Source organism: Billgrantia montanilacus (assembly GCF_003336675.1).
In the GTDB taxonomy this organism is placed as follows: Bacteria; Pseudomonadota; Gammaproteobacteria; order Pseudomonadales; family Halomonadaceae; genus Halomonas; species Halomonas montanilacus.
In genome coordinates this window covers 1-51,982 of record NZ_QPII01000026.1, presented here as the reverse complement: position 1 = coordinate 51,982, position 51,982 = coordinate 1, and the positions used below count along the sequence as shown (strand labels likewise).

General features: G+C 64.1%; 42 protein-coding genes and 1 pseudogene. 27 read left to right on the top strand and 16 right to left on the bottom strand.

Annotated elements, in window-relative coordinates; translation table 11 throughout:
- Positions 1 to 116: 116 nt before the first annotated feature.
- Positions 117 to 803: a GntR family transcriptional regulator gene (locus tag DU505_RS21155; protein ID WP_114480952.1), complete on the bottom strand. Its 687-nt coding sequence runs from the start codon at positions 801 to 803 to the stop codon at positions 117 to 119.
- A 183-nt stretch (positions 804 to 986) separates the two neighbouring features.
- On the opposite strand from DU505_RS21155, the gene DU505_RS21150 reads away from it, so the two are divergent.
- The 7 genes from DU505_RS21150 to DU505_RS21120 all read left to right on the top strand — a co-directional run bounded on the left by DU505_RS21150 (position 987) and on the right by DU505_RS21120 (position 9,630).
- Positions 987 to 2,540 (top strand): ABC transporter substrate-binding protein, encoded by a 1,554-nt coding sequence (locus DU505_RS21150; RefSeq protein ID WP_114480956.1) that lies wholly within the window; start codon positions 987 to 989, stop codon positions 2,538 to 2,540.
- 156 nt (positions 2,541 to 2,696) lie between these two features.
- Positions 2,697 to 3,674, top strand: coding sequence for an ABC transporter permease (locus tag DU505_RS21145; RefSeq protein ID WP_114480951.1), 978 nt, complete (start codon positions 2,697 to 2,699; stop codon positions 3,672 to 3,674).
- Positions 3,671 to 4,507 (top strand): ABC transporter permease, encoded by an 837-nt coding sequence (locus tag DU505_RS21140; RefSeq protein WP_114480950.1) that lies wholly within the window; start codon positions 3,671 to 3,673, stop codon positions 4,505 to 4,507. The genes DU505_RS21145 and DU505_RS21140 overlap by 4 nt, the downstream gene beginning before the upstream one ends.
- Positions 4,508 to 4,535: 28 nt before the next feature.
- A complete protein-coding gene (locus DU505_RS21135; protein ID WP_114480949.1) occupies positions 4,536 to 6,152 on the top strand; it encodes an ABC transporter ATP-binding protein in 1,617 nt (538 codons plus the stop codon).
- Positions 6,153 to 6,169: 17 nt separating this feature from the next.
- Positions 6,170 to 7,561, top strand: a complete 1,392-nt coding sequence (locus DU505_RS21130) for an FAD-binding oxidoreductase (RefSeq protein WP_114480948.1) — start codon at positions 6,170 to 6,172, stop codon at positions 7,559 to 7,561.
- A gap of 7 nt (positions 7,562 to 7,568) precedes the next feature.
- Complete coding sequence (locus DU505_RS21125) at positions 7,569 to 8,492, top strand: DMT family transporter (RefSeq protein WP_114480947.1); 924 nt, start codon at positions 7,569 to 7,571, stop codon at positions 8,490 to 8,492.
- Positions 8,493 to 8,517: 25 nt separating this feature from the next.
- Complete coding sequence (locus tag DU505_RS21120; RefSeq protein ID WP_114480946.1) at positions 8,518 to 9,630, top strand: pyridoxal phosphate-dependent aminotransferase; 1,113 nt, start codon at positions 8,518 to 8,520, stop codon at positions 9,628 to 9,630.
- On the opposite strand, the gene DU505_RS21115 is transcribed toward DU505_RS21120, so the two are convergent.
- Positions 9,627 to 11,051: a sigma-54 interaction domain-containing protein gene (locus DU505_RS21115; RefSeq protein ID WP_114480945.1), complete on the bottom strand. Its 1,425-nt coding sequence runs from the start codon at positions 11,049 to 11,051 to the stop codon at positions 9,627 to 9,629. The genes DU505_RS21120 and DU505_RS21115 overlap by 4 nt on opposite strands.
- Positions 11,052 to 11,267: 216 nt before the next feature.
- Here DU505_RS21115 and speB point away from each other — a divergent pair, with 216 nt between their 5' ends.
- From speB to DU505_RS21070, 9 genes are all read left to right on the top strand, one after another.
- On the top strand, positions 11,268 to 12,218 hold the full coding sequence (gene speB / locus DU505_RS21110; protein WP_114480944.1) for an agmatinase: 951 nt from the start codon (positions 11,268 to 11,270) through the stop codon (positions 12,216 to 12,218).
- 59 nt (positions 12,219 to 12,277) lie between these two features.
- Complete coding sequence (locus DU505_RS21105) at positions 12,278 to 13,675, top strand: YjiH family protein (protein WP_114480943.1); 1,398 nt, start codon at positions 12,278 to 12,280, stop codon at positions 13,673 to 13,675.
- Positions 13,676 to 13,684: 9 nt separating this feature from the next.
- Positions 13,685 to 15,301, top strand: a complete 1,617-nt coding sequence (locus DU505_RS21100; RefSeq protein WP_114480942.1) for a 5-guanidino-2-oxopentanoate decarboxylase — start codon at positions 13,685 to 13,687, stop codon at positions 15,299 to 15,301.
- A 21-nt stretch (positions 15,302 to 15,322) separates the two neighbouring features.
- Positions 15,323 to 16,786 (top strand): aldehyde dehydrogenase family protein, encoded by a 1,464-nt coding sequence (locus tag DU505_RS21095; protein ID WP_114480941.1) that lies wholly within the window; start codon positions 15,323 to 15,325, stop codon positions 16,784 to 16,786.
- 231 nt (positions 16,787 to 17,017) lie between these two features.
- Positions 17,018 to 17,506, top strand: coding sequence for a GNAT family N-acetyltransferase (locus DU505_RS21090; RefSeq protein WP_114480940.1), 489 nt, complete (start codon positions 17,018 to 17,020; stop codon positions 17,504 to 17,506).
- A 112-nt stretch (positions 17,507 to 17,618) separates the two neighbouring features.
- Complete coding sequence (locus DU505_RS21085; protein WP_114480939.1) at positions 17,619 to 18,614, top strand: TRAP transporter substrate-binding protein; 996 nt, start codon at positions 17,619 to 17,621, stop codon at positions 18,612 to 18,614.
- Positions 18,615 to 19,160, top strand: coding sequence for a TRAP transporter small permease (locus DU505_RS21080; protein WP_422667069.1), 546 nt, complete (start codon positions 18,615 to 18,617; stop codon positions 19,158 to 19,160). It abuts the gene before it with no gap.
- Positions 19,157 to 20,416, top strand: coding sequence for a TRAP transporter large permease (locus tag DU505_RS21075; protein WP_114480938.1), 1,260 nt, complete (start codon positions 19,157 to 19,159; stop codon positions 20,414 to 20,416). Before DU505_RS21080 ends, DU505_RS21075 begins: the two co-directional genes overlap by 4 nt.
- 76 nt (positions 20,417 to 20,492) lie before the next feature.
- Positions 20,493 to 20,720, top strand: coding sequence for a hypothetical protein (locus tag DU505_RS21070; RefSeq protein WP_245948114.1), 228 nt, complete (start codon positions 20,493 to 20,495; stop codon positions 20,718 to 20,720).
- Positions 20,721 to 20,778: 58 nt separating this feature from the next.
- On the opposite strand, the gene DU505_RS21065 is transcribed toward DU505_RS21070, so the two are convergent.
- The 10 genes from DU505_RS21065 to DU505_RS21020 all read right to left on the bottom strand — a co-directional run bounded on the left by DU505_RS21065 (position 20,779) and on the right by DU505_RS21020 (position 30,790).
- Complete coding sequence (locus DU505_RS21065; RefSeq protein WP_114480937.1) at positions 20,779 to 21,381, bottom strand: DUF938 domain-containing protein; 603 nt, start codon at positions 21,379 to 21,381, stop codon at positions 20,779 to 20,781.
- A 107-nt stretch (positions 21,382 to 21,488) separates the two neighbouring features.
- Positions 21,489 to 22,841 carry an HTH domain-containing protein gene (locus tag DU505_RS21060; RefSeq protein ID WP_114480936.1) on the bottom strand — a complete coding sequence of 451 codons (1,353 nt, stop codon included), beginning with the start codon at positions 22,839 to 22,841 and terminating at the stop codon, positions 21,489 to 21,491.
- Positions 22,842 to 22,860: 19 nt separating this feature from the next.
- A complete protein-coding gene (locus DU505_RS21055) occupies positions 22,861 to 24,087 on the bottom strand; it encodes a DUF418 domain-containing protein (RefSeq protein WP_114480935.1) in 1,227 nt (408 codons plus the stop codon).
- A 40-nt stretch (positions 24,088 to 24,127) separates the two neighbouring features.
- Positions 24,128 to 25,153 (bottom strand): 23S rRNA pseudouridine(2604) synthase RluF, encoded by a 1,026-nt coding sequence (rluF, locus tag DU505_RS21050; protein WP_114480934.1) that lies wholly within the window; start codon positions 25,151 to 25,153, stop codon positions 24,128 to 24,130.
- 131 nt (positions 25,154 to 25,284) lie between these two features.
- A complete protein-coding gene (locus DU505_RS21045; protein ID WP_114480933.1) occupies positions 25,285 to 25,602 on the bottom strand; it encodes a cytochrome C oxidase subunit IV family protein in 318 nt (105 codons plus the stop codon).
- Between the two features lie 8 nt (positions 25,603 to 25,610).
- On the bottom strand, positions 25,611 to 26,345 hold the full coding sequence (locus DU505_RS21040; protein WP_245948112.1) for a heme-copper oxidase subunit III family protein: 735 nt from the start codon (positions 26,343 to 26,345) through the stop codon (positions 25,611 to 25,613).
- Positions 26,346 to 26,355: 10 nt separating this feature from the next.
- A complete protein-coding gene (locus DU505_RS21035) occupies positions 26,356 to 27,021 on the bottom strand; it encodes a cytochrome c oxidase subunit 3 (RefSeq protein WP_114480931.1) in 666 nt (221 codons plus the stop codon).
- Positions 27,018 to 28,820: a cytochrome c oxidase subunit I gene (locus DU505_RS21030; protein WP_114480930.1), complete on the bottom strand. Its 1,803-nt coding sequence runs from the start codon at positions 28,818 to 28,820 to the stop codon at positions 27,018 to 27,020. The genes DU505_RS21035 and DU505_RS21030 overlap by 4 nt, the downstream gene beginning before the upstream one ends.
- A gap of 3 nt (positions 28,821 to 28,823) precedes the next feature.
- The gene (locus DU505_RS21025) at positions 28,824 to 30,227 is read right to left on the bottom strand and encodes a c-type cytochrome (RefSeq protein ID WP_114480929.1); all 1,404 of its coding nucleotides are present in this window, start codon (positions 30,225 to 30,227) and stop codon (positions 28,824 to 28,826) included.
- A gap of 26 nt (positions 30,228 to 30,253) precedes the next feature.
- Entirely contained in the window at positions 30,254 to 30,790 is a 537-nt protein-coding gene (locus DU505_RS21020) for a DUF1269 domain-containing protein (protein ID WP_114480928.1), read from the bottom strand.
- Between the two features lie 357 nt (positions 30,791 to 31,147).
- On the opposite strand from DU505_RS21020, the gene hutC reads away from it, so the two are divergent.
- Complete coding sequence (gene hutC / locus DU505_RS21015) at positions 31,148 to 31,864, top strand: histidine utilization repressor (RefSeq protein WP_114480927.1); 717 nt, start codon at positions 31,148 to 31,150, stop codon at positions 31,862 to 31,864.
- Positions 31,865 to 31,951: 87 nt separating this feature from the next.
- Here hutC and DU505_RS21010 read toward each other — a convergent pair whose 3' ends face one another.
- Complete coding sequence (locus DU505_RS21010) at positions 31,952 to 33,283, bottom strand: YjiH family protein (protein ID WP_114480926.1); 1,332 nt, start codon at positions 33,281 to 33,283, stop codon at positions 31,952 to 31,954.
- A 352-nt stretch (positions 33,284 to 33,635) separates the two neighbouring features.
- Between DU505_RS21010 and hutI the strand changes: the two genes are divergently transcribed.
- From hutI to DU505_RS20985, 5 genes are all read left to right on the top strand, one after another.
- Complete coding sequence (gene hutI, locus DU505_RS21005; RefSeq protein ID WP_114480925.1) at positions 33,636 to 34,925, top strand: imidazolonepropionase; 1,290 nt, start codon at positions 33,636 to 33,638, stop codon at positions 34,923 to 34,925.
- Entirely contained in the window at positions 34,918 to 35,907 is a 990-nt protein-coding gene (hutG, locus tag DU505_RS21000; protein WP_114480924.1) for a formimidoylglutamase, read from the top strand. Before hutI ends, hutG begins: the two co-directional genes overlap by 8 nt.
- Before the next feature lie 37 nt (positions 35,908 to 35,944).
- A complete protein-coding gene (gene hutU / locus DU505_RS20995; protein WP_114480923.1) occupies positions 35,945 to 37,636 on the top strand; it encodes a urocanate hydratase in 1,692 nt (563 codons plus the stop codon).
- Positions 37,637 to 37,823: 187 nt separating this feature from the next.
- The gene (hutH, locus tag DU505_RS20990) at positions 37,824 to 39,371 is read left to right on the top strand and encodes a histidine ammonia-lyase (protein WP_114480922.1); all 1,548 of its coding nucleotides are present in this window, start codon (positions 37,824 to 37,826) and stop codon (positions 39,369 to 39,371) included.
- Positions 39,372 to 39,482: 111 nt separating this feature from the next.
- Positions 39,483 to 40,829 (top strand): Na+/H+ antiporter family protein, encoded by a 1,347-nt coding sequence (locus DU505_RS20985; protein ID WP_114480921.1) that lies wholly within the window; start codon positions 39,483 to 39,485, stop codon positions 40,827 to 40,829.
- A 7-nt stretch (positions 40,830 to 40,836) separates the two neighbouring features.
- Here the strand turns inward: DU505_RS20985 and DU505_RS20980 are convergent, their stop codons facing one another.
- Positions 40,837 to 41,289, bottom strand: a complete 453-nt coding sequence (locus DU505_RS20980) for a YchJ family protein (RefSeq protein WP_114480953.1) — start codon at positions 41,287 to 41,289, stop codon at positions 40,837 to 40,839.
- A 364-nt stretch (positions 41,290 to 41,653) separates the two neighbouring features.
- Here DU505_RS20980 and DU505_RS20975 point away from each other — a divergent pair, with 364 nt between their 5' ends.
- Entirely contained in the window at positions 41,654 to 44,428 is a 2,775-nt protein-coding gene (locus DU505_RS20975; protein WP_114480920.1) for a cation-translocating P-type ATPase, read from the top strand.
- Positions 44,429 to 44,489: 61 nt separating this feature from the next.
- Here the strand turns inward: DU505_RS20975 and hrpB are convergent, their stop codons facing one another.
- Entirely contained in the window at positions 44,490 to 46,955 is a 2,466-nt protein-coding gene (gene hrpB, locus DU505_RS20970) for an ATP-dependent helicase HrpB (protein WP_114480919.1), read from the bottom strand.
- A 100-nt stretch (positions 46,956 to 47,055) separates the two neighbouring features.
- Here hrpB and DU505_RS20965 point away from each other — a divergent pair, with 100 nt between their 5' ends.
- Positions 47,056 to 48,084 (top strand): ArsJ-associated glyceraldehyde-3-phosphate dehydrogenase, encoded by a 1,029-nt coding sequence (locus tag DU505_RS20965; protein WP_114480918.1) that lies wholly within the window; start codon positions 47,056 to 47,058, stop codon positions 48,082 to 48,084.
- The gene (arsJ, locus tag DU505_RS20960; RefSeq protein WP_114480917.1) at positions 48,081 to 49,313 is read left to right on the top strand and encodes an organoarsenical effux MFS transporter ArsJ; all 1,233 of its coding nucleotides are present in this window, start codon (positions 48,081 to 48,083) and stop codon (positions 49,311 to 49,313) included. The genes DU505_RS20965 and arsJ overlap by 4 nt, the downstream gene beginning before the upstream one ends.
- Before the next feature lie 218 nt (positions 49,314 to 49,531).
- Here the strand turns inward: arsJ and DU505_RS22655 are convergent, their stop codons facing one another.
- Positions 49,532 to 49,684, bottom strand: coding sequence for a hypothetical protein (locus DU505_RS22655; RefSeq protein ID WP_181872896.1), 153 nt, complete (start codon positions 49,682 to 49,684; stop codon positions 49,532 to 49,534).
- Here DU505_RS22655 and DU505_RS20955 point away from each other — a divergent pair.
- Both DU505_RS20955 and tssI read left to right on the top strand, forming a co-directional pair.
- Positions 49,683 to 50,122, top strand: a pseudogene (locus DU505_RS20955) (Hcp family type VI secretion system effector). The gene DU505_RS22655 and the pseudogene DU505_RS20955 overlap by 2 nt on opposite strands.
- A 239-nt stretch (positions 50,123 to 50,361) precedes the next feature.
- Positions 50,362 to 51,982 (top strand): type VI secretion system tip protein TssI/VgrG (tssI, locus tag DU505_RS20950; RefSeq protein ID WP_114480916.1); only part of this gene is annotated, 1,621 nt, incomplete at its 3' end.

The following is a 51,982-nucleotide window of genomic DNA, read 5'->3' as shown; positions in this document are numbered from 1 at the left end:
GGGGGCGGCGATGCGTAAGCTGGTCCACATAGCTTACGGGGTCCTCAAGACGCAAACCGAATACCGGCCACAAACCGCCTGATGGGATGTTTGTGGCCGGTTAGGAGAGATGGTATCTAGGTAGCGCACTCACCGATCCCCTGGACGACATAGTCGCGAGCCACGCCGATGTGGTAGTCGATGGCCTCGCGACAACGGTCGGGATCCCCGCTGGCCAGGGCCTCGAGCAGCAGCCAGTGGGAGGTCGATATGCTGTCGGGATCGGCATGGGTCTTGCCGATCAGCGCAATACAGAGTCGCAGTTCGTGGGTAATGTCGTCGAAGGCCTTGAGCAGGCGTCGATTACCCGCAAAGGCGATCACCATGCGGTGGAACACCAGATCTTCCTCGATCTTGCGGCTCTCGCTGTCGCCGGCGGCCACCTCGCACATCACCTCAACCTGTCGCCGCAGCGAGCGCTCCTTGTCCGCATCGAAATCTCCCACCAGACGCGCCATGGCGTGTCGCTCCAGGCATAGCCGCAGGTCGAAGATGTCGTTGAGCTCGGCGGCGTCCAGGGCGCGAACGAAGAAACCGCGACGGGGTTGTGACACCAGTAGGCCACGGCTTTCCAACAATCGCGCCGCCTCGCGTACGGGGGCGCGACTGACGCCCAGACCACGGGCCAGCTGCACCTCCGACAGGCGTTCACCGGGCGCAAATTTCTGGCTGATGATCGACTGGGTCAGGTAGTCCGCCACCTGCTCCACCAGGTTGCGCTGCTGAATGACCGAGGAATCACCAATAGCGTTGGATGACGACATGCTGACCGGGCTCTTGAAGGAGGGTTGAACCTAGAGTATGACGCAACCTCGCCACCTGTCGACTGTCGACAGTTTGTCGAACCGCTGCTATGGTCAAAAGGATTGCTCAGGAACGTCATCAATCACTCAGCATCGATACAACAAGACAGCAACGACAAAACAAGAAGGAAAGCGATAATGATGATGAAGACACCGTTGGCCACCGCCATCGCCGCCTTGGCCTTGACGTCCACGTTCGCCATCGCCGAGGAGCCCAAGTCCGGCGGCACCATCAATACAATCATTCAACCCGAGCCGCCGGGTCTGGTGCTCGGCATGGTGCAGAACGCACCGACCCGTGTGGTGGCCGGCAATATCTACGAGGGCCTGCTGCGCTACAGCACCGATCTCGAGCCGATGCCGCAGCTGGCCGAATCCTGGGATGTCAGCGATGACGGTCTGACCTGGACGTTTCATCTGCGCGAAGGCGTGCTGTGGCACGACGGCGAGCCGTTCACCTCTGCCGACGTGGTCTTCTCGGCCGATGTCTTCCACCGGGAATTGAACCCCAGCGCCCGTGCCGTCCTTCAACACGTCGAGAGCATCGAGGCGACCGATGACCATACGGTGGTCTTCACCCTCTCCGCCCCCTTCGGCCCCTTCCTGCTCTCCTTCGAGGCCGGCACCTTCACCATGGTGCCCAAGCATCTCTACGAAGGCACCGACTTCCGCGACAACGAGCACAACAACCACCCCATCGGCACCGGTGCCTTCAAGTTCGAGAACTGGGACCGCGGCACCGTCATCCAGCTGGTCCGCAACGACGACTACTACGAGGACGACCTGCCCTACCTGGACGGCATCAACTGGCACATCATTCCTGATGGCGCCTCCCGGGCCGTGGCCTACGAGAACGGCACCGTCGACGTGCTGCCCAACGGCACGGTGGAGAACTTCGACATCCCGCGCCTGGCCGAGATGGACAACACCTGCATCACCGATGAGGGCCACGAGTACTTCAGCCCCTTCGCCATGCTGTGGATGAACAACCGCGAGGGACCCACTGCCGACAAGCGCTTCCGCCAGGCAGTAATGTACGCCATGGATCGTGAATTCGCCCGTGACGTGCTGTGGAATGGGCTCGGTAACGTGCCGCTGTCCGCGTTCGGTTCCAATGCGCGGTTCCAGAATGACGAGCTCGAGCCCTACGATCACAACCCGGACCGGGCACGTGAACTGCTCGACGAGATGGGCTATGACGGCGAGGAGGTACGCCTGCTACCGCTGCCCTACGGCGAAACCTGGACCCGCTGGGCCGAGGCCGTACAGCAGAACCTGCGCGAAGTCGGTGTCAACGTGCGCACCCAGTCCACCGACGTGGGCGGCTGGAACCAGCGCCTCTCGGAGTGGGACTACGACATGGCCTTCACCTTCCTCTATCAGTACGGGGATCCGGCGCTGGGCATCACGCGCTCGTACCTTTCGGACAACATCGAGAAGGGCTCGCCCTGGAACAACGTCGAGGGCTACGAGAACGAGCGGGTCGACGAGCTGTTCAACGAGGCCGCCACCGCCTTCCCCGATGAAGAGCGTGAAGCGCTTTACCATGAAGCCCAGGAAATCATCCATGAGGACGTGCCGGTAGGCTGGCTGCTGGAGCTCGGCTTCCCGACCATCTATCGCTGTGACGTGAAGGACCTGGTCACTTCCGGCGTAGGGGTCAACGACGGCTTCAAGGACGCCTGGCTCGACCGCTAGTCCGTTAGAGCTCAGAGTCCGTTAGAGCGCAGCATGACGGGGGCGGCCAGGCCGCCCCCGCTGTTCCCGGTAAGCACTGATTGAAAGCACTGATCGATGGGCGGTGTCCGAGCGCGACATGGATCAGGACTTTCATCCGATTGTTGAGGCTCCCGCATGCTCTATGCACGCTTGATCCTGATGCGGCTGCTCAAGGCCGTCGTCGTCCTGTTCATGATCGTCATCTTCAATTTCTTCCTGATCCAGATGGCGCCCGGCGATCCCGCTGCGATTCTGGCCGGCGAGGCAGGCGCCACCGATCAGGAGTTCCTGCGCCAACTGCGCGAGCGCTTCGGCCTCGACCAACCCCTCTATGTACAGCTATGGCGCTATGTCTCCGGCATCGCCATGCTCGACTTCGGCTACTCCTATCGCCAGCAGATGCCGGTCCTCGACCTGATCCTGGCCCGCCTGCCCGCCACCCTGCTACTCACCGGCACGGCCTTCGTGCTGTCGCTGGCACTCGGCATCGTCGCCGGCTCCATGGCCGCCGCGCGGGTCAAGAAGCCCTCCGGTTCACTGATCATGGCGCTGGCACTGATCTTCTATGCCACCCCCCTGTTCTGGGTTGCTCTGATGGCGGTGGTGCTGTTCTCGGTCTATCTCGACTGGCTGCCCGCCTACGGCATGTACACCGTGGGCGCCGGACTCGATGGTTTCGCCCTGATACTCGACGTGGCCAAGCACCTGGTGCTGCCCGCCACCACCCTGGCGCTCTTCTTCATGGCCATCTATACCCGCATGACCCGGGCGTCTATGCTCGAGGCGAGCCAGCAGGACTACGTCAAGACCGCTCGTGCCAAGGGCCTCAGCCCCAGGGTCATCCAGCGACGCCATATCCTGCGCAACGCCCTGCTGCCGATCATCACCCTGGCCGGCCTGCAGGCGGGCCAGATGGTGGGTGGCGCCATCCTCACCGAGACCGTGTTTGCCTGGCCCGGTATCGGCCGCCTGATGTACGAGGCACTGATGCAGCGCGACTACAACCTGCTGCTGGGCATCTTCTTCTTCTCGGCCGCACTGGTCATCGTCTTCAACATCATCACCGACCTGGTCTATCGCCTGGCGGATCCGCGTATCAAGGAGGGCTCATGAGCTTCTTCGCCCGTTTCGCCCAGAACCGGGGTGCCCTGATCGGCCTGATCATCCTGATGACGATCATCCTGATGGCCATTCTTGCCCCTTTCCTCTATCCAGACTCTCCCTGGCGCATGGTCCAGCGTCCCTTCCTGTCGCCCATGGAGGTGGATGGGTTCCTGCTGGGCACCGATACCATGGGCCGTGACGTCGCCGCCGGCATCATGCATGGTGCCTGGGTGTCGCTGTTGATCGGCCTTGTCTCGACCACCGTAGCCCTGGCGATCGGTGTGCCGTTGGGTGCCATTGCCGGCTACTACGGCGGCTTGATCGACGATGGCCTGATGCGCTTCACGGAGTTCTTCCAGACCATTCCCAACTTCGCCCTGGCCATTGTGCTGGTGGCAATCATGCAGCCCAGCGTAACCTCCATCGTGCTGGCCATTGCCATCGTCAGCTGGCCACCGGTGGCCCGCCTGGTGCGAGCCGAGTTCATGTCGCTACGTCACCGCGAGTACGTGGAAGCCGCCCGTCTCGTCGGTCAGACCAACCGCACCATCATCCTGCGCCAGATCCTGCCCAATACCCTGTCGCCGATCATCGTGCTCGCCTCCCTGATGGTGGCCACCGCCATCCTGCTCGAGTCGGCGCTCTCCTTCCTGGGTCTCGGCGACCCCAACGTGATGTCCTGGGGCTACATGATCGGCGCCGCGCGGACCGTGATCCGCCAGGCCTGGTGGCTGAGCTTCTTCCCCGGCTTCGCCATCCTGCTGACGGTGCTGGCACTCAACCTGGTGGGCGAGGGTCTCGATGACGCCCTGAACCCGAAACTTTCCCGCGAACGCTCGTGATCGCCGGACCGTCAAGAAGGAAAGTCCCATGAGTGAACCCGTACTCAGCATTCGCGGCCTGACCATCGCCCTGCCCAAGGGTGCCGATCGCCCCTATGCCGTGGAAGACATCAGCTACGACGTGGAGCGCGGCGAAATCATGTGCGTGGTGGGTGAGTCCGGCTCGGGCAAGTCCATGGCGGCCAACGCCCTGATGGGCCTGCTGCCCAAGGGCGTGCGCCCCACCGCCGGCGAAGTGATCTTCGACGGCCAGGACCTGTTGACGCTGACCGAGAAACAGCACCGCAAGCTGCGCGGCCTGCACATCGGCATGATCTTCCAGGAGCCCATGACGGCCTTGAACCCGCTCATGCGGGTCGGTGCCCAGATCTCGGAGGTCTTCGAGGCCCACGGCAAGTACAACGGCAAGGAGCGCCAGGCCCATGCGCTGGCACTGCTTGAGGAGGTGGGCATTCCCCAGCCCGACAAGGCCATTCGGGCCTACCCCTTTCAGCTCTCCGGCGGCCAGCGCCAGCGGGTGATGATCGCCATGGCCCTGGCCCTGGAACCGAAGCTGTTGATCGCCGACGAACCCACCACGGCCCTGGACGTGACCACCCAGGCTCAGATCCTGGAGCTTATCCGGGACCTGCAGAAGCGCCGCGGCATGTCGGTGATGTTCATCACCCACGACTTCGGGGTGGTGGCCGAGGTCGCCAGTCGGGTCTGTGTCATGCGCTACGGCCAGATCGTCGAGCTCGGCCCGGCCAAGGAAGTACTGGAAAATCCGCAGCACGAATACACCCGGGCCCTCATCGAAGCGATACCCAGCAACATCATTCCCGAAGCCCGAGGCGGCGAGCGCCCCGCTCCCTTGCTGGAAGTGAAGGGGCTCAACAAGATATTTCGCTCCAAGGGCGGCCTGTTCAAGGCGGCGCGCGAGGTCCGCGCCCTGGATGATGTCTCCTTTACTCTCGCTCCCGGCGAAACCGTCGGCATTGTCGGCGAGTCGGGCTCCGGCAAGTCGACCCTGGGCCGCTGCGTGGTACGCCTCGAGCGCCCCGACAGCGGCACGCTCTCGCTCTCCGGCACCGATTTCACCACGCTGACCGGCGAGGAACTGCGACGACAGCGCTGGCGCGTGCAGATGATCTTCCAGGACCCGTACGCCTCCCTGAACCCGCGCACCCGCGTCGGCTATGCCATCGCCCAGGGCCCCATGGCCAACGGTGTGTCCCGTGACGAGGCCATGAAACAGGCGGGAGAACTACTGGATCTGGTGGGGCTCGGCGCCGTCGCCGTGGACCGATTCCCCCATGAATTCTCCGGCGGCCAGCGCCAGCGCATCGGCATCGCCCGGGCGCTGGCCCTGAACCCTGAGCTGATCGTTGCCGACGAGGCGGTATCGGCGCTGGATGTCTCGATCCAGGCTCAGATCCTGGAACTGCTGGAAGACCTCAAGCAGAAACTGTCATTGTCGCTACTCTTCATCACCCATGACCTGCGGGTGGCGGCCCAGATTTGCGACTACATCATCGTCATGCAGCATGGTCGCATCGTCGAGCAGGGCACTGCCGAAACGGTATTCCTCTCGCCTAGGGAGGCCTATACCCGCGAGCTGCTGGAGGCCATCCCCGGCCGTGCCCACGAACTGGAAAGTGCATGAAGGATCAAGGACACCGGATGAAAGCGTTACTCAAGGACATTCTGGCCGTGGTCGGCCCCGGTAACGTGCTGACCGGAGCCGACGTCACCCAGCGACGGGTCGACTGGATGACCGGCGCGCCCTGCCAGGCGGGCGCCATCGTGCGCCCCGCCGATACCCGCGAGCTCTCCGCCGTGATGCGCCTGTGCCATGCTGCCGATCAACCGGTGGTGACCCATGGCGGCCTGACCGGCCTGGTGCACGGCAGCGTGACCTCATCCGACGAACTCGCCATCTCGCTGGAACGGCTGACCGCCATAGAGGCAGTCGATCCAGTGAGCGGCACCATGACCGTACAGGCCGGCGTGCCGCTCCAGCGGGTACAGGAACTGGCCGACGATCACGACCTCCAGTTCCCGCTGGACCTGGGAGCGCGTGGCTCCTGCACCATCGGCGGCAACATCGCCACCAATGCCGGCGGCGTGCGAGTCATCCGCTACGGGATGATGCGCCAGCAGGTGCTGGGGCTGGAAGCCGTACTGGCCGATGGCACCGTGGTCAGCTCCATGAACCACATGCTGAAGAACAACGCCGGCTATGACCTCAAGCAGCTGTTCATCGGCAGCGAAGGCACCCTGGGTATCGTGACCCGCGCCGTACTCAGGCTTCAGCCGAAGATGAGCAGCGAGCAGACCGCGCTGGTGGCCTGTCCCTCGTTCGAGGCACTCACCGGGCTGTTGCAGCATATGGGCCATAGCCTGGGAGGAAGCCTCGGCACCTTCGAGGTCATGTGGCGCAACCACTATGCCCTGCTTACCGTGGAGAGCGGTCGGCACACGCCACCCCTGCCCACCGACTCACCCTTCTACGTGATCGTGGAATCCCTCGGCGTCGACGACGAGGCCAACGCGACCCGCTTCGGCCAGGCGCTGGAATCCGCTTTCGAGGCCGGTCTGATTGTCGACGCCGTGCTGGCCCAGTCCGACAGCCAGCGTCGCGGCATCTGGGATATCCGCGAGGACATCGAAGGGCTGATCCTGAACCTGGCCCCGCTGTTCACCTTCGACATCAGCCTGCCCATCCCCGAAATGCAGGCCTATACGGACCAGCTTGAAGCCGCCCTGCGACGGGACTGGTCCCAGGGACGCATGGTGGTCTTCGGCCACCTGGGCGATGGCAACCTGCACGTATCGATCAGCGTGGGTAGCGACGCGCCGGATACGCGTCGAGCCGTGGAGCAGCTGGTCTATACCCCGCTGGCCGAACTCGGTGGCTCGATTTCCGCCGAGCATGGCGTCGGCCTGGAGAAACGCGACTACCTAGCGCTATCGCGCACCCCGGAGGAAATCGCCTTGATGCGCACCCTGAAGCAGGCGCTGGATCCTCGCAACCTGCTCAATCGCCACAAGGTCCTGGCCCCGGAGGCCTAGGCACGCCATGTCGACCGGCGTCATCCCCGCCCTGCTGCAGCGCTCCGGTGTCTCCACGGCACTACTCATCGTCGCCATCGGCCTCTTCTGGGGTGGCAACTGGCCGGCGGTACGCTTCAGCCTGATGGATATCCCCCCGTTCAGCCTCAGGGCCATCGGCTTTACCGTCGGTGCAGTGATGCTGCTCGGCTGGGCCTGGATACGAAAGCTGCCGCTGGCCATCGATGCCACAGAGTGGCCGTGGCTGGTGGTTGCCGGCCTGTTCACCATCCTCGGGTTCAACGTCGGCACCGCCTTCGGCCAGCTACACATGCCCACCTCCCAGGCCGCCATCATCGCCTTCACCATGCCGTGCTGGGCGATACTGATGGCCATCGGCCTGCTCGGCGAGCGGGTCACCCTGCGACAGTGGCTTGGCCTGGGGCTCGGCCAGGCGGGCCTGCTGATACTGCTGGGACCGACCGCCTGGCAGGCCGGCTTCGGTGGACTTGTCGGCCCCCTGTTCGTACTCGGCGCCGCCCTGTCGTGGGCCCTGGGTACTGTACTAATCAAGCGCCGCGGCGGCTGGAAAGGCCATCCGGTCGTCATCACCGGCTGGCAGTTCGCCATCAGTGCCGTACCGATGCTGGTGCTGGCGGCTGGGCTGGAGTCGCCACCGCCGCCCAGCGAGTGGCGGACCACCACCTGGCTGGGGCTGGGGTATCATCTGCTCTTTGCGATCTGCCTGGCCCAGATGCTGTGGTTTCGCAACGTCAACCGGCTGTCCATCGGCCAATCCACCATCAGCACCCTGATCATCCCTGTGGTCGGGGTCGGCAGCGCCGTCTTGCTGCTGGGCGAGCCCTTCACCCTGCAGATCGCAGTGGCGCTGGTCCTGACCCTGTCAGCCGTGGCGATCGTCATGACCCAGCGAAAGACGGCAACAGGATGACTTCACTTTCCAACGGGAGACCCGAATGCCCCGCTTCCCCGACCACCTGACCGGCTCCGGCCCCAGCAATCCCTTCCCCGGCATCAAGGTGCTGGAGCGACGCATCGGTCGCGAGATCCCTCACCGGCTGGGCTCCAACGAAGGCCTGGACATGCCCCATCGCGCCCTGCGCGAGCGCTTCGGCGATGCCATGGTCGAGCATGTCTACTGCTACGGTGATTCGGAGGCACTGGGGGTACGGCAACGGCTCAGTGCCCTGCACGGCTTCTCGCTGGAGACGACGTTGGTGGATGCCGGCGCCGACAGCCTCATCGCACTCGCCCTGCGCACCACTGCCACGCCGGGCTGTACGGTAGTCAGCGCCAGCGGCACCTATCCCACCTTCGGCTATTTCGCACGTGGCCAGGGCTGCCGCCTGATCGAGGTACCCTATGAGGAACGACCGGGCCTCCTCGCCCCGGACCTCGACGCCCTGCTGCGCACCGCACGGCAAGAGCAGGCCCGGCTCGTCTATCTCGCCAACCCCGACAACCCCAGCGGCCATCTGCATGGCGACGACGCCATCCGCCGGCTGCGTGCCGACCTGCCCGACGACTGCTGGCTGCTGCTCGACGAGGCCTACCACGATTTTCGCGACGACGCCGACTCGGCCTTCAGCCGCGAGGTGCTGCCGGGGGTGATTCGCCTGCGCACGCTGTCCAAGGCCCATGGCCTGGCCGGCCTGCGGATCGGCTATGCCATCGCCGAACCCGACACACTCGAGATGATGATGAAGGTGCGTATCCACTATGCGGTCTCGACCCTGACCCTGGCTGCGGCCGAGACGGTACTGGATCACAACGATGAGGTGCGTCAGCACGTCAGCGGCGTCAAGGCACGCCGACAGCGGCTCGCCGATCATTTCGCAGCAATCGGGGCCGAGGTGCTGCCCAGCGCCACCAACTTCATCGCCCTGCGCTTGTCGAACGCCGAGCTGGGTGAACGACTCAACCGCGAGCTGCTGGAGGCCGGCCGACTCATTGCCCGCCCCGCCCATCCGGACCTGGGCCATATCCTGCGCATCACCGCGGTGGAAGATGCCCTGCAGCCGGGCCGATTCGAGATCCTGGAGCAGGCGTTGTCGAAGCTGAACCGCTAGTTGCTAGCGCGCCGAATCCGCAGCCCATGGCGCTGCAACTTGCGCACGACACTGGGCTGGCTGATCCCCAGCCGCTCGGCCATGGCATAGGTGCTCGGCAGTCGCTGGCATAACACCGCCAGCACCTGGCGTTCGGTCCGGGCCAGATACGCCTTCAGCGACTCGTCCTCCGCCATTGCCAGGGGGGCGTGGGCAACGGCAGCGGCATCATCGGTTACTGCGTGACCCACTGGCTGGCCCAGGGTGGGAGCTTCGATCACATCTCCGGCGCTGGAAAGCCAGGCGCGCTCGAGCCAGTTCTCCAACTCGCGGACATTGCCTGGCCAATCGCTGCCCATCAGCTCCGACCAGACGCTGCTGTGCAGCAGTTTCTGGCGACCATAGCGCTGGTTGAGGCGATCAAGACAGGACTCCACCAGTGCCGGTATGTCCTCGCGGCGCTCCCGCAGCGGTGGCAGCGTCACCGGGATCACGTTGAGCCGGTAGTAGAGATCCAGCCGGAAGGCCCCTTCCTCGACCCGGCTGGCCAGGTCCTGGTTGGTCGCCACCACCAGTCGAAAATCGACCCGCCGCGGCCGGGTGTCCCCCAGTCGGGTGACAGTGCCATCCTGGATCACCTTGAGCAGCTTGGTCTGCATCAGCAGCGGCAGCTCGCCCAGCTCATCGAGAAACAGCGTGCCACCCTCGGCCTGCTCCAGCAGGCCGGCCTTGCCCTGCCGGGCGGCGCCGCTGAAGGCCCCCGGCTGGTAGCCGAACATCTCCGACTCGAACAGGTTCTCGGGAATGGCACCGCAGTTGACCTCGATGAAGGGTCCGTCGCCGCGGCGGCTCCAGCGATGCACCTGGCGAGCGAAAGCGGTCTTGCCGACCCCCGACTCTCCCAGCATCAGCACGGTGGCATCGGATGGCGCCACGCGCTTGAGCAGCAGCGCCAGCTCACGCATCACGCTGCTGCGTACCTGCAGTGCCTCCAGCATCTCATCCAGCTCGCCATCCTGATCCGTCGGCCCCGGCTGGCTGCGCCGAAGATGCTCGCTGAAGCGCTTCTGGAGCAGGGCATACTCGTCCTGGAGCAGCTGAAGGTCGGTGAGATCCCGGGAGCGGCTGACGATACGCTCCAGCCTGCCATTGACGAACACCGGATGGGCCTCGGCGATGACTCGCCTGCCGGTCCCGGTGACCTGCATCAGCTGGGCCGGCTTGCCCGTGCGCATCACCTCCATGCTGATCGAGGGCTTCAGCACGACGCTTGCCTCCAGCGCCTGTACCGTACTACTGGTCAACGCTTCCCGAGACATCCCGTAGACCGCCGCGGCTCCGGGGCTGACATCGAGCACCCGGCCGGTGCCGTCAACGATGAAGAAATGGTCGTTGGCGGTCTCGACGATGGTCTGCACGACCCGCGCATCGATCTCACTCATATCGGTTCCTGATAATTCCGCATGACAATGCAGTATTGCATCACTGATTCAATATTGCATCGAATCCCGTCGCATTCGATGCGTTGATGAATCACTTACAAGCACAGAACGCCGACCGGCCGGGACACGCACCAGATGGCACGAAACATGCACCCCTATCGCTACAGGTACCAATGCCACCCAGCGCCCTCTCAGCCAGCACAACCGGAGTTCCTCATGCCCGAGTATAATCAGCCCCTCGGCGGAAACGAGATGCCCCGCTTCGGCGGCCCCGCGACCATGATGCGCTTGCCCGCCCAGCCGACGGCAGAGGGTCTTGATGCCGCCTTCATCGGCATCCCCCTGGACATCGGCACCTCGAACCGGCCGGGCACCCGGCTGGGCCCGCGCCAGATTCGCGACGAATCGCGCATGCTGCGCCCCTACAACATGGCCACCCGGGCCGCGCCCTTCGACAGCCTGCAGGTGGCCGATATCGGCGATGTGCCGATCAACACCTTTCACCTGCCCAAGAGCGTCGACATCATTACCGACTTCTATGACCAGGTGCTGGCCCATGGCTGCATCCCGCTCACCCTGGGCGGGGAGCACACCATCACCCTGCCGATACTGCGCGCCATCGCCAAGAAGCATGGACCCGTGGGATTGATTCATATCGATGCCCATGCCGACGTCAACGAGCACATGTTCGGCGAACCCATCGCCCATGGGACGCCGTTTCGCCGCGCCCAGGAAGAGGGCCTTCTGGCGGCAAACCGCGTGGTGCAGATCGGCCTGCGCGGCACCGGCTACTCCGCCGAGGATTTCGACTGGTGTCGCCAGCAGGGCTTTCGCGTCGTCACCGCGGAGGAGTGCTGGCATAGATCGCTGGCGCCGCTGATGGCAGAGGTGCGCGAACAGATGGGCGATGGCCCCGTCTATATCAGCTTCGATATCGATGGCCTCGACCCCTCGGTCGCCCCCGGCACCGGCACCGTGGAAATGGGTGGCCTGACCTCGGCGCAGGGCCTGGAAATCGTCCGTGGCGCAGCGGGATTGAACATCGTCGGCGGCGACCTGGTCGAGGTATCGCCGCCCTACGACCCCAGCGGCAACACTGCCTTGATGGGCGCGACCCTGCTCTACGAGATGCTCTGCGTACTGCCGGGCGTCACCCGCCGCGGCTGAGGCCGCAAGGCAATTGCAGCACTCCGGATTCAACGACAACAAGCCTGAGGAATAACAGCATGTCTTCCACTGAATCGACTTCTGAAGAGACGGCCGCCCCGAAGCCGATGGAGCGCCAACCGCTGGACCGCCGCAATCTGCTGCGCTTCCTGATCCCCTCCCTGATCGGGGTCAGCCTCTTCCTGATCCCCTTCCAGGTCGGCGACACCATCAATATCGGCATGGGCCTGATGGCCGATGGCCTCAAGGCGCTGCTCGAGGGCGCCCTGCCGGCCATCGCCGTGGTGGTACTGACGATTTCGGTGGTCGCCACCCTCTACGTCAAGCTGGGCAAGCCCGCCTGGGCGGAAAAAGGGGTGCTGCGCGACATGTTCCATGTCGGCCCGGTCTGGTTCGGCATGCGCATCCTCGGCGCCGCCTTCGCGCTGATGACCTTCTTCCAGTTTGGCCCCGAGTTCGTCACCGCCCCCTTCACCGGCGGCGTGATGCTCAACGACCTGGCCCCGGTGCTGCTCACCTTCTTCTTCTTTGCCGCCCTGCTGCTGCCCTTCCTGGTTGAATTCGGCTTCATGGAGTTCATCGGCAGCCTGGTGCGCAAGCCGTTCCGCGTCATCTTCAACCTGCCCGGCCGCAGCGCCATCGATGCCACGGCATCCTGGATGGGCTCTGGCACCGTGGGGGTATTGATCACCACCCAGCAGTACGAGAAGGGCTTCTACAACCGACGTGAAGCCTCGGTGATCGCTACCAACTTCTCCGTCGTCTCCATCGCCTTTGCCCTGCTGATCACCAGCTTCGTCGATCTAAACCACATGTTCGTCCAGTTCTACTTCACCGTGGTGGTGTCGGGGCTGATCGCCGCCGTGATCGTGCCGCGGCTGCCGCCCTTGTCGCGCAAGCCCGATACCTATTACGAGCCGGTAGGCTGCCAGCTGGCCGAGAAACGCACTGAAGACGTAGGCCTGTGGCGCTACAGCCTCAACCAGGCAATGCGCCGTGCCGAGCATGCCCCCGGCCCCCGCGAACTGGCACGCAACGCCCTGTTCAACGTCGCCGATATCTTCCTCGCCCTGCTGCCGCTGGTATTCGCCATCGGCACCGTGGCACTGATACTCGCCGAGTTCACGCCGCTGTTCACCTGGCTCTCCTACCCCATGGTGCCGGTGCTGGAACTGCTGCGCATTCCCGAAGCCGAGGCGGCCGCACCCGCCACCCTGGTCGGCTTTGCCGACATGTTCCTGCCGGCGGTGCTGGCCACCAACATCGAAAGCGAGCTGACCCGCTTCGTGATTGCCTGCCTGTCGCTGACCCAACTGATCTACATGTCGGAAATCGGCGCGCTACTGATGAAATCGAAGATTCCGCTCAAACTGTGGGAGCTGCTGGCGATCTTCCTGCTGCGCACCGCGGTGACGCTGCCGATCATCGCCTTCATGGCCCACACCTTCTTCTTCTGAGGTTTCTCGATGGCAACCGATACCCTGACCTGCGCCAGCCTCCTCCTGACGCTCCTCAACAAGCGTTATGAGGTCGACACCGTCTTCGGCATTCCCGGGGTGCACACCATCGAACTCTACCGGGGCCTGGAGGCCAGCGGCGTACGCCACGTCACACCGCGTCACGAGCAGGGTGCCGGCTTCATGGCCGACGGCTACGCACGGGCCACCGGTCGCCCGGGGGTATGCCTGATCATTACCGGCCCCGGCATGACCAATATCGCCACCGCCATGGGGCAGGCACTCGCCGACTCGGTGCCGATGCTGGTGATCTCCAGCGTCAACCGCCGTGACACCCTGGGACGCGGCCAGGGGCGGCTGCACGAACTGCCGAGCCAGCAGCAGCTGCTGGCCGGGGTTTCGCGCTTCAGCCATACGCTGCTCGACCCCGCTGCCCTGCCCGAAGTGCTGGCACGGGCCTTTGCCGTGTTTCGCAGCGAACGGCCCGGCCCGGTGCATATCGAGATCCCCATCGACCTGTTCGATGCCCCCGCAGCACCACCGCGCAGCTGGCAGGCACCGGCACTCTATCGTCCGGCACCGGACCCGCAGGGCCTGGCGTTGGCGGCGCAGTGGCTACACCGGGCCGAGCGGCCCCTGATACTGCTTGGCGGCGGCTGCGCCGATGCGCCCGAAGCGGCACGGGCCCTGGTGGAGCGCCTTGATGCCCCGACGGTCACGACGATCAACGCCAAGGGGCTGCTCGGGCGCTCGCACCCGCTGGACCTGGGGGCCAATGCCGCCCTGCCGGCGGTCCGCGAGCTGGCCCACGGAGCCGACGTGATTCTCGCCGTGGGTACCGAGCTCGGCGAGACCGACTACGACGTGGTCTTCGACGACGGCTTCGCCCTCACCGGCCAGCTGATCCGCATCGACCTCGACGCCCAGCAGCTGGTGCGCAACCAGCCCTTGGCCCTGGGCCTGGTGGGCGATGCCGGCCACAGCCTTGCGCTGCTGCTCGACCACTTTCCTGATCCCCTGGCCAAGGGAGGCGCCGAACGCACGGCCAGTACGCTGGCCGCACTCGGGCTGGTAGAAGACCCCGCCTTCGCCCCTTTCGTGCCCCTCTATGGAGTACTGCAGGAGGCCTTGCCCGACGCCATCCTCGTCGGCGACTCCACGGCACCGGTCTATGCCGGCAACCACCTGGTCTCGCAGCCTGCGCCGCGTCGCTATTTCAACGCCTCCACCGGTTACGGCACCCTGGGCTACGGTCTTCCGGCGGCACTGGGTGCCCAGCTCGCCCGCCCCGACCTGCCGGTGGTCGCCCTGGTCGGTGACGGCGGCGTCATGTTCACCCTCTCCGAGCTTGCCACCGCCGTGGAAGAGCGACTGCCCGTCGTCATCCTGCTGTGGCACAACGCCGGCTACGAGGAGATCCGGCGCTATATGGACACCCATGGGGTCGAGCGCACCGGCGTCGACATCCAGGCGCCGGATTTCCTGACCCTGGCCCGCGGATTCGGCTGCCTGGCTACCCATGTCGACAGCCCCGGGGCACTGGCCCAGGCATTGGCCAGCCGTCCGACCGACGGCCCCTTCCTGATCGAGGTGGATGCCCACGCCTGGCAGCAGGCCATCGGTTAACCAACCAAGAAGAGAATCCTCATGCAATGCCTTGACCAGCAATTCATCGATAACCATTGGGTGGCTTCCCAAGGCGAACGCCGCCTGCCGGTCACCAACCCCTACACCGAAACAGTGATCGCCGAGGTCACCGCCGGCGATCCCGCCGATGTCGAGGCTGCCGTGGCCGCGGCACGGCGAGCCCTGCCGGCCTGGCAGGCCCTCTCAGGCGCCCAGCGGGCAACCTACCTCGAGGGCTTCGCCGATGCCCTGACCCGCCGCCGCGACGAGCTGGTTCGCCTTTCCTCCACCAACAACGGCAAGGTGCTCGCCGAAGCCGGTATCGACCTGGACGACGCCGTCGCCTGCTACCGCTACTATGCCGGCCTGGCCCGAGCGCTGGACCCCCGTCAGGGCCGGCTCGTGGAGCTGGAAATGGAAGGCGTCGAGGCTCGCTGCTATCACGACCCGGTGGGCGTGGTGGGACTGATCACGCCCTGGAACTTCCCCCTGGTGACCAGCGCCTGGAAGCTGGCACCGGCCCTGGCGGCGGGCTGCACGGCGGTGCTTAAGCCTTCAGAGGTGACCCCGCTGCCCGAACGCACCCTGGCCGAGATCGCCCAGGAGATCGACCTGCCCCCCGGTGTGCTCAACCTTGTGTTCGGCGATGGCGAGGGTGTCGGTGCACCATTGGCCAATCATCCCGGCATCGACAAGGTCTCCTTCACCGGCAGCAACCGGGTCGGCGAAGCGGTCATGCGGGCCGCCGCCGAGCGAACGGTCGGCGTCTCCCTGGAGCTGGGCGGCAAGTCGCCGATCATCGTGATGGAGGATGCCGCCCCCGATCAGGCCGCCGACTGGGTCATGGCCGGCATCTACTTCAATGCCGGCCAGATCTGCTCGGCCACCTCGCGCCTGATCGTTCATGAAGCCGTCGCCGAGCCGCTCTATGCAGCCCTGGCGGAGCGTATCGACGCCCTGGTGCTGGGCGACCCGCTTGACGAGGACAGCGACATGGGCCCGCTGACCAGCGCGCGCCAGCGCGAGAACGTGCAGGACTATCTCGCTATCGCCAAACAGGAAGGCCTCGCCGCCATACGCGATGGTGCGCATCGTGAGCTGCCTGCCCGGGGCTACTTCGTGGCGCCCACTCTCTACCGCGACGTGCCGATCGAGAGCCGGCTATGGCGAGAGGAGATCTTCGGCCCGGTGCTTTGCGCTCGCAGCGTCGCCAGTGAGCAGGAAGCCATCGCACTGGCCAACGACAGCGAGTTCGGCCTGGCGGCCACGGTAATCAGCGGCGACCCTCGGCGGGCTTCCCGAATCGGTCGTCAGCTGCAGGCGGGCAGTATCTGGCTCAACAGCGAGCAGCTGGTACTGCCCCAGACCGGCTGGGGCGGCTTCAAGCGCAGCGGTATCGGCCGGGAGCTGGGCCCCTGGGGCCTTTCCGCCTACCTTGAGGTGAAGCACCTGATCGGGCCCGATGAAGGGACTGACAAAACGTGAATTACCCTTTGCTGATCGACATGGCGTAAAATAGTGGGCTGATGCCAGGAGCCTGCCGGACGTACCCGATCGTCGCGAGAGATTCGGATTTCGAGACAAGTTTATCGATCTGATGAGGCGAATAGCCTGCTATTTAACGAATCAGATCGAATGAAATTGGCCGAAAGACCGGATCTCGCAGTAGATCAGCGTCATGTCCGGCAGGCTCCTAATGTTCAAGGAGGAAACCGCATGATCCGCATCCGCCCCTATCAGCCCGACGACTGGCCCGCCATGTGGGAGTTCATGGCGCCGGTCCTGCATGCCGGCACCACCTATGCCGTGCCACGAGGAATCGGCGAGTCCGACGCCTACCGCATGTGGGTGGAGCTGCCTCGTGCGGTCAGGGTAGCCGAGGACGCCGCGGGCAAGGTACTCGGCACCTACTACCTCAAGCCCAACCAGCCCGGCCCCGGCGACCATGTCTGCAACTGCGGCTACCTGGTCGCCGAGCATGCCCGCGGCCAGGGCATCGCCGGCATGATGTGCCAGGACTCCCTTGGCCTCGCCCGCGAGCTGGGTTTCACCGCCATGCAATACAATATCGTGGTGGCCACCAACGAGGTCGCGATCCGGCAGTGGCAGAAGTACGGTTTCACCATCGTCGGCACCCTTCCCTGCGCCTTTCGCCACCCCGAGCTGGGGCTGGTGGATGCCCATGTCATGTACCGCCTACTGTGAGGCCGCCTTGTGCAGGCGACTTTTGTAACCATCCGGTGTCATTGCCGTTGACCCTCTCCGGCGCCCTGGGGCATGCTCGGTGACGGATTGACCCGACAAAGGAAAAGTAAAAATGAAACGATTTGCACGCAGCACGCTGGCACTTGGCCTCTCTCTCGCCATGGTCACCGCCGCCCAGGCCTCCGATTTCGAGGACATGGACCCGGTCACCCTGCGCCTGGCCCATGTGGTCAACGAGCAGGATGGTTTCCATATCGCCGCGGTGAAGTTCCAGGAGCTGGTCGCCGAACGCACCGAGGGTGCGGTCACCATCGACATCTATCCCAATGCCTCGCTGGGCGACGAGCGCACCCTGCTGGAAGGCATGCAGATCGGCACCGTGGACATGGGCGTGATCACCAACGGCCCGGTGGCCAATTTCGTCGAGGAGATGGCGGTATTCGAACTCCCCTTCCTCTTCCCCTCACCCGAAGCCGCCTATGACGTGCTCGACGGCCCCATCGGCCAGGAACTGCTCGACAAGCTTAGCGAAGTGAACCTCAAGGGCCTGGCCTACGCCGAACGTGGCTTTCGCAACCTGACCAACAGCGAGCGTGAGGTCCGCACCCCCGCCGATATCGACGGCCTGCGCATCCGCGTGATGGAGAACCCGGTCTATACCGATACCTTCAGCGAACTGGGGGCCAACGCCATTCCCATGGCCTGGACCGAAGCCCTTACCGCCATGCAGCAGGGTACCATCGACGGCCAGGAGAACCCGGTCAACGTCATCCACTCGTTCAAGCTCAACGAGACCCAGACCCATATGACACTGTCGCGGCACACCTACGCGCCGGCGATCTTCGTCATGGGCATGCCGGTCTGGAACGAGCTGCCGGAGGCAGCCCAGGACGTGCTGCGCCAGGCCGCGCAGGAAGCCGCCGAGCATGAGCGTCGCTACAATGCCGACATGGAAGCCGAACAGCTGGAAGAGCTCCGCGCCGCCGGCATGCAGATCGTCGACGACGCGGACCTCGAAGCCTTCCAGGCTGCCGTGGCACCGGTCTACGAGAAGTACGGCGAGCAGTTCGGCGACTATCTGCCCCGCATCCGGGAGGCGCTGGAGTAAGTGCCGAACCGGTTCCAATCGCTGCTCGCACACCTCCAGCGCATTGAACACGTCGTCGATGCCGCCCTCCAACCCGTGGTTTTTGCGGGCATGGCGGCATTGATCGGCGTGATCACCCTGCAGATCGTCTCGCGCGTCTTCTTCTCCGCCGTCGGCTGGACCGAAGAAGTCGCGCGATTCCTGATGGTGTGGATCACATTCCTTGGCGCCACGCTGGCCTTCCAGCGCGGCCGTCATATCGCCGTGACCTTCGTGGTCGAGGCGCTGCCCGACCGACTGCGACAGTTATTGCGCGTGGCGGCTGTGCTGGTCGTTCTCGGGTTCATGATCACGTTGATCGTCATCGGCCATCGCTACATGCAAGCGCAGAGCTTCCAGAAATCGGCTTCGCTGCGTCTCTCCATGACCTATGTCTACGCCGTCATCCCCATCAGTGCCGCCATCATGGCCTGGTACGCCCTCGTCGACCTGGTCGAGCTGATCGTCAAGGGCCCCGACACGGCCGCCGGCATCGGCAGCGGAACCGCCGAGGAGCCCCCGCCATGACGGGCCTGCTGTTCGCGCTGTTCTTCCTCTTCATGCTGGCCGGGGTGCCCATCGCCCTGGCCATCGGCGCCAGCACGCTGCTGGCCCTCAACGCCCAGGGTGTGCCGCTGATGGTGGTCACCCAGCAAATGTTCCAGGGCATCAATTCCTTCGCCCTGGTGGCGGTCCCCATGTTCATCCTCGCCGGCGACCTGATGGCCCAGGGCAAGGTGAGCGAGAAACTGGTCGATTTTGCCGATTCGCTGTTCGGCTTTCTCAAGGGGGGGCTGTCGATCGTTTCGGTATTGGCCGGGATGTTCTTCGCCGCCATCTCCGGCTCCGGTGCCGCCACCACCGCCGCGGTGGGCTCGAGCCTGGTGCCGGAACTGCGCAAGAAGGGCTACGATCCCGCGTCGGCAGCCAGCCTGATCGCCGCCAGCGGCACCATCGGCGTGGTGATACCGCCCTCGGTGCCGATGATCATCTATGCGGTGATCGCCCAGCAGTCGGTCTCGAAGCTGTTCCTCAACGGCTTCATTCCCGGCCTGGTCATGGGGCTGGGACTGATGGCGATTGCCATCACCCAGGCCTACCGGCGCAACTACCCTCGCGGCACGGCGCTTTCCCTGGCCACCATCTGGCGCACGCTGAAAAGTGCCAGCTGGGGCCTGATGACCCCGGTGATCATTCTCGGCGGCATCTTCTCCGGCATCTTCACGCCCAGTGAGGCGGCGGTGGTGGCGGTCAACTACGCCCTACTGGTGTCGCTCTTCGTCTATCGCGACCTGAAGGTCGCCGATGTCTACCGCATCCTGATCCGCTCGGCGATCACCACCTCGGTGATCATGCTTGTCATCGCCACCTCGGCGGTACTCAGCTGGACGCTGTCGAGCTGGCAGGTGCCCGGCGCCATCGCCCAGGCGGTGCTGTCGATCTCCACCAACCCCTACGTGATCATGCTGCTGGTCGTGGCGGTGATCCTGCTTACCGGCGTATTCATCGAGACGGCCAGCGCCCTGATCATCCTGACCCCGGTGCTGTTGCCGCTGGTGCTTCAACTGGGTATCGATCCGATCCACTTCGGCCTGATCATCGTGGTGGGACTGGCCATCGGCATGATCACCCCCCCTGTGGCGATCAATCTCTATGTTGCCTCGTCGGTGACCCAGCTGCCGCTGGAGCGCATCACCCGCGCCATCATTCCCTACCTCCTGGGCCTGATCGGGGTGCTGCTGCTGGTGGTCTACGTGCCGATCATGCTGGGCATCTCGGGCTAACCGGAGCCAGGTGCTTGACGCCCGCCCGGCATGGCCTCAGGCTTGCCGCATCAGCCTCTTGTTGAAGGGATTCATCGTGATTCGAGCGACTCATTTCCTGCCAGTCTCTGGCACGCTGCTGGCCATTGCCCTGCTCGCCGGTTGCACCACCTATACCTTCCAGGACGGCAGCCGGGAGACCCTCTGGGGCGTGCCGGCCGAGGAGGAGAGCCGGCGCTATGAGGAGGACCGCCAGGCCGAAGGCGTTCGCTATCGCATTCCGGGCCAGATCGAGGAAAGGCCCGAAGCGGGCGCCGACGAGTAAGCCAAGGCGACCCTCGCGACGGGTACCGGAATACGTCACCTGACTCAACGACACTGGCTCAATGCGACCGTCGCAGTACCACGCTGAGATTATTGGCCGGCATCTCGACCACGCGCTCAAGAACCAGGCCATGGCGTTCGGCTTCCGCGGTCACCGCTTCCAGATCGCGCACCCCCCAGCGGGGATCGCGTGCCTTGAGGTCAGCATCGAAGGCTTCGTTGCTGGGCGCCGTATGACGCCCTTCCCGCCGGTAAGGGCCATAGAGATAGAGCACTCCGCCTTCGGTCAATCGCCTTCCAGCACAGGCCATCAGCGCCTCGGTAACCTCCCAGGGCGAAATATGGATCAGGTTGATCGCGACAATGGCGTCGAACGGCCCCGCCGGACAGAGCGTCGTCACGTCCAGCGCCAGTGGCGGAAGCAGGTTGGGCAGCCCGGCGTACTCCCGCCACGCCTCGATGGAGCGACGGGCATGGGCATTCGGGTCGCTGGGTTGCCACTCCCATCCCGGCATGGCGCCGGCGCAATAGACACCGTGTTCGCCACTGCCGCTGGCCACTTCCAGTATGACCGCCTTCTCGGGCAGCACGTCCTGCAACACGTCCAGGATGGGCTGGCGATTGCGAGCGGCCGCAGGGCTCTTCAAACGGGCGTTGTCCATGACACCTCGGCGAGTTTCGTCAGTTTCGCTCACGATAGCAGCCTTTACCAACCGCGCACATCATGCAACCGCCTCCGAATAGCGACCGGCACCCATTCGCTCCAGACCTACGGCGATTCAGCGACCTCCAGGGAGGCTTCGGTGCGTCGATGCGCCGGTCGATCCTTCAGTCCGGCCCAGTAGGCTTCGAATTCAGGGCGCTTGTCCAGGGTACCGAACTGCATCCCCCAGCCGATGTGGGACCCGACATAGACGTCTGCCGCGGTGAAGGTATCCCCCGCGATATACCGCCGTCCTCTCACGGCCGAGGCAAGGGTGTCGACCACCGTCGCGACGTTGCCGCACCCCAGCTGCATCTCCTGCTTTGCCGTCAGATCCACGCCACAGCTGTTCAGCGAGATGGCCAGCTCCAGCGGCCCGGCCGCAAAGAACAGCCAGCGGTAGTAATCACCGCGTGCCGCCGGCTCCGGTAACAGCCCCGCCTCGGGAAACGCTTCGGCCAGGTAGGCGCAGATCGCCGCTGCCTCGGTGACGACGATATCGTCATGGCGAATCGCAGGCACCTTGCCCATGGGGTTGATCGCCAGATAGTCGGGGCTTTTCATGGGTGCACCGTACTCCAGCACCTCCATCCGATAAGGGACACCGATCTCCTCCAGCATCCAGTGCACGATACCGGCCCTCGACCACGGGTTGGTATAAAAGACGAGCTCCTGTTTCATTGTCGACTGCTCCTTCTCTTGGCTTGGGGTGACAACAGGGTAGCCCGAAGCAGTGACAGAACATGGCAGCAGCGATTGCAGCCACTCCTTGTGTAGCAGGTGTCGGCGGCGTGGATAGCGTTGCCCGGTCATGACGGCCCCCTCGATGCGATCGGCACGAAAGTGACGATACTCCTTGCGTAGCTCGCACCAGGCGGCAACGACACGAGTCGATTCGAAGAAAGCGATGGCGCAGGGCCAGATGGTGCGGGAGGAGTGCCGGCCCAGTTGGTCACGATAGGCAATATCGAGCTTCTGCTCCTCTCGTATCGCCCGGCGGAGCAACGCGAGATCGACGGACTGTGGCCGCTTCCAACCAGGGCCGATGATGAGCGCCGAGTCCTCCAGCCGGTGACGCTGCTCACCGGGGAGCACGGCGGCAACCTTGGCGAGGGCTTCAGCGGCTGCCACGGCCAACCCATCGTCGGCGCGCTTTTCCACCCATTTCAGCCCCAGGGCCACGGCTTCGAGCTCCTCCTCCGAAAACATCAACGGCGGCAGCACCAATCCGGGTTTCAGCACATAGCCAAGCCCCGCTTCTCCTTCGATCTCGGCACCAATTTCCTTGAGCGCCCCAATGTCCCGATACAGGGTCCGCAAGGAGATGCCGAGTTCATCGGCCAGCACCGCGCCGCTGACGGGCCGGCGATGGTGTCGCAGGCACTGCATGAGATCGAACAGCCTCGTCGTCCGGGACATGAAAATTGCCTTCCTGCGTTTATTGTCGGCGAAATGACTGGCGCTGCCCGTAGGTCAGCGACCGCCATAACCACTCCAGTGGACCAAAGCGAAAGTGTCGCAGCCAGACCGGCGCCAGCAACAGTTGCAGCAGCCAGATCCCCGCCACGATGCCGATCTGGCCCGTCCTCTCGACCTGGCCGAATAGCGCCAGCCCCTGGCCATAGAAGAGCAAGACGCCGATGACGGTCTGCAGGATATAGAGAGTAAAGGCCATCCGCCCCACCGCCGCCAGCCGCCACGTCAGCCAATGGAGTGCCCCATGGCGCAACAACAATATGACGCCGGCTATCCAGCCGAGACTGACCGGCAGGCTGCCCCAGTAGTTGAACTGGCTGCCATGGAACAGGGATTCCGGCCCCCAGCCGTTGGCAAAATTCCAGGCAACGCCATAGCCCACCAGCGGCAGGCCAATGAGCCACCCGGCCACCAGCAGGCGCCAGTAGGTCGCATTGGAAGCCTGACCACTCAGCACGCCGAGCCGGTACAGCCCCATACCGATCAGCATCAGGCCAGCCGCCCGCCAGAAACCCCAGACGATCAGAACAAAGGTCTGCGCTTCGGCGGTGATCGGCGCGCGATGTGCCAGCTGCTCGAGCCAGCCGCCACGATAAATCGCGATCTCCTCGGCCAGGGCCGCTGGCGCAGGACGCCACTCCGCCTCGAAGGCGGCCAGCTGCGCCTCCGGCCACAGTCTCATCGACCAGCCGAAATAGAGAAACAGCAGCGACGATACTGACAGTAGTGCGAGGCCCAGGACGAACAGAGCGCGTGGAGATAGATTGCGGAAGGGAAACAGCGCGAAGCCACAGACGGCATAGATAAACAGGATATCCCCATACCACAACAGGTACCCATGGGCGGCACCGAAGAGCAGCAGCCAGGCATTTCGTCGGTAATGCAGCCCTGCCGCCGACTTTCCCCGTTGCCAGGCATGGTCGGCAAACAGCACGATGCCGGCACCGAAGAGCATCGAGAAGATGGCCATCATCTTCTCAGCAGCGAGCAGATGGCTCAGCAGCCAGACCCCGAAGTTGGCGCCGGTCAGGTCGCCCCACGCAGTGGGATTGGTATAGGCCGCCATTGGCATGGCGAAGGCCTGGATGTTCATGACCAGGATGCCAAGCAGGGCAAAGCCACGCAGCACGTCCAGAGAGTGCACGCGATCGCCCGATGTGGCCCCTCTCGCTTCAGTGGTTACCTGCACTGCGAGCCCTCCCTTGCTCACTCCACCGCCTGGGGCGGACCTACCGCCCCGGCTTCGTCCGGCGAGGCCTGCCCGCCCTTCCCGGCTGGGCGCCGGTCGACCTGGGTTTCTTCTGGAGGGAGTTCTGCTTTCTGGCGTTGGCCTTCTGCTTCGGTCCGGCCCCCTTGCCTGCGGTTCCACCTGTTGACGTCCCGGCCTTGGCCCCCTTGCCCTTGGTGCGGCCGCTCGTGGACGCCTTGCCTTGGTTGTCACGCCTGCTCGCGGCCGCTCCCCCCTTTGCAACCTTGGCTGTCTTGCGCTTGCCCGGTGCCCTGGCCGCCGACGATTTCCTGCCCTCGGCATCAGAGGCTGAGCTCTCGGTCAGCGCATTGATCGTGTCGATCTCTTTCGCACTCAGGTCGCGCCAGTCCCCTAGCGCCAGCCCCTTGAGCGACACATTCATGATCCGGATTCGCTCGAGCCTGGTGACCTCGTAATCGAACTTTTCGCACATGCGCCGAATCTGGCGATTCAACCCTTGCACCAGCGTTATATTGAAAACGAAGGTCGACTCCTTGACGACCTTGCACGGCTTCGTCACCTCGCCAAGGATACGCACGCCGGAACTCATGCCCACGATGAAGTCATCGGTAATCGGCTTGTTGACGGTGACCCGATACTCCTTTTCATGATTGTTGCTGGCCCGGAGTATCTTGTTGACCAGGTCACCATTATTCGTCAAGAAGATGAGTCCCTGGGAATCCTTGTCCAGGCGTCCGATGGGGAAGATACGCACCCCATGCTTGACGAAGTCGACGATGTTGTCCTTCTCGCTCGGCTCGGTGGTGCTGACGATACCCACCGGCTTGTTCAGGGCAATGAAGACAAGGTCTTCGGCTTCCTGCGGCTCGATCAACTGGCCGTTGACCTTGACCTCATCCCCCGGGAACACCTGGTCGCCCGTCTTGGCTCGCTTGCCATTGAGGAATACGTTGCCCTGTTCGACGTAGCGGTCGGCCTCCCGCCTGGAACACATGCCACTTTCACTGATGTACTTGTTGATGCGTGTAGAGGAACCGAAGGCCATAGCGCTCTTACCGGAAGGAATAGGGTGTCGATCAGGCATTCAAGCATGCGACACCCGATCGGCGAAAGGCCCAGGCAGGCATCAATCTCCGAACGCATTGCTCACGTCCAGAAAATATCGCCTTTCAAGGCTCAGCTGGTGAAAAGACTCAGACGGGAAATCAGCGTGTAGTTCGCTTCCAACGCCATCAAGACCGCCAGAAACAGCAGCGCCGCCGGTGGCAGCAGCACCGTATAGATGATCGAAAGTCGCTCCCAGGCCATGTGCATGAAGAAGGCCACGATCAGCCCCGCCTTGAGTAGCATGAACAGGGTGATCAAGCCCCATTTGGGGAGACCCTCGAGCCCCGAGATATCCACCAGATAAGAGAACACGCTGAGAACGAACAGCCAAAGCCATACGCGCAGATAGACGCGCAACTCCGGCTGCTGATGACTGTCTTGGTCCATGATGCCCCCTACCACAGATAGAAGAACGCGAAGATGAAGACCCATACCAGATCGACGAAGTGCCAGTAGAGCCCGAGGCTCTCGATCATCCCGTAATTGCCCTTGCGGCCAGTGAGAAAGCCAGGTCGGCTCTTTTCAAGAGAACCGCGCATGACCTTGACCGCCATGATCACGATGAAAATGACACCGATGGTGACATGGGTGCCGTGGAAGCCGGTGATCAGAAAGAACACGGCACCGAACTGGGCCGCCCCCCAGGGATTCTCCCAGGGACGTACGCCCTCACCGATGAGCATGGCCCACTCGAAGGCCTGCATGCCGACGAAGGTCGCCCCGAGCGCCGCCGTGACCAACAGCAGCACAGCCGTCAGGCGGCGATTGTTGGCGTATCCGTACTTGACCGCCAGTGCCATGGTGCCGCTGCTCGAGATCAGGATGAAGGTCATGATGGCGATCAGCAGCAGCGGAATCGACTGTCCGGCGATGGTCAGCGCGAATACTTCACTGGCATCCGGCCAGGGGTCCACGGTAGACATGCGCAGCACCATGTAGCCGACCAGGAAGCAGGCGAAGATGAACACATCGCTGAGGATGAATAGCCACATCATCGCCTTGCCCCAGGAAATATCGAACACACGGCGCTCTGCAGACCAGTCGCTGACAAGCCCGGCCATGCCCTCCTGGGGTGCTGAGCGTGTCATCTCCACTGGCGACATCGGACGGCCGGGGTGCGGGTTTGCCATGTTCCTGTCCTCATGTGGTCAGCAGCAGTGCGAAGAGGATCCCCCACACCACCAGCAGGAAATGCCAGTACAGCGCACACAGCTCGATGCTGGGCAACATGTTCCGCGGTGTGGCGCCACGCTGCAGGCGAAGCAGGCTGCGCGACCAGGCGAATAGACCACCCAGCAGATGCAGGACATGCAGCGCAGTCAGCAGGAAGAAGAAGGCATTGGCCGGGTTGGCGGACAGGTAGATACCCCTGGCCTGCAGCTGCCACCAGGCTAGCGCCTGACCCAGGATGAAGGCGATGGTAAACCCGCCGCCTACCAGGAGGCCCAGGCGCAAGCGCCCCGCATCGTCGCGACGTGCAGCCTTCCAGGCGGACTGCAGTGCCACACTGCCGAACACCAGGCAGACGCTGTTCCACCACAGCAGGCCGGGTACCGCCAACGGACGCCAGTCGTGGCCCATCTCCTGTCGCATCAAATAGGCGCTGATGGTCAACGCGAATAGCGAGGTGGCCACAGCCAGAAACACCCCTAGCCCCACCCGCGATGCGGTAACCCCGGCCGGCATTTGAAGGCGGCTCCTCCCTGTGACTTGAGCTTCCCATGGCCGCACGTTGATCGAATGACTGAAAAGCCAGCCGCCGAACAGCGCCATCATCACCGCCAGGAACACCAGCGTCACGGTCATGACGGCAGCCTCCCAGGAGCATCCTGATCCACCCGATCAGCCCTCTCGACCTCGTCGGGTGCCATGTTCTGGGGAATGAAGTCATGCTTGGTACCCGGCACCCCATAGTCATAGGCCCAGCGATAGACCACCGGCAGCTCGGTACCGAAGTTGCCGTGGCGTGGCGGCGTGTGTTCCGTCTGCCACTCCAGGGTGGTCGCCTGCCAGGGGTTGGGGCCCGCCTCGCGACCGCGGAAGTAGCTGCGCACCAGGTTGTAGAAGAACACCAGCTGCACCAGCGCGACGATGATCGCCGCCACGCTCATGAAGGCATTGAGGGTCTGGATCGAATCGGGGATGAAGGTGGTCTCGCCGTAGCCGTAGTAGCGGCGCGGCACGCCGGCAAAGCCCATGAAATGCATCGGGTAGAAGATCGCATAGGTGCCCAGGAAGGTGACCCAGAAGTGGATCTTGCCCAGGGTGTCGTCAAGCATGCGCCCGGTGATCTTGGGGTACCAGTGGTAGATCGCGCCGAACACCACAAGCACCGGCGCCACGGCCATCACCATGTGGAAGTGGCCGACAACGAAGTAGGTGTCCGCCAGCGGCACGTCGACGGTGACGTTGCCCAGGAACAGGCCGCTGAGTCCACCGTTGACGAAGGTAAAGATGAAACCGATGGCAAACAGCATCGGCACCGTCATGCGGATATTTCCCCGCCACAGGGTGAGCACCCAGTTGTAGACCTTGATTGCCGTGGGCACCGCGATGATCAGAGTGGTGGTAGCAAACAGGAAACCGAAGTAGGGATTCATGCCGCTGACGAACATGTGGTGAGCCCAGACCACGAAGCTGAGCACGGCGATGAGAATGATCGCCCAGACCATCATACGGTAGCCGAAGATGTTCTTGCGTGCATGGGTGGCGAGGATGTCAGAGACGATACCGAAAGCCGGTAGCGCGACGATATAGACCTCCGGGTGCCCGAAGAACCAGAACAGGTGCTGGTAGAGCAAGGGACTGCCGCCTTCATGGGTGGACGGCTCGCCCAGATTGAGCATCTCCGGCATGAAGAAACTGGTGCCCAGCAGCATGTCACAGAGCATCATCAGGATCGCCACCAGCAGCGCGGGAAAGGCCAGCAGCGCCATCACCGTGGCCATGAAGATGCCCCAGATGGTCAGCGGCAGACGCATCAGCGTCATGCCGCGGGTGCGCGCCTGAAGCACCGTGACCACGTAATTGAGCCCGCCCATGGTGAAACCGGCGATGAACACCGCCAGCGACGCGAACATCAGCAAGATGCCGCCATGGATTCCCGGGGTGCCGGGGCTGATCGCCTGGGGCGGATAGAGCGTCCAACCAGCGCCCGTCGCCCCACCGGGCACGAAGAAGCTCGCCACCAGGATCAAGACCGCCACCAGGTAGAACCAGTAGCTCAGCATGTTGAGGTAGGGAAAGACCATGTCCCGCGCACCGCACATCAAAGGGATCAGATAGTTGCCGAAGGCTCCCAGGAACAGTGCGGTGAGCAGATAGACCACCATGATCATGCCGTGCATGGTCACGTACTGCAGATAGCTCGACGGGTCGATCAGCGAGAAGGTGTTGGGAAAGCCCAGCTGCAGGCGCATCAGGACCGACAGCACGAGCGCCACCAACCCGATGGCAATGGCGGTCAGTCCGTACTGGATAGCGATCACCTTGGCGTCCTGACTCCACACGTACTTGCCGAGGAAGGTCTTCGGGTGAACCAGCTCCATATTGTCGAACTCACCCGCCTGGGCGTGTGGCACACTATGCTGTCCGTGTTCCGCCATGACTCACTCCTCCACGCCGTCTGAGCTCACCGCCGCCATTTCCACCCTGGGCAGCGGCAAGGTCATGATATAAGCCACCACATCGCTGACTGCCTGATCGTCGACCAGCACCTGGGCCATCTCGATCATCTGGTTCCCATAAGCATCCTCACGGTGTCGCCCGCGCACCCCCTTTCGGAAATTCTGCAGTTGCCGCTCCAGGTACCAATCCGACAGCCCCGCCAGACGCGGGCCGTTGGTGGCGCGGATGCCCTGCCCCTGCTGGCCATGGCAATTGGCACAGGTACGGTAGCGCCGCGCACCTCGTTCGGGATCGCCTTCGTCCAGGCTGGCCTGAACGGGACGATCGGGCAGGGTTCCGATATAAGCCGACACGTCGGCGATCGCCTGGCGATCCGGCAGCATGGTGGCGAAGGGGCGCATCTGGATTCCGTAGATGTCGTCCTCGTGGGTACCGCGAGCCCCGCTGCGGAACAACGCGAGCTGACGCTCCAGGTACCAGGCGTCGAGCCCCGCCAACTTGGGCGCGTTGAGGTCCTGGTTGCCCTGACCCTCTGGGCCATGGCAGGCGGCGCAGCTGGTATATCGCGCCTCTCCTTCCTCGGGATCACCTGGCGCCAGGGCGGCGAGTTCGGCATAGGAGGGCTGTTCAGTGAGCCAGGCGTCGAAGTCTTCCTGATCGACGACCTCGATGCGTCCACGCATGGCGAAATGAGCAATACCGCATAGTTGGGCGCAGACGATCTCGTACTCGCCAACCTCGGTGGGAGTGAACCAGAAGAAAGAGGTCTGCCCCGGCACCATGTCCATCTTGGCGCGGAAGTTGGCGACCTTAACGTTGTGCAGCACGTCCTTGGAGCGCAGAACCATCTTGACTGGGCGATCGACCGGGAGCACCAGATGCGGCGTCGAAATCAGGATGTCATCCTGTCCGGCGGGATCGTCGACCATGCCGAAAGGGTTATGCTCGTCCATGAAGCGATTGTGGACCGAGCCGAAACGGCCGTCCTCACCGGGAAAACGGAAACTCCAGTGCCACTGCTGCCCTACTACCTCCACCTCGTGGGCATCATCCGGGGGGGAAACGAACGAGCCCCAGACAAGCAACCCGGGAGCCAGCAGGCCTGCAATCCCCAGCGTTGTCAGCCCGGTCAGCCACAGCTCCAGCGACTTGTTCTCGGGATCGTACTGGGAGCGCCGGCGCCTGCTGAACCGGTAGCGGATGATCACATGGGCCAGGAACAGGTTGACAGCCAGGAAGACCGCCCCGGTCACCCAAAGCGTGATCTGGATGGTGTCGTCGATGGCCCCCCAGTTGGAGGCCAGCGGAGTGAGGTACCAGGGACTGAAGAAGAAGAACAGCACCGACCCCATCGCCAGCAGGATGACCGCAACCGCAATTGCCATGGCCTATCTCCTTCCCGACCCTAGCCCTATACACCGGTCCCGCAATGATGCTTGCGCTCTTCCGGGGTGACCTTGTCGATGATGACCTCGGGGTGATGGCGGTGAATCACGGAGTAGATACTCGACTCGCGCTCGTTGGCGACGTCCACCATCATCAGGTAAGCACCGTGCTCGATCTCATCCTCGTATTTGTCGACCTTCACATCGTGCACCGACACACCGACCATGGTGCTGGTCCAGACGCCGAACAGGCCACCAAAGATGCCCATTCCCACGATCAGGGCGGCGATACCCATATTGGTAAAGCCCTCGCCCAGCACGTAGTAGGCCACTACGCCGAGCGCACACCCCAGAGGAACACCGAACAGCAGACCGCGCACCGCGGCGTGGCCCACATCCGAGGTCTGAAGCAACGTCGCACTGTTGACGCCACGCTCCTTGAGTTTCAGCCAGTTACGGCCGGTGACATGAACCTCCTTGCTGGTCAGGCCCAGGTCGCTCAACTCGTGGGCGATATTGACGGTGGTATCCAGGTCAGGGGAAAGAAAATAGAGGCGCTGCATGGCATGCCCTCCTCACTCAGTCAGGGGAGACGCAGCGCGACAGGGTGCACACTCACTGTGCAACACACTTCCTTTATTATTTATCCCTAAAACATCACGGCGTCTTTAGTTGACCCGATCCGTTGGGTATTTGCTTTATCAAGGTTGTCTATATTTTCTTTTCGAGCAAGTTCCTTTTGGCCTGATTGGCGACAGCTGACTCAGGGGAGGTCACCTTGAGCGTGATGCCGAGCCACTCTCAGGCCGCGTATCACCTGGGTGCGCTCATCAAGGTAATGGCTGCAGGTGCCTTGTGGGCCCCATACGGCTAGACTGGCGTATAGACAATTCGCTTTCGCCAGAAGGACTCAGCACAGCATGGGTAGTACGCTCCCCCTCTACCTTCAGATTCAGCAGCACCTGTTGGAGAAGATCAACGGCGGTGACTGGCCGGCACATCACCAGATTCCTCCGGAAGAGCAGCTGGCGCGGGATTTCGGCGTCAGCCGCATGACGGCCAACAAGGCGATTCGCGACCTGGTGCAGCAAGGCTACCTGATCCGCCAGCCGGGGCTCGGCACCTTCGTCACCGACCGCAAGGCGGAGTCATCGCTGGTGGAGGTACACAATATCGCAGAGGAAGTACGCAGTCGCGGTCACGGCTACAGTAGCGAGGTACTGTGCAGCGAAGCCATTGAAGCCGATGACGAGGTAGCGCTCCGCCTCGGCGTACGCCTGGGCACGCGGGTCTTTCACACTCTGATCGTGCATTGCGAGAATGGCGTGCCGATCCAGCTCGAGAACCGCTACGTCAATCCTCGCTGGGTGCCGGACTATCTCGCTACCGACTTCACTCGCCACACCCCCAACGAGGTGCTGGTCGCGGCATGCCCGATCAGCGACATCGAGCACGTGGTCGAAGCAGTACTGGTGGATGAGACCACCGCACGCCACCTGGACACCGATACGACACGCCCCTGCCTGAGCATGATCCGCCGCACCTGGTCCGACGACCACCTGATCAGCTACGCACGCCTTATCCATCCCGGCGAGCGCTACAAGCTGCGCTCGTCGGTGCACCGCAACGGCTCATGACTCCCCCTCACACGAAAGCAGCGCCCCTGGGTCAAACCAGCGAGGCCGAATTTCCCCGGCCTCGCTGCGTCTCGAACGGCCTGTTCCTCAGCCGCCGGAGAGCGACTGGACCAGATATCCCGCCGGCACCGCCAGCAGCAGGCTCAATGCCACCCGGATGAACCACACCAGCAGCATGCGTCCCACCGAGAGCGGAATACTGGTGGAAAGGATGCAGGGAATCGAGGCAGAGAAGAACAGCACGGCCGAAACCGACACCACCCCGGCGGCGAAGCGCGCCACGAACTCCGCTTCCGCCATCAGCAGCGCGGGCAGGAACATCTCGGCCAGGCCCGAGGCGGCCGCCTGGGAGAGTGCCGCGGCATCGTCCAGGCCCCAGATGGCCACGAAGGGATAGAACAGCCAGCCCAGCCACTCAAACAGGGGCGTGTATTTTGCCAACAGCAGCCCTATCAACCCCACCGACATGATCGACGGCAGGATACTGATTGCCATCACCAGTCCTTCACGCACGTTGATCGCCACGCTTCTGGGCAGGCTGGGTGCCTTCTCCGCGACATCGATACCGGTATGCCAGGCAGTAGCGAGCCGCTTGCCCGGTATCGATTCCGGCTCACCATCGGTCTTGCTGTTGTCCATGCCCGACAGCGGAGGCAGGCGCACGGTGATCGCTGTGACGATGAACGTGATCAGGAGCGTCAGCCAGAAGTAGAGATTCCACACACTCATCAGGTCGAGGGTACGCGCCACGATGATCATGAAGGTGGCAGAGACCGTGGAGAAGCCGGTAGCGATGATCGCCGCTTCCCGAGCCGAGTACTGCCCCGCCTGGTAGACCCGGTTGGTGATCAGCAGGCCGATGGAGTAGCTGCCGACGAAGGAGGCCACGGCATCGATGGCCGAGCGCCCAGGAGTGCGCCAGATCGGCCTCATCACCGGCTGCACCAGCACGCCAATCAACTCCAGCAGGCCATAGCTGATCAACAGGGCAAGAAAGACGGCGCCGATGGGCACGATCAGGCCTACGGGAATCACCAGTCGTTCGAACAGGAACGGCAGCATGTCCGGCTCATGCAGGAAGCCCGGCCCCCATCCGGTCATGGCCATCACTGCCGCGGCCACCCCGGCAAGCTTGAGCAGCGTGAAGATTCTCTCGGTAAGGCTACGATTCCAGTAGCCCTTGACCAATGGATAGGCAGCACCCGCAACGATCAGCGCCAGGGCGTAGAAACCGCTGAAGTCGCCCAGCAGGGTGCGCGCGCCGGTGACCATGTGGTCCAGCAGGATGGTGGTCCGCTCGCCGATGGTCACCGGCACGAAGAAGATCAGGATACCCAGTGCGCTGGGCATGAATAGCTTGAGTACGGTCGTCAGTGATGGTCGACGGTGGCTCTGGGCCGCCTGCTGAGGGTTCGTCATGGAATCCCCTCCTCTTGTTGTCTTGGAAAGATCGTGTCACGCAGCGGTGTTCGCTGGGGCATTGTTCGGAATTGCTCCTAATGTATATACAATACCATATACCGTCTCGCCAGAAGAACTCTCGGGATCGGCCTTATACTTTGGTCCTGTCAGCCGGGAGCACCAAGCGCTGAACGGACATGTGTAAATGAAATAAACTGTTTTATAACAACATTTTGAGCGCAACAGTGAATCGTAGATCGAGTATTGGTTGTCGTTAGCCAACACGCGAGACACTCCTCCTGCTTGACGCAGGAGCGGCCATCCATTAAATGTATATACATTACATCGATCATCACCAGCAGGAGGCCTCATGACCGGCACCCCGCAGAAACGCAAACTCTGGCGAGACGTCATCCTCTTCGACGGCCTCGACACCCTGCCCGAGGCGATGGCGGTCGTGGTCGAAGGCGACCGGATTGACCATGTCGTACCGATGGCCCAACTCGACGAGGCCAACGCAGCCGGCTGCGAGGAGATGGGCCGCGGCGGCGTAATGACACCCGGACTGGTCGATTGCCATACCCACCTGGTTTTCGGCGGCTCCCGGGCCGACGAGTTCGAGAAGCGCCTGGAAGGGGTCAGCTACGAGGAGATCGCCCAAGCCGGCGGCGGCATCCTCAGTACGGTGAACGCCACTCGGGCAGCCACCGAAGCGGAGCTGTTCGCGTCCGCCCGGCCTAGGCTGGAGGCGCTGATGCGGGACGGCGTCACCACCGTGGAGATCAAATCCGGCTACGGCCTCACCGTCGCCGACGAACTCAAGATGCTGCGGGTGGCACGTCGCCTGGGCCAGGAGCTGCCGGTGCGAGTGGTCACCACCCTGCTCGGCGCCCATGCCCTGCCGCCAGAGTTCAAGGACGACAGCGACGCCTACATCGACCTGGTATGCAACGAGATGATCCCGGCCGCCGTCGAGCAGGGCCTGGCCGATGCGGTGGATGTCTTCTGCGAGAAGATCGCCTTCTCGGTGCCCCAGTGCAAGCGAGTGTTCGAGGCCGCCAAGGCCCAAGGCTTGCCGATCAAGGCCCATGCCGAGCAACTTTCCAACCTGGGCGGCAGTGCCGCCGCGGCGCGGTTCGGTGCGCTGTCCGCCGACCATATCGAGTTTCTCGACGAGGCTGGCGTAGAAGCCCTGCGCGAGGCCGGCAGCGTCGCCGTGCTGCTTCCCGGCGCCTTCCACACCCTGCGCGAAACGCAGCAGCCGCCCATCGAGGCACTGCGTGCGGCTGCCGTGCCCATGGCCGTCGCTACCGACGCCAACCCAGGCAGCTCGCCCATCTTCAACCCCACCCTGATGCTGAACTTCGCCTGCACGCTATTCCGGCTGACGCCACGGGATGCGCTCGCCGGCATGACTGCCCATGGCGCCCGGGCCTTAGGGTTTTATGAAGAACGGCTTCGCGACATGCACCCACATGGTCACGGCTTAGGTCGAATCGTGGCAGGCGCCCCAGCCGATCTCTGCCTGTGGCATGTCGACACTCCGGCCGCCCTGGCCTATGCCATACAGCCGGGTCGCCTGCGACAGCGGGTATTCGCGGGTAGCGTCACGGCACAGCACCGCGGGGAACAACACGAAGGAGAGCGTCGCCATGACTGAGTGGATCGATATGTCGCCTTGGGCCGGTCGTGAAGACCCGGAACCGAACAGCCTGCGCTGGCATCAGGTGATCAAACCCCTACCCGCTACTGCTCAGGCGGCAAACATGCCTGCCGGTATTGCTCTGCTCGGCTTCGCCTGTGACGCCGGGGTGGCCCGCAATCATGGACGCGTCGGCGCCGCCGCCGGCCCCCGCGCCATACGCAAGGCGCTGGCCAATCTGGCCTGGCACCAGCGTTCGGCCGCCTTCGATGCCGGCGACGTGACCAGCCACCCCCATGGCACCGACGACGGCATGGAAAGCGCCCAATCGCGGCTCGGCGGGAGGGTCGCCGCGCTGCTGGACGCCGGTCATCTTCCGGTGGTACTCGGTGGCGGGCATGAAGTGGCCTACGGCAGCTGGTCGGGCCTGGCTCGTCACCTGGAAAACGCGGCCTCCGGCAAGAAGGCGCCTGTCATCGGCATCATCAATCTCGACGCGCACTTCGATCTTCGCAACCCGCTTCTCACGCCAGGCCAGCGCGGTTCCTCGGGCACCCCCTTCGCCCAGATCGCCGACGAGTGCGAGCGGCGCGGCTGGTCGTTTCGCTACGCCTGCCTCGGCGTGAGCAGGGCCAGCAATACCGCGGCCCTGTTCGATCGGGCCACCGAGCTCGGCGTGCTGGTGCGCGAGGATCGCGAGATCACTGCGGCGAGCCTCGATGCCATCGGCAACGAGCTGGACGCCTTTGTTGCCGGCTGCGATCGGATCTACCTGACCATCGACCTGGACGTGCTGCCGGCAAGCGAAGCGCCCGGAGTCAGCGCCCCGGCCGCCCATGGCGTATCGCTGGCACTGCTCGAGCCCCTGATCGTCCGCGTGCGTGATAGCCACAAGCTGGCTCTGGTCGACCTGGCCGAGCTGAACCCGAGCTTCGATATGGATGGTCGCACCGCGAAAGCAGCGGCGCGCCTTATCCACCAGCTGACGCTGGATGCCTGAATAGACACGTATCAAAACACGATAAGAGAGCATACCGATGAACAGCCATACATCCCTTGCCGATCCTCGCCATGATCCCAGCCGCCGGATCGCCGCCCCCACCGGGACCGAACTCAGCTGCAAGAGCTGGCTCACCGAAGCCCCCATGCGCATGCTGATGAACAACCTCCACCCGGACGTGGCCGAGCGCCCCGAGGACCTGGTGGTCTACGGCGGCATCGGTCGTGCAGCTCGGGACTGGCAGTGCTTCGACGCCATCGTCGACACCCTCAAGCGCCTGGAGGACAACCAGTCGCTGCTGATCCAGTCCGGCAAGCCGGTGGGCGTGTTCGAGACCCACAAGGACGCCCCGCGGGTGCTCATTGCCAACTCCAACCTGGTGCCGGCCTGGGCTAACTGGGAACACTTCAACGAGCTGGATAAGCAGGGCCTGATGATGTACGGCCAGATGACAGCTGGCTCGTGGATCTACATCGGCTCCCAGGGTATCGTCCAGGGTACCTACGAGACCTTCGTCGAGGCCGGGCGCCAGCACTACGACGGCAAGTTGGCCGGGCGCTGGATCCTCACCGCTGGCCTCGGCGGCATGGGCGGCGCCCAGCCCCTGGCCGCAACCCTGGCCGGGGCCTGCTCGCTGAATATCGAGTGCCAGCAGACCAGCATCGACTTCCGTCTGCGCACCCGCTATCTGGACGAGCAGGCCAGCGATCTCGACGACGCCCTGGCGCGCATCGAGCGCTACACCGCCGAGAGCAAGGCGGTTTCCATCGGCCTGTGCGCCAACGCCGCCGACGTGCTGCCCGAACTGGTCAAGCGTGGGGTGCGCCCGGACATGGTCACCGACCAGACCAGCGCCCACGACCCGCTGCATGGCTACCTGCCGTCGGGCTGGACCTGGGACGAGTACGTGGCCCGGGGCAAGACCGAACCCCAGGCGGTGACCAAGGCTGCCAAGCAGTCCATGGCGGTGCATGTTCAGGCCATGCTCGACTTCAAGGCCATGGGCGTGCCGACCTTCGACTACGGCAACAATATCCGCCAGATGGCCCAGGAAGAGGGCGTGGAGAACGCCTTCGACTTCCCCGGCTTCGTGCCGGCCTATATCCGCCCGCTCTTCTGCCAGGGCATCGGCCCGTTCCGCTGGGTGGCGCTCTCCGGCGACCCGGAGGACATCTACAAGACCGATCAGAAGGTCAAGGAGCTGATCCCCGACGACCCGCACCTGCACAACTGGCTCGACATGGCCCGGGAGCGGATTTCGTTCCAGGGGCTGCCGGCACGGATCTGCTGGGTGGGCCTCAAGGATCGCGCCCGCCTCGGCCAGGCCTTCAACGAAATGGTCAAGAGCGGCGAGCTCAAGGCACCCATCGTGATCGGCCGCGACCACCTGGACTCCGGCTCTGTGGCCAGCCCCAACCGTGAGACCGAGGCGATGATAGATGGCAGCGACGCCGTTTCCGACTGGCCGCTGCTCAACGCCCTGCTCAATACTGCCGGCGGAGCGACATGGGTCTCGCTGCATCACGGGGGCGGCGTGGGCATGGGCTACTCCCAGCATGCCGGGGTGGTGATCGTCGCCGACGGCACGGACGACGCCCACGCCCGCCTCGGCCGGGTGCTGCGCAACGACCCGGGCACCGGCGTGATGCGTCATGCCGACGCCGGTTACGATATCGCCAAGCAGTGCGCCCGTGACAACGGCCTCGACCTGCCGATGCTGGAGAAATAAGCACACCACACCAACGTCCGACGCGCTGAGCGCCGGGGGCAGACCGAAGAGGAGGTCCGATTCCAGGGAAGGAATCGGTAGCACCCAGGGAGGGGTTCACAGCGCCTCCTCGAAGGTCTGCCGCCGGAAGAGCTCTGATCCAGCAAGGTACTGAAATAAGCCCAAGTGGCAGACAGGAATTCCCTTTATGACTCATCTCGAAATCCACCCCGGCAACATGACCCTGGCCCAGGCCCGCCAGGTGTTCGAGGCGCCGCTGACGGTCGGCCTGCCGGCCAGTGCCGACCAGGCGATCCAACAGGCAGTGTACTGCGTCAATCAGGTGGTGGCGGAAGACCGTACCGTCTACGGCATCAATACCGGCTTCGGCCTGCTGGCCCAGACCCGCATCGACAAGGCGCACCTGGAGGAGTTGCAGCGCTCCCTGGTGCTCTCTCACGCCACCGGTGTCGGCGCCCCCATGGAAGATGCCCTGGTACGCCTGATCATGGTGCTCAAGGTCAACAGCCTGGCTCGCGGCTTCTCGGGGATTCGCCGAGTGGTCCTCGACGCCCTGCTGGCACTGGTCAATGCCGAGGTCTACCCACACATTCCGCTCAAGGGCTCGGTGGGCGCCTCGGGTGACCTGGCGCCCCTGGCCCATATGAGCGTGGTACTGCTCGGTGAGGGCAAGGCGCGCTACCGGGGCGAGTGGGTCTCCGCCACGGAAGCATTGACCATCGCCGGCCTCGAGCCACTGGCCCTGGCCCCCAAGGAGGGCCTGGCACTGCTCAACGGCACCCAGGTCTCCACGGCCTATGCGCTCAAGGGGCTGTTCGAGGCCGAGGACCTGTTCGCCGCGGCCACGGTGTGCGGCTCGCTGACGGTGGAGGCGACCCTCAGCTCACGCTCGCCCTTCGATGCCCGGATCCACGAGGCTCGCGGCCAGCCTGGCCAGATCGATGCCGCGGCGACCTACCGCCACCTGCTGGGGGATCGCAGCGCGATCAGCGACACCCATGTCGACTGCGACAAGGTGCAGGACCCCTACTCGCTGCGCTGTCAGCCCCAGGTGATGGGCGCCTGCCTGACCCAGCTGCGCCAGGCCGCCGAGGTATTGGCGGTGGAGGTCAACGCCGTCTCGGACAACCCGCTGGTGTTCGTCAAGGGCGGGGACATTATCTCCGGCGGCAACTTCCATGCCGAACCGGTGGCCATGGCCGCCGACAACCTGGCCCTGGCCATTGCCGAGATCGGCTCGCTGACCGAGCGACGCATATCGCTGATGATGGACAAGCACATGTCGCAGCTACCGCCCTTCCTGGTGGAGAACGGCGGGATCAACTCCGGGTTCATGATCGCCCAGGTCACCGCCGCCGCCCTGGCCAGTGAAAACAAGGCATTGTCGCACCCCCACAGCGTCGACAGCCTGCCCACCTCGGCCAATCAGGAAGACCATGTCTCCATGGCCCCGGCCGCCGGCAAGCGTTTGTGGGAAATGGCCGACAATGTGCGCGGCATTCTCGCCATCGAGTGGCTTGCCGCCTGCCAGGGGCTTGACTTTCGCAAGTCCGCAGACGGACAACGCCTGGCCACCACCGAGCCTCTGGAACAGGCACGCCGGGCCCTGCGCGAGCGGGTCGCCTACTACGGCAAGGATCGCTTCTTCGCCCCGGATATTGAAGAAGCCACCCAACTGCTCGCCTCCCGCGTACTGAATGAGCTGGTGCCAGTGAAGCTTCTTCCAAGCCACTGACCCGCACCCTGTCCTGAGGTAAGATACGCTGCCTCGAAGCCATTCTTAGAGGCTTTTCGTCTGCCTTAGCGCCTTCATTCAATCCAGTATTCCGAATCCAAAGAGCCAAGCATGAATGCCATCGTTCTGGCCATCCTGGTCATGGTCGCCCTGAGCCTTGCCCGCGTTTCCGTCGTCTTTGCCCTGATCGTCGCCAGCCTGGTCGGTGGCCTGGTCGCCGGGCTGCCCCTGGTCGAGATACTCGACGCCTTCAATGGTGGACTGGGCAACGGCGCCACCATCGCTCTCTCCTATGCTGTGCTAGGCGCTTTCGCCGTGGCCCTGTCGCGCTCCGGCATCACCGAACTGATGGCCCAACGCGCCATTCGCGGCCTGCATCTCGACGACCAACCCCAGAACCGCCGTTGGGTTGCCTTCACACTTCTGGGTGCACTGCTGGCCGCGGCCGTGAGCTCGCAGAACCTGATCCCGGTGCATATCGCCTTCATTCCGGTGCTTGTGCCGCCGCTGCTCAAGCTGATGAACCACTTGCGCCTGGACCGGCGAGCCGCTGCCTGCGTCATCACCTTCGGTATCACGGCGCCCTACATGCTCCTGCCGGTAGGCTTCGGCTCGATCTTCCTCAACGACATCCTGCTCGCCAACCTCAATGACAGCGGAGCCGAGCTGGGTCTCGAGGTAACTCGTGGCATGGTGCCCATGGCCATGCTCATACCCATAGGAGGCATGGCCATCGGTCTGGTCGTGGCGCTACTCTGGAGCTATGGTCGCCCTCGCCACTACGAGGACCGCGACCTTGCCCACGGCGATGAAACCCCGGCCCAGGCCGCGCGACAGCTGGCACCGTGGCAAATGACGGTGCTTGCGGCGGCACTCGTCGGCACGGTGGCCACGCAGCTGCTATCCGGCTCAATGGTGCTGGGGGGCATGTTCGGTTTCGCCCTGCTCTCGGTCAGCGGCGTGTTTCGCTGGCACGAGCAGGACGGCATCTTCACCGAAGGCATGCGCATGATGGCGCAGGTGGGTTTCATCATGATCAGTGCGGCTGGCTTTGCCGGGGTGATGCAGGCGACCGGAGAGGTCTCCGTCCTGGTGGAGGGGTCGGCGGAACTGATTGGTGACAACAAGGGCCTGGCGGCGCTGATCATGCTGCTGGTGGGGCTTTTTATCACCATGGGCATCGGCTCGTCGTTTTCCACCGTGCCGATCATCGCTTCGCTCTACGTGCCGCTGGCATTAAGCTTCGGCTTCTCGCCCATGGCCACCATCGCCCTGGTCGGTACCGCCGCCGCGCTGGGCGATGCCGGCTCGCCGGCTTCCGACTCGACCCTTGGACCCACCGCCGGACTCAACGCAGACGGCCAGCACGACCACATCTGGGACACCGTGGTGCCCACTTTCCTGCACTACAACGTGCCGTTGATCGCCTTTGGCTGGCTGGCGGCGATGATTCTGTGACAGGGGGTCAGCCCTGGCCGAAACAGCTCTTGAACTTGCGCCCGATGCCGCAAGGGCAAGGGTCGTTGCGGCCGGGCTTGAGGCGGGTGACGCTGGGTGTGCCATCCAGGTAAGACCAGCACCCCGCCTCGCGCACGAAGCGCGAATTCTCTTCCAATACCGCCCAGCGGCGGCCCTCGCGAAAGGTTGCACGAAAGTGTACGCGGCCCTGATCGCCGTCCTGCCCATGATCCAGCACCTCCAACCGCACCCAGCGCGTACCGTCGTCCAGATCCAGCGTCGTGGGGCGGGTGCTCTCATGCCAGGTGTCGCGCAGATAGCCCTCAAGCCCCAGGGCAAAGGCACTATAACGCGAACGCATCAAGGCCTCGGGACTGGGGGCCGGGGCTCCGCGGTGGTAACGGCCACAGCACTCAGTCAAGATACTGCCACTGCCGCACGGGCATGGCTTGCTCCCCATGCCCTCGCTACCGGCTTGCCGGAGAGGCTCGCCGTCCAGGGTGCCGCTGCTGCTCATGACTCTCCTCTCCTGCTCGGCAACACAACTTGACGACCGGTCACGGCATGACCTCTGCCCGGATGGTAACCGTCGCCCTGTCGTAGGTAATCGTTACACGTAACTCTACACCCGTTAACTTTCACAGCCACTACACTCTTCAAGGCCTGCCAGGGGCGACATCGTCCATCAGGCAGCCGTGACAGGCGATAAGACTTCACCATAGCGCGCAGCAGGTTGTGTTCATTTCTTGCCCTGCATCACTGCAGTGCAGCACGGGGTATGCTACACATGGCTACATCCATCTTTTGCCTTCGGAGATAGGGAAATGCCCGAACGCCGTGACGCCCGCACCGCCTGGCATGCCATGTCCGCCGAAGAGGCCCTGGCGAGCCTGGACGCGACCCGCACTGGACTGACGGATGAAGTGGCCCAGGCAAAGCTCGCCGAACATGGTCCCAACCGCCTGCAGCAGGCCCAAGGGCGCCCTTGGTGGAGGCGACTGCTCGAGCAGTTCAACAACATCCTGATGCTGATCCTGATCGTCGCGGCGGTTGCCAGCCTGGGGCTTGGCCAGACGCTGGATGCCCTTGCCATTCTTGGTGTCGTCATCATCATCGCACTAATCGGCTTCATCCAGGAGGGCAAGGCCGAGCAGGCGTTGGAGAGCATACGAGACATGCTCTCACCCCAGGCGAATGTACTGCGTGGCGGAAAGCGACACACCATCGATGCCGAGAAGTTGGTCCCCGGTGATATCGTGATGGTCGAGAGCGGCGACCGGATACCGGCGGACCTGCGCCTGATCGAGGCGAAGCGGCTGCGAACCGAAGAGGCAGCGCTGACCGGTGAATCAACGCCGGTCGACAAGCAGACGGAACCGGTAGAGGAAGAGGCCGACCTCGCCGACCGCAGCGCCATGGCCTACGCCAGTACCATCGTTGCCCAGGGCACGGCTGTGGGTCTCGTGGTGGAAACCGGCACCCATACCGAAATCGGGCGTATCTCCGAGATGTTGCGCGATGTCGAGCAGCTCAAGACGCCCTTGCTGCAACAACTCGACCGGGCCGGACGCGTGCTGGCGATCTTCATTCTCGCGGCTGCCGCGCTGACCGCCGCCTTCGGGGTGATCATTCATGACCAGGCCGTCAGCGCCATGTTCATGGCCGCTGTGGGCCTGGCTGTTGCCGCCATACCGGAAGGTCTACCCGCCATCGTGACCATATCCCTCGCGCTGGGGGTACAGGCCATGGCGAGGCGCAACGCCATTATTCGCCGGCTGCCTGCCGTAGAGACGCTGGGCTCGATCTCCACCATCTTTTCCGACAAGACCGGCACGCTGACTCGCAATGAAATGACGGCGCAGGCCATCTGGCTACCCGAGGGAGAGTTTCGGCTTACCGGCATCGGCTTCAAACCGGAGGGCAAGCTGCATGTCGCCCCGAGCGACGTGGAGAGCGACGAATTGGGCGAGGCGGTCACGCTGGACGACTACCCCGCTCTTGCGCACTTCCTCAAGGTCGGGGTGCTGTGCAACGACGCCGAGCTGGCCGAGGAGGAAGCGCGATGGACGATACACGGAGACCCCACCGAAGGTGCGCTGGTCGTGGCCGCGGCCAAGGGCGATGTCGATATCCGCAAGCTTCGCGACGATCACCCCCGCAGGGACGCCATTCCCTTCGAGTCCGAGCGCAAGTACATGGCCACGCTCAACGACCTGGATGGCAGCCGGGTGCTGGTCAAGGGCGCGCCTGACCGGCTTCTGGAGATGTGTCACAGGGTTCGGGGTGACGATGGCGATACCGAACTCGACCACCAGGTATGGGAAGAGCGAATCCATGAGCTGTCGTCGCGTGGCCTGCGAGTGCTGGCGCTGGCGGAGAAGGATGGCGAAGACATCTCGGGCGAATTGAGCGACGACCATGCCGAGAAGGGCCTGGTGCTGCTGGGGCTGGTGGGGCTGCTCGACCCGCCTCGGGAAGCCGCCATCAAGGCCGTCAAGCAATGCCTGGAAGCCGGCATTCGCCCGGTGATGGTGACCGGCGACCATGCCGTGACTGCCCGCGCCATTGCCGGCCAGCTGGGTTTCGCGCAGACCGAGAATGCGGTGAGCGGGCGCGAGCTTGAAGCCATGAGCGATGAGGAACTCGAGTCAAAGATCCTGACGGTGGATGTCTTCGCCCGCGCCGCGCCGGAACACAAGCTGCGCCTGGTCAAGGCGATGCAGGCCAAGGGCGGGATTTGCGCCATGACCGGCGACGGCGTCAACGACGGCCCTGCCCTCAAGCGCGCCGATGTCGGCGTGGCCATGGGCATCCAGGGCACCGAAGCCGCCAAGCAGGCCGCCGAGATGGTGCTGGCCGATGACAACTTCGCCACCATCGTCAGTGCCATCGAAGAGGGGCGGAAAGTCTACGACAATATTCGCAAGACCATTACCTTCATCCTGCCCACCAACGGCGGGCAGGGCCTGGCCATCATGCTTGCCGTGCTCGGAGGAACCATGCTGCCGGTGACGCCGCTACAGGCGCTATGGGTGAACATGGTTGTGGCGGTGACCCTGGGCCTGGCCCTGGCCTTCGAGAAGGCCGAGCCGGATATCATGCAGCGTCAGCCACGCGATCCATCGGCGGCGCTGCTCGACCTGTTCCTGCTGTGGCGAGTCGTGTTCGTATCGGTTCTGCTGTTGATCGGCGTGTTCGGCATGTTCAGCTGGATCCTGGTCGCGCAGGAAGGCAGCGCCGAGCTAGCGCGTGCCGGGGCGGTCAACATGTTGGTCATGGGCAGCGCCGCCTATCTCATCAACAGCCGCTTCCTGGTCAACAGCGCCCTCTCCTCGCAGGGCATCTTCGGCAGTCGTCCGGTATGGATCGCTATCGGGCTAGTGGTGCTGCTGCAACTTGGCTGGACCTATATCCCGCTCATGCAGACGATCTTCGGCAGCGCCGGCCTTGGGCCACTTCACTGGTTCGTCATACTGGCCGGCAGCGTGGTGATATTCCTGGTCGTGGAACTGGAGAAGTGGGTGTTACGCCAGCGCAAATCGTCCAACACCCCATCCAGGGGACAGCAAGGCAACGCCCGGACAACAACGCCCCACTGAGACTCGACGCTAGCGGAGGAAGAGTGGCTGACCCACTCGCGGGAGGGGTATCAGTCACTTTTCAGTTTCGCCGCTTGGTGCGTGCGGAGGCCTCAGCGGTAAGCGGGTCCTCGGGCCAGGGATGCTTCGGATAACGCCCGCGCATCTCCCGACGCACCTCGGGGTAACCGTTGGCCCAGAAGCTGGCGAGATCCGCCGTGACCTGCAGCGGGCGCCGTGCCGGCGAGAGCAGGTGCAGCAGCACTGGCACGCGCCCGCCGGCGACACACGGCGAGGCCCGCCAGCCGAACAGCTCCTGCAGCTTTACCGCCAGTACCGGCTCGCCTCCCTCCAGGCAGGGCCTGTAGTCGAGACGGACATGCGATCCACTGGGCACGCCCAGTCGTTCCGGCGCCAGGTCGTCAAGGCGTGAGCGAAGCGACCAGTCGAGGCTGTCGAGCAGATACCGCGCCAGGGGCAGGCGCTCCACGGCCTCGAGCCGGGTGATACTGTCGAGATGCAGGCCCAGCCAGCTCTCGATATCATCGAGCAGCGCCGCCGTCGACCAATCCGGCCAGTCCTCCTGATCACAACGAGAGCCCAGCTCCCGGCGCAGCAGCGCCACCCGCCCGCGCAGCTGGTCGGCCGCCTCGTCGAAAGGCAGCACGCCGCGGCGGCGCAATGCCTCGAGCAATGCCTGTCGCACCGTCTCGGGCGGTAGTTGCTGAAGCGGCCTTCTTGCCAGCACCACCGCCCCCAGGCCGCGCAGCTGCTCGCCCACCAGCCGGCCCTGCTCCTCCGACCATTCGATGTTCGCCCGCCATTCGGCGGTCTCGGGATAGAGACCCGCGAGCCTGTCGGCAGCCAGCGCCACCCCGCGATATATCCGGGCGCCACTGGCCTGGCCATCCAGGTCAGCGGCCACCAGCAGCTCGGCGTGAGCCAGCGGATGCTCCTCGGGAAGGGTGGCGAGCCCTCCCCCGGCCAGCCGAAATCGACCGGGGGCGAGACGCTGTCCGATGCGCTCCGGATAGGCCAGCGCCAGCAGCTCACCCAGCGGGGCGAGGCTTTTCACCTCCAGTCCGCAGCCGCCGATGCGCGCCAGGCGACGTGCCTCCTGATGCCACTGGCCAAAACGCCTGGCGTCGGCGAGGCGCGCCTGAAGCGCCGGCTCCAGGTCCTGCTCGCCATCCAGGTCGCGCCCCTCAAGCGCCGCCACCAGCGCACAGGCCAGCGGCAGCGCCTCCAGCTCATGGGCTCGCTCCAGCATCACCGCCAGGCGCGGATGGGTGGGCCAGCGGACGCAGCGACGTCCCAGCGCGGTGAGATGACAAGCCTCGTCGATCACGCCGAGCCGCCGGAGCAGATCCCGCCCGGCGGCCAGCGCACCGGTCGGCGGCGGCGTGACCCAGGCGAGTGCCGCGATGTCCGTGACTCCCCAGCGGGCCAGTTCGAATGCCAGCGGCGCCAGGTCGGCCTGTCGGATCTCCGGCTCGCCGTGGGGAATCAGTGGCTGTTCCTCGGCCCATAGCCGCAGGCAGAGGCCGGGCCCCTGACGCCCTGCACGGCCACGGCGCTGATCGGCGCTGGCGCGATTGACCCGGCGGGTCTCCAGCCGGGTCAGCCCGCTGCTTGGTTGAAAAACCGGCACCCGCTCCTGGCCGGCGTCGACCACGATGCGAACCCCTTCCACGGTCAGGCTGGATTCGGCAATCGCCGTGGCCAGCACCACCCGGCGATGGCCTTGCGGGTCCGGGCGTAGCGCACGGCGCTGGGCATCCAGCGGCAGCCGCCCATGCAGTTCCATGACCGAAAGGTCGGGCCGCCGCGCGCTCAGCTCCCTGGCCAGGCGGCGAATCTCAGCCACCCCGGGGAGTATCGCCAGGACGTCACCCGCTTCCTCTTGCATGGCCTCTATTACCGCTGCGCACTGCTGGCGTGCCATATCCCGGCCGCCATTGACGGGGAAGTATCGCGTCTTCACGGGATAGGCCCGGCCAGGGCAATCGATCACCGGGGTATCCTGGCCCAGGACGCCGAGCAGCGCCTCGACGTCCAGGGTCGCCGACATCACCAGCAGGCGCAGGTCGTCGCGCACCGACTGGGCGTCAAGCGCCAGCGCCAGGCCCAGGTCGGCCTCCAGGCTGCGTTCGTGAAACTCGTCGAAGATGACTCCCGCGACCCCTTCGAGCAGGGGGTCGTCCTGCAGCATTCGGGTCAGTATCCCCTGGGTGACGACCTCGAGGCGCGTATTGGCACCGACTCGACTCTCGCCCCGCATCCGGTAGCCAACGGTCTCCCCTACCGGTTCACCGAGGCTATCGGCCATAAAACCGGCGGCAAGTCTGGCCGCCACGCGGCGGGGTTCCAGCAGCAGAAGCTTGCCCTGGCCACACCAGGGCGCCTCGAGCAGTGCCAGGGGAACCCGGGTGGTCTTGCCGGCACCCGGTTCCGCGACCAGCACGGCACGGTTATGACCGGCGAGTGCCAGGTGGATGTCATCCAGACGGGTCTCGATAGGCAGAGCCGATGACGCCGACGCTGTCATCGAATTGTCATCCTTTTTCATATACGATTTGCCATATATTTAAGGCACATTTCAGCGACACGTCTCAGGCACCAACATCTCAGGGAAAAAGGAGCGCACCGTGACCCTTCGCATCGGCATCAACGGCTTCGGCCGCATCGGTCGCCTGGCACTTCGCGCCGGCTGGTCGAACCCGGATATCGAGTTCATGCGTATCAACGACCCGGGCGGCAACGCCGCCACCTTCGCCCACCTGCTGCAGTTCGACTCCGTGCACGGCCAGTGGACCGGTGGCGGCGATGATATCACGGCCAATGACGACGCCCTGATCGTCGCCGGGAAGCACATCGACTTCACCGCGAATCGCGACATCGCCGACACCGACTGGTCCAGCTGCGACGTGGTGATCGAATGCTCGGGCAAGATCAAGACAACCGAGAAACTGCAGGGCTATCTCGACCAGGGGGTGAAGCGCGTAGTGGTCAGCGCCCCGGTCAAGGAAGAAAGCGTGCTCAACGTGGTGATAGGCGTCAACGATCATCTGTTCGATCCGGCCAAGCACCGTATCGTCACCGCCGCGAGCTGCACCACCAACTGCCTGGCGCCGGTGGTCAAGGTGATCCACGAGCAGCTCGGCATCCGCCACGGCTCCATGACCACCATTCACGACATCACCAACACCCAGGTGATCCTGGATGCCCCCAGCTCTCCACAAAAGCCTGATTTGCGCCGCTCACGGGCCTGCGGCATGAGCCTGATCCCGACCACCACCGGCTCTGCCAAGGCCATTACGGCGATCTTCCCGGAGCTCACCGGCAAGCTGAACGGCCACGCGGTACGCGTACCGCTGGCCAATGCCTCGCTCACCGACATGGTGTTCGAGGTGCAGCGCGAAACCACGGTGGAAGAGGTCAACGCCCTGCTCAGGGACGCTGCCGAGGGCGAACTGGCCGGCATCCTGGGATATGAGGAGCGCCCGCTGGTTTCCATCGACTACCGCAGCGACCCGCGCAGCTCCATCGTCGACGCGCTCTCCACCATGGTGGTGGCCGGCACCCAGGTGAAGCTCTACGCCTGGTACGACAACGAGTACGGCTACGCCTGCCGCACCGTGGAGCTGGCCGCCAAGGTAGGGAAAGCCGACGCATGATCGCTCGCGTCGCCGCCCTGCCCCGCGAGGTGCGCCAGTACCTGCTGGTTACCGGCAACTACTGGGCCTTCACGCTGACCGACGGCGCCCTGCGCATGCTGGTGGTGCTCTACTTCCACCAGCTCGGCTACTCGGCGCTGGAAGTGGCGCTGCTGTTCCTGTTCTACGAGTTCTTCGGCGTGGTCACCAACCTGGTGGGCGGCTGGCTGGGCGCGCGCCTGGGGCTCAACCGCACCATGAACCTCGGCCTGGGGCTGCAGGTGTTCGCCCTGGCCATGCTGCTGGTGCCGATAGCCTGGCTCAGCGTGCCCTGGGTGATGGCTGCCCAGGCGCTCTCGGGCATCGCCAAGGACCTCAACAAGATGAGCGCCAAGAGCGCGATCAAGACCCTGGTGCCTGCCGGCGACGCCGGCCATCAGGCGCTCTACCGCTGGGTGGCACTGCTTACCGGCTCCAAGAACGCGCTCAAGGGTGTGGGGTTCTTCATGGGTGGTCTATTGCTGACGCTCATCGGATTCCAGGGCGCGATACTGGCCATGGCGCTGATGCTCGCCGGCGTACTGGCGCTTTCGCTGGTCAGGCTCGATGCCGACCTGGGCCGCGCCAAGGCCAAGCCGAAGTTTCGCGAGATTCTCTCCAAGAGCCCGGCGATCAACGTGCTGTCGGCGGCACGGCTGTTCCTGTTCGGCGCCCGCGACGTCTGGTTCGTGGTGGCGTTGCCGGTCTTCCTGGCCACGCAGTTCGGCTGGGACAGCTGGCGGGTGGGGGGATTCCTGGCGCTGTGGGTCATCGGCTACGGCGCGGTACAGGCAATGGCACCTCGCATTACCGGGCGTCATGCGGGACGTTCTGCCGCCATCCTGTGGGCGGCTGGCCTCGCCGTCCTGCCGGCGGTGATTGCCCTCGGTCTTCAAGAACGGGGGCTGGATGTGGCGGGAGGAGGCTGGCAGCCGCACCTCGTGTTGCTCGGTGGGCTGCTGCTGTTCGGTGCGGTGTTCGCGGTGAACTCGAGCCTGCACAGCTTCCTGATCGTCAAGCTGGCCCGCGCCGACGGCGTCTCGCTGGACGTCGGCTTCTACTACATGGCCAACGCCATGGGGCGGCTGATCGGCACCCTGCTGTCGGGCTGGCTCTACATGAACGGCGGGCTCACCGCCACGCTGTGGGTCTCGAGCGCCATGCTGGCAGCCACAGTGGCGATCAGCCTGGCGTTGCCGCGGGAGGCCTGACTCTATTGAGGAAAGCGCTCTGTGTTTTCCAGCAGACGACACCCATGAATCACACCCAGAATCAGAATGCGCTCGTACTCCACGCGATAAATCGGCCGTTAGCTATATCACGAATACTCGCCTCACCAAGCTCAGGCACTATTCTGACAAGGTTTTCAAGACCAAAACCAAATTCGAATTAGGCAATTTCTTGCCCGCCGGGCAAGATCTTGCTCGATTCAGGCAGCATCTTGCCTAATTTTGATTAGCCATAGTTGTCTGATTAATAGCAACCGTTTGTTTTTATTTTGTTTATCCAATGTCGGCACGTTTTCTGCCCCTACAGTACCGTCCATCGGACATTCACTCACATCGTCAAGGAGCAGACTCATGCCGACACCTTGTTATATCAGCATCGAAGGCCAGACCCAGGGCAACATCACCGCTGGCGCCTTCACCCCGGATTCCGTGGGCAACATCTACGTGGAAGGCCACGAAGACGAAATGCTGGTTCAGGAATTCAAGCACGTCGTANCAAGGCCGTACCGCTGATGTACAACGCCCTGGCTTCCGGCGAAATGCTGCCCAACGTCGAGCTGAAGTGGTACCGCACCTCGGTGGAAGGCAAGCAGGAGCACTTCTTCACCACCAGCCTGACCGACGCCACCATCGTCGACATCAACCTGCGCATGCCGCACGCCCAGGACATGAACACGGCTGAATTCACTCAGCTGATGGACGTCTCCCTGGCCTACCGCAAGATCGATTGGGAACACACCGTTGCCGGCACCTCCGGTTCCGACGACTGGCGCGCCCCGATCGAAGGCTAAGGAAGCCCTAAGCCCTTCGATAACGCCCCGCCCGCCTGGGCGGGGCGTTACGCAGCCGGCGCCGTGATGCCAGCGCTTGTTATCGAGCGCTGGCATCACGGCGTGTACGACATCGCTGACACGTCCTGTCAGCCATTGCCCTCAGCGACCGATTCGCCCTTGCCATACCAAGGACCTCGCGTAATCTGCTGATGCAATGGATTGCCGCGCATTCGTCTTCCAGGAGGGGAGCCTTCACCATGGCCAATCAGACCGGTCTTCAGTTCACACTTGCCCTCGCCGGGGCCGACGATCTCGATCTGGCCGTGGTCGACTTCACGCTGACCGAGGCGCTCTCCCAGCCCTTCCATCTGGCGGTCAACCTCGCCAGCCGCGACCCGGATCTCGCCCCCGAGGCCTTCCTCGACCGCGAGCTGAGCCTGACGATCTGGCAGGACGGCGAGGTCCTGCGCCGGGTCCACGGCATCGCCACCGCCTTCGGCCGCGGCGACCGCGGCCATCGCCGCACCTTCTATTCGCTGACCATCCAGCCGGCACTGTGGCGTCTGTCGCTACGCCACAACTCGCGCATCTTTCAGAACGTCTCGCCGCTGACCATCATCAATACCCTGTGCGACGAGCGCGGCATCACCGACGTGGCCTTCGCCGCCACCCGCGAACCCGCCGAGCGCGAATACTGCGTGCAGTACCGCGAGACCGACCTGGCCTTTATCCAGCGCCTGGCCGCCGAGGAGGGGTTGTTCTACTTTCACGAGTTCTTCGAAACAGGCGAAGACAGTCCTGGCGGCGTCCACCGCCTGGCCTTCGCCGACGACCCCCAGGTGCTGGCCAGCCTGGGCGAGCGCACCTATCACGGCCGCGCCGGCGGCACGCCGCCGCTGCGCCATGTGCGCAAGCTCAAACAGGTGTCCCGGGTCCGTCCCGCCTCGGCGATGCTCAAGGACTACTCCTTCAAGCAGCCGGGCTATTCACAGTTACATCAGGCCCAGCTGCAAGAACAGATGGCGGAAGGGCTTGAGGCGCATGGCCAGCGGGCCGGCGTTGATAAAGAGCATGAGCATTACGACTACCCCGGCCGCTACAAGGCCGACGCCTCCGGCGAGGCCTACACCCGCATCCGCCTGGAACACCTGCGCCACGATGCGCTGACCGCCGAGGCCGAGAGCGACCTGCCGGAGCTCGCCCCCGGCAACCGCTTTACCCTCACCGACCACGACGCCGAGCGCCTCAACCGCGACTGGCAGGTGGTTTCGGTGGTGCATCACGGCAGGCAGCCCCAGGCGCTGCAAGAAGATGCCGTGGGCGTGACCGCCAGCGACCGCCAGGGCATCGGCGGCAACGACAGCACCCGCTACCACAACGAACTGCTGCTCACCCCCGCCGACACCGCCTGGCGGCCGGAGCCCGACCCCAAGCCCCGCGTCGACGGCCCCCAGGTCGCCTTCGTGGTTGGCCCCGAGGGCGAGGAGATCCACTGCGACGAACACGGCCGGGTCAAGGTGCAGTTCCCCTGGGACCGCTACGCCGAGCCCAACGAAACGGCGAGTGCCTGGCTGAGAGTGAGCCAGGGCTGGGCCGGTGGCGGCTACGGTAGCATCGCCATACCCAGGATTGGGCACGAGGTCATCGTCTCCTTCCTCGAAGGCGATCCGGATCAGCCGCTGATCACCGGGCGCACCTACCATGCGGTGAACACCCCGCCCTACGCCCTGCCCGAGCACAAGACCCGCACGGTGATCCGCACCCAGAGCCACAAGGGCGACGGCTTCAACGAACTGCGCTTCGAGGACGAAGCCGAGCGGGAACAGATCTGGCTGCACGCCCAGAAGGACCTGGAGCTGCTGACCAACCACGACCGCA

Coding starts and splice junctions, on each gene's coding strand:
- DU505_RS21075 (WP_114480938.1), top strand. CDS start 19,157: ATGACGGGCCTGCTGTTCGCGCTGTTCTTCCTCTTCATGCTGGCCGGG.
- DU505_RS21095 (WP_114480941.1), top strand. CDS start 15,323: ATGCAATGCCTTGACCAGCAATTCATCGATAACCATTGGGTGGCTTCC.
- speB (WP_114480944.1), top strand. CDS start 11,268: ATGCCCGAGTATAATCAGCCCCTCGGCGGAAACGAGATGCCCCGCTTC.
- hutI (WP_114480925.1), top strand. CDS start 33,636: ATGACCGGCACCCCGCAGAAACGCAAACTCTGGCGAGACGTCATCCTC.
- DU505_RS21100 (WP_114480942.1), top strand. CDS start 13,685: ATGGCAACCGATACCCTGACCTGCGCCAGCCTCCTCCTGACGCTCCTC.
- hutC (WP_114480927.1), top strand. CDS start 31,148: ATGGGTAGTACGCTCCCCCTCTACCTTCAGATTCAGCAGCACCTGTTG.
- hrpB (WP_114480919.1), bottom strand. CDS start 46,955: ATGACAGCGTCGGCGTCATCGGCTCTGCCTATCGAGACCCGTCTGGAT.
- DU505_RS21035 (WP_114480931.1), bottom strand. CDS start 27,021: ATGACCGTGACGCTGGTGTTCCTGGCGGTGATGATGGCGCTGTTCGGC.
- DU505_RS21140 (WP_114480950.1), top strand. CDS start 3,671: ATGAGCTTCTTCGCCCGTTTCGCCCAGAACCGGGGTGCCCTGATCGGC.
- hutG (WP_114480924.1), top strand. CDS start 34,918: ATGACTGAGTGGATCGATATGTCGCCTTGGGCCGGTCGTGAAGACCCG.
- DU505_RS21090 (WP_114480940.1), top strand. CDS start 17,018: ATGATCCGCATCCGCCCCTATCAGCCCGACGACTGGCCCGCCATGTGG.
- DU505_RS21060 (WP_114480936.1), bottom strand. CDS start 22,841: ATGTCCCGGACGACGAGGCTGTTCGATCTCATGCAGTGCCTGCGACAC.
- DU505_RS21145 (WP_114480951.1), top strand. CDS start 2,697: ATGCTCTATGCACGCTTGATCCTGATGCGGCTGCTCAAGGCCGTCGTC.
- DU505_RS20975 (WP_114480920.1), top strand. CDS start 41,654: ATGCCCGAACGCCGTGACGCCCGCACCGCCTGGCATGCCATGTCCGCC.
- DU505_RS21010 (WP_114480926.1), bottom strand. CDS start 33,283: ATGACGAACCCTCAGCAGGCGGCCCAGAGCCACCGTCGACCATCACTG.
- DU505_RS20980 (WP_114480953.1), bottom strand. CDS start 41,289: ATGGGGAGCAAGCCATGCCCGTGCGGCAGTGGCAGTATCTTGACTGAG.
- DU505_RS21045 (WP_114480933.1), bottom strand. CDS start 25,602: ATGGACCAAGACAGTCATCAGCAGCCGGAGTTGCGCGTCTATCTGCGC.
- DU505_RS21020 (WP_114480928.1), bottom strand. CDS start 30,790: ATGCAGCGCCTCTATTTTCTTTCCCCTGACCTGGATACCACCGTCAAT.
- rluF (WP_114480934.1), bottom strand. CDS start 25,153: ATGGCCTTCGGTTCCTCTACACGCATCAACAAGTACATCAGTGAAAGT.
- DU505_RS21120 (WP_114480946.1), top strand. CDS start 8,518: ATGCCCCGCTTCCCCGACCACCTGACCGGCTCCGGCCCCAGCAATCCC.
- DU505_RS21025 (WP_114480929.1), bottom strand. CDS start 30,227: ATGGCAATTGCGGTTGCGGTCATCCTGCTGGCGATGGGGTCGGTGCTG.
- arsJ (WP_114480917.1), top strand. CDS start 48,081: ATGATCGCTCGCGTCGCCGCCCTGCCCCGCGAGGTGCGCCAGTACCTG.
- DU505_RS21065 (WP_114480937.1), bottom strand. CDS start 21,381: ATGGACAACGCCCGTTTGAAGAGCCCTGCGGCCGCTCGCAATCGCCAG.
- DU505_RS21125 (WP_114480947.1), top strand. CDS start 7,569: ATGTCGACCGGCGTCATCCCCGCCCTGCTGCAGCGCTCCGGTGTCTCC.
- DU505_RS21040 (WP_245948112.1), bottom strand. CDS start 26,345: ATGGCAAACCCGCACCCCGGCCGTCCGATGTCGCCAGTGGAGATGACA.
- DU505_RS21150 (WP_114480956.1), top strand. CDS start 987: ATGAAGACACCGTTGGCCACCGCCATCGCCGCCTTGGCCTTGACGTCC.
- hutU (WP_114480923.1), top strand. CDS start 35,945: ATGAACAGCCATACATCCCTTGCCGATCCTCGCCATGATCCCAGCCGC.
- DU505_RS21030 (WP_114480930.1), bottom strand. CDS start 28,820: ATGGCGGAACACGGACAGCATAGTGTGCCACACGCCCAGGCGGGTGAG.
- DU505_RS20985 (WP_114480921.1), top strand. CDS start 39,483: ATGAATGCCATCGTTCTGGCCATCCTGGTCATGGTCGCCCTGAGCCTT.
- DU505_RS21155 (WP_114480952.1), bottom strand. CDS start 803: ATGTCGTCATCCAACGCTATTGGTGATTCCTCGGTCATTCAGCAGCGC.
- DU505_RS21115 (WP_114480945.1), bottom strand. CDS start 11,051: ATGAGTGAGATCGATGCGCGGGTCGTGCAGACCATCGTCGAGACCGCC.
- DU505_RS21135 (WP_114480949.1), top strand. CDS start 4,536: ATGAGTGAACCCGTACTCAGCATTCGCGGCCTGACCATCGCCCTGCCC.
- DU505_RS21085 (WP_114480939.1), top strand. CDS start 17,619: ATGAAACGATTTGCACGCAGCACGCTGGCACTTGGCCTCTCTCTCGCC.
- hutH (WP_114480922.1), top strand. CDS start 37,824: ATGACTCATCTCGAAATCCACCCCGGCAACATGACCCTGGCCCAGGCC.
- DU505_RS21105 (WP_114480943.1), top strand. CDS start 12,278: ATGTCTTCCACTGAATCGACTTCTGAAGAGACGGCCGCCCCGAAGCCG.
- DU505_RS22655 (WP_181872896.1), bottom strand. CDS start 49,684: ATGAGTCTGCTCCTTGACGATGTGAGTGAATGTCCGATGGACGGTACT.
- DU505_RS21130 (WP_114480948.1), top strand. CDS start 6,170: ATGAAAGCGTTACTCAAGGACATTCTGGCCGTGGTCGGCCCCGGTAAC.